Consider the following 57,671-nt stretch of genomic DNA (forward strand, 5'->3'; position numbering starts at 1 on the left):
ATAGATTGATGCCCTGTTTTTTAAGTACGAAATAGAATACAAAAAACAAGAGTTTTTGATTTTATTTCCATAAATCCTATGCATTAAAACAATTCTAGTTGTTGAGACGGGGGCTCCATATCGGCTTCTTTTTTACCGTGAAAAAGTTCGATCATACCAAATTGCTTATCGGTAATCTGCATAATCCCCACTTTTCCTTTTTTAGGTAGTGATTTTTGCACGCGGTTAATGTGGACTTGCATATTTTCTCTACTGGCGCAAAACCTGGTGTAGATTGAAAATTGAAACATCCCAAATCCATCGTCCAGCAAAGATTTTCTAAAACGTGTAGCCGCACTTCGTTCTACTTTGGTTTCTGTAGGTAAATCAAAAAACACCATCACCCACATAACTCTGTATTGATTTAAACGTGATAATCTGTCTTTCATCTTTCATCTTTCATAATTGTATTGGTTATCGTTTTAATTTCTAAGGCTCACTTTATATAAATTCTGGAAATAACAAACGTCTGGAGCTTCCTTCAAAACAAAAAAATAAGCTAGAAGTAGTTCTGCTTAACGCATTCATGAGGGGGCTTTTTTGTCCATCAATGAAGACATCTAAAGCTGGAATTTGTAAAAGTTTCATTTTGATGTCGGTTGTGAGTTCAATGTCCTGATGATCGTGTTCTTTTGAGATGTCAAATACCAGATCATCCACAAAAATTCGGTAAGGTTCCATGAGATCATCAGCTAAACAATAGGCGTTGTATTTATTTCTATGAAAAATACCAAGGTTTGGTAGCAATCCACTTCCTATAATTGCTCTTGCTGTTGATGCTCTCAAAATAGCATAGCCGTAATTTAGTAAGTGGTTCGGGGATATACCCTTAGGGTTTCTTGTGAACAAAGGGATGTCAAATAGGTTTTGCCAGTAATAAGCAGCGGAGACTCCTTCATGATTTTTAGAATCACCGCTTTTTACATGCTTACTCCAGTTCGTTAGTTTTAAACCATTTTTTTGTCTTTTTTTGAAATGATTAGCCTGATTTTGTATTTTCTGTACTATAGTTTGTTGCCAAAGATTTTTCTTTAAAGGGACACTGGCATCAAGTTGGTAACGGAGGCGCTCCATCTGTTCACTATGTCCGCTTAGCGGTTGAAGTAAGCTGATAGGTAAATGCTGTTGATTACAATTAACGATGGCAGTCTTATTTTGAATCAACTTCGTGATTAATCCATTAGTTAAAGTGATTTGCTGATTCTCTAAAATCACCATACCTAGGTCTTCGATGGGGACACTTCTATCTATTTTATCATCTTCAGGAAATTTAATGACTAGTTGGTTTTGCTTTGTGCTGAGATAGGCAGGATTTGAGAAGAATAAAGTTCTTTTGATCATATTTCAAATATTAATATTCACCAATTTGAACAATATCACCTAAATGATTAATTCTAATTTTTGTAATATAAAGAACACCCGATAAACCAGTTCTAATCCAAGATAACTTATGAGTTTCTTTTGTATTATCTACATTTGTTTCTATGTGATGCCTAAAAAAATAGTCTTTGTTAGTAAATTTTTGAACTCTAAACAAATTCTCACTAATCAATGCTTTGTTATCAGGATTCAGTAAATCAATTTCACTAGGATCAAATCCTTTTTCTTGATTAGGAAACACAAACATTTCGTTTTGTTTCATGGTGAATAGAAACTCCCAGCCTTTTTCATGGTCTTTGTTGATGATGGGTATACCTGTATTTTTTCTCGCAACAGCTTCATAAAAAGAAACCACTTCTTCGTGTAGGTTTCCTTTTTCATCCCTGTAAATCGCTACATGATGGTTGTTGCCAGTACTCACATAATCAGTAGGAATGGAATTGTCGTTTTTATCCAAAATTTCTTCTCCCAAATGATTTTTAGAATGGTGTAGTGGCTTTGCATTAGAAACCCCTGTAATTTTAACTCGTTTAATCTTGATACCTTTATCTTTATTGAGCCAAATTGGATTTTTTTCTAAATCAGAAAAAGCTTCCTTTTTCTTACCATTAAAATCATCTATTCTTTTTTTGAGTATTTTCTTTACACCATGATCTATAACCTTATCAATCTTTAAATCAGGTGTTATTTCTTTTCTAATGGTAAATCGATTTTCTAGCCAAGCAAGCTTCACTTTTTCAGGAACGGTTTCTTGCGTACCATTTAAATAAACAGGGTTTTTAGCCAGTGAATTTTTACCAGTAAATGCTTTTTTAGGGTTGTTTTGAAATTCTTCTAATCTTTTTAATAGCGCAGTTCTAAAGCTTTGGTTAGCAACTAGGTTGATATAATCCTTATCAAATTTGCCTCCAACTTTTTCTATTTTGGTCTCATAATAGTTAGACTTTCCATAAATGGTCTCTTTGTGAAGCTGTCCTCTTGGCGTTTCAACAGTTTGGTATTTGTAACTATTTTTGCCTTTTATATTAATCTTGTTTTTATTCTTAGTCGTGACCTTATTTTTAGTCTTGTGCGAAATTAAAATCTTAGACAGATGCTCTTTTGAAGCTTTACGGATGTTAGAAAAAGGAGCTTTAAATTTCCGTTTACCTCTTTCGTCTTTAAAAGTATAAGCGTTTTCAAGTTTATAAATATCTTTATTGCTTTTAGCATTCAAATTGTTTAAGTACTGAATCATTCCCGGTTTTGTAAAAGCGACAGTAATAGCATCCATAGCGTGGTGTCTATGGTCATTTCGTTTTGTCCAGTCTTTGATTCTCGGTAGTTTCTTGCCTTCTTTGTTTTCTTTGAAATAGGTTAAACCTACTTTTTCATATTTGTCCCAATTCAATTCTTGCATAACTTGAATTAAACCCCAATCCTCTCTTAATTTACTGGTTATGGTTCCAGAAGTTAAACTAACTCGTCTTGTTACCTCTAATAAAATTTCAGCAGCTTTTTTAGCTATATAGGCGGAATTTCCTAAATCTCTATTCAGAAAGTCTTCTGGGATATCTTTTAATGACATGAGTAACTTTCTATGCTTTGAGCCTTTAATTTTTCCAGCTTTATAAAGTTCTTCAACTCGATTTCTATACTTATCTAAACCTTCTTTACCATACTTTCGTTCTACAAAATCTAAGGCGGTCTCATCTCCTTTGTCTAAATTACTTTCTCTAGTTTCTAATGTTTTGTTTGAAAAAGAGTCATCAAATAATCTTGATTTAGGGATAATGTGTTCAATATCATATTTCTTAGAGAATAAATCTTCGGGTTTAATATACTCGTCGGTATACAGTGTCTTATATCCGTTAGATTCTAGCTCTTTGTAAAGCTTATATCTAATTAAATCGTTTCTGCTTACGTGAGGTAAACCAAACTTAGTTTTAATTTCCTCACGGTATTGCTCATGATCCCTTGTAGCTCTTCCAATGGCTTTGGTCATGCGGTCACGTTGTTCTTTAGTATTTTTTAACTCCCTTGCTAGCTCAATTCTAATTTCATCTGGTCGGCCCATTTTCTCATCTTCAATAATGGCATTTACAACGTTGATGCATTGATTCAAGATTTTTTCGACAACTGGGTTTCGTAAGCTATTTTTCTTAAGAATTTCTAATTTTGGTTTTAAATCTCGTTTTTCATTTTGCTTTTTAGTTACCGAATTTGAGTGGTTATAGCCAGCCAATTCACAAGCATCAGAATAAATTTTACCATCTTGAAGGTGAGGCATTATTTTACGAATAGCTCTAGCGCTTAAGTTCCCGTAATCATCCTGAAAACGTATATTTATCAAGTAGGGCAGATGCTCATTTTTAAAACCAAAATTTAATTTTAGTTTTTCTTCTAAAGAAGTAGTTCCTGTCCTAGAAAAATCATCTTCGTAAGAATAGAGCAAATGCCATAATTCGTAGGACTTTTGTTTTGAAAATTCATTACCACTTAAAGTGGCATTAAATTTTAAAATTTCTTTATCAATGCCAATCTCATCAAAACATTGTTCTAAAATTTTTTGCAATTCATCAGCTCCAATTTTTGTAAAGTTGATATTGTCGTATCCTTCTATTTTTAAAATTTCTTTATAGGCTTCAAGTAGATTATGGTTGGTTCTATTACCTTCAATTTTTTGAAAATTAATTTTCCATTCTTCAGGTTTTAAACCAAACTCTTTCAACGTTTGTTTATCAGTTAACTTATCTGTCCAATTAAGCTTTTGAAACAATTCAGTATTTGAATCTTCTTCAATATGATATACTTCATTAGTTTTAATGTTTGTGATTCTGATTGAATTTAGATTTTGCCAAACTTTAAATTCCTGAAAAAGAAGGGACGATTTTGGTACAACGCGATGACCAACAATTTTTCTCTTATTCTCTCCATCAATACTCACGTCTTGTTCCCAACTCTCAAACTCACAATAACTGATAAGACCTTTTTGTGATTTTAATCTTCTTTGAAAGAAAATGATTTCATTTTGAATTTTATCTTTTAAGTCTTCAGTTAATTCGGGGTAAAATTTTGCTTGCTTATTCCAGATACTTTGAAATTCATTCAAATAATCTTGGCGGTAAAAAACTTGATTTTTAAGGCTGGTATGAGGATTTTTAGAAATTTGATTGTAGAGATATTGACCAACTGTTAAATCATTAAAATGCAATTCCTTACTTCTGTCACTTATTTCACTCAAATAACCACTGGATTGGTTAATTTCATTATTGATTTCTTGAAAAACAATTGCTAAATGTTCCAATTCAACCTGTTCAGTAAGAGCTATTTTGCGAAGTCTAAATGTCTCTAACTTCTTTTCATCCCTATTTCCTTCTAGTTTTATGCCTTTTATGTCGAAAGGCTTTTCGCATATTTTCCAAGTTTGATTTTTATTCTTACCAGATAACTCTTTTTTTAAATTATCATCTAAAATATCAGAGTAAAATTCTTTTTGTTTCACCCATACTTTATCAAATTCATTTTCTAAATCTGAGCGGTAGTAATTTGGTAAGACTTTTTTACCTTCTTTCAAAAGTTGATAAGAAAATTCTCCGGGTGTTAAGTTATCTTCGTAGAGTTTTTTGGTTACTCCCATAGAATCAATAAGCTCTCCTTCTTCACTGTTGTTAGCTTTTCGGCTGCTTTTGTAGCCACGTTTTTTATTAATGGACAAAAGAATACGTGCTAACTCTTCTTTTTCAACCTTCTCGGTAACTGCCTTATTTCTTAAATGGAGTAGATCGTGCGTAGAATTATTTCCAGTTTCTGTGAGTTTTGTTTTATCATCAATAAAACCTATGCCTTTTAATTCGTCAATTAGTGCTTTTCTTCTTAACTGATACCGAAATTTATTTCTTCTCGCTCCTCGTTTAAGTGTTCTATCAGCATTAATTGTAATGCTATTTCCTTTTTTAAAATCGTTTTCTTCATCTGTTGAAAGAGGAACAACTCTCACACCAGTTTTAATAATTAATGATTCTTCTTTTTCGTTTTCAGCTTCATTAACATAAGCCCAGCCAATCGAGGTAGTTCCCAAATCCAATCCTAAAATTCTTTTCATAATTTGTTGGTCGTTTAATAAAATTTATATCTTTACTTCACAATTTTGAAGCAATTCACAATAAGGATTATTCCGTTGTGAAAACATTTAAAGCGGCCTTTACGGGTCGCTTTTTTTTATTTTAACTCTCCTAAACTAAGGAATTCTTTAAAAATTAACAAGCCCTTCAGTTTAGTATAAGAATTTTAATTTTTAATGCACTGAAAGTCAATTCACTAAAAATTAAATTGATTCATTGCTATAACTTTTTTATAATCAAATTTTAAATTTTCAATCAATAGTGTTAATTTTAAATTTATCCTAACCCATCACTTATGTCCATTGAAATTACCGAATCCCTGCTCAATCGATTTGATTATACTTATGAAAAGACAAACAATCAACTTGAGATCAAGTTAGGACTTGGCCTAAGAGTGACTGCAGACTTTTCCAACAGCGAAAAAGTCGTGATTAAAGAATCACTCACCACCTGGAATTTTTTAACTGGCACCCTGGATATGAGCCTTCACAGGGGAATTATATTCAATTTTATAGCGACCTTTGTTTTGACAGGTTTATTCTTCATGGGATTTAATCAGGATGATTATATAACATCCTCGATAATACTTTTAGTGTTTATTTTCTTTGTCTTACTCTGGTCTGGTTTTTACTTCACCAAAGCCGAGCAGATGAAGCAGACCTTAAGGCGGTGGAATGAAAACTAAAACATCAGAAGTCTTTTAATAGGACACTTAGGCCTTATCAAAATAGATCAGGTCTTCATATTTCAAAGAGTCGTGATTCCAATAGTCTTGAGCCTTTGTTCTAAGTACTATTCACTATTAACCATTCACTGAATATCAATTGTCGGGTACTGAAAACCGTCAATCGACAAAACTATCTCTATTTAAGAAAGTCTTAATTATACTTTAGTACTTCACGGCATCGGTGGGTGTTAAGAATCCTTAGTTTTACACCGTGAACAGATTGAAAAACATAGCCTCTATTTATACGGTTTTAGGCTTTGGCCTTTTGCTATTGTTTTCACCCTGCAAGGTCAGGAATTTTATTCAGGCTGAACTTGGCGTTGAACAGACCCAGGTGTCTAGTAAAAGCCAATCCTATGTTCCGTATTTCAATTGTCAAACTCAAGACATTGCTCAAGCTAAAGCTTTAACGAGCAAGCTAGACTTTGACCAAAAGCCCTCTGCTGCAACTCTTACTTTCACTGACGATATTGAAAGATCAAGCTTTCAATCGCCTGATCAAAATGCTTACCGGAGTCCACCTTTGGCCTCATCCGTTCCCTTCTATATTCTGTACAGCCAACTTAAGGTGTATCTGTAGGTCTTTGTTCCAAGGCTTATTTCTGTACAATTTCAAATCGTAAAACAGAAGTCTCTGAGTTTGTGAGTCAAATACGAGGTTGAAAGCAATTAGCAATTAATAATTCATAATTCTATTCTTTTCTCTCGACTCTTTGACCTAGAACTATTCGTTGGCGAACTATAGTGAAATACTAACTCTTGCCCAGGTCCAAATGGATGCTTTTAAAAGAAACAGTAGTCTATGAGCTAGTGAGTCAAAAAGGAGGTTGAATCTAATTTATAATTAAAAATTAAGAATTCATAATTGTATTCTTTCCTCTCGAGTCTTTGACCCACGACTCATGGCTATCCAGTGACTCGATGATACGAAAATTTTAATACTAAAACAGAAATGAATGCCACGCCTTGGCTCACCTTCTAAAAGCATCACCCTACTGGGCGGACTCTTATTCTTAAGTATAAATTCTAACTTAAATTACAAACAATGAAACATTCAATCACATACATCACCGCTTTTCTTGTTCTCATTTTGGGAACAGCTCAACTCAAAGCACAAACTTCAATTTCAGGTCAAAACGACTATGTTGTGCTGTCCAAGAACATCAAACAACTGAAACCCATCCTGATGACAGCCACTGCATTGGCTAAAGAAGATGGTGAGGCCTACGGCGAATTTAAGGTGTTGTTTTGTGGAAAAACCGTCACTGATATTAAAGCTAATCCCAAGCTTCAAGCCCTTTTAAAACAAGCAGCTCTTCAAAACATTGAAGTTTATGTCTGTGGCCTGTCATTACGAGCATTTGGAGTGAGTCCAGAGGAGTTGCCACAACCTCTGGAGGTGGTAGACAATGCCATTTTACATGGATTTCAACTCAAGAAGCAAGGATTTATAAGTCTCACCATTTAAACCAAACCTTATGACATCGATATCACTTAAAAACGACTCAGGATTACTTACGCTCGCCATCCGACTGGTGGTGGGCTGGACCTACTTTTCTGCCCTCTGGAGGCGCACGATTTTAGCCGATAAACTCGACCCGGAACAGGCGGGCTATATTGGAGAGAAATTTAACCACTTTTTACCTAATGCGTTGGGCATAAAACCAATCATTCAATATTTGGTCGAAAATCCAGATATTCTGTATATCAATATGCTCATCTTCACCATCATAGAAGGTATTGTAGGCCTGTTCATCATGTTTGGGCTATTCACTCGTCTCATGAGCATTGGTGTTTTTGGTCTGGCCATGGGCATACTTTTGGGTTCGGGCTGGATTGGTACCACCTGTTTGGACGAATGGCAGATTGGTGTGCTGGGCATTGCCACCGGTTTTGTTTTATTTCTAACGGGAAGCGGTAAATATTCTCTGGACAATTACCTTATGAAAAACAAGTATAGTCTGACTACAACTAAAGCCTTTGCCTGGTTAGGTTCTGGCATACTGCCGATTCGTGAGCGTTTGTTTCCAAGGGTTGTGCTGATAGGATCGCTGCTGATTTTTGGTATGACGCTAATGACCAATCAGGTCTTTCACGGAGGCCTTTGGGGTACTTTGCATAATAAATCCGTAAAGCCCAAGCTGGAAATCACCGAAACGAAATTGACCGACGAAACCGTAAGTTTTGATATCTTTAGGACCGAGGGCGTCGATGTCTACGGCGCCTGGATCATAGGTCTTGAGGTCCTGGATGCGCAAGGGCAAAGTATCATGAGTTACACCCCAGCCGATTTATCCACTATGAAGGAAGAAAGTATTTCCAATTACTACGTGGCTAAAGTCAAGCCTGGTCAGCACAGTCTGTTGGTTCCGCTGGGTGCCAAAGCCAGATTGTCGCTTAAAGATCCAGTCCTGAAGGAATTACCAGCAGGCACTTACACTATAAAACTGACTGACATCAGCGGGGCTTCCTGGGTTCAAGAGGTCACTAAAGGCTAGGCGCAAGTTGCTTTAGATTATATTGGCTCAACGCTGTGATGACATAGTGTTGGGCTTTTTTTTGTGAGTTAGAGACCATCATCCTAAAACCATCATAGTGCAGATGCAGCAGTTTCCTAATATTAAAAACCCGAGTTTGCTTCAGGTCTTAGAAGACCAGATCTCCAGTTTTAAAGCCCAGCTGAGGGGGTCAGGAGGAATTTTAATCATTTAAAATTTAATGAGTACAATTGGTTGACTCCTTAAAGTTTAAAAGGAGCATTTTTTTCTTGAAAACAAAGTTGTATTTTAATGCAAACCGTTTGTAAAATATAAACTTTTAAGCTTTAAATTTGAAATCAATTATCATCCTTAACCCATCACTTATGTCTATTGAAACCACTGAATCCCTGCTTAACCGATTTGATTATGCGTATGAAAGAACATCTGAACACATCGAGATCAAATTAGGTCTAGGCTTGCGCATTACTGTCGATTTTTCACAACCTGAGAAAGTCATCATCAAAGAGGAGCTCACCACCTGGAATTTTTTAACTGGCACCTTGGATATGAGCCTTAACCGGGGAATTATATTCAATTTTATAGCGACCTTTGTGATTTCAGGTTTGATATTCATTGGGTTTTACCAGCAGGATCACATAACTCCCTTGATTATGCTTGTCGTGTTTATTTTCATTGTCTTACTCTGGTCCAATTTTTACCTGGTCAAAGCCGAGCATATGAAGCAGACCTTAAGGCGGTGGAATGAAAACTAAAACATCAGAAGTCTAGTTATCGGTTATACTCTGGCCTTTGCCTTTATATGGCTTGGTTACTTTATCCTATCAGATTCAGATTCGCTTTTATCTCAAATCATTGGGTACTCTAATATCATTTTCTTCATTGGTTTGATTCTCTGGTCAATTTTCAGATTGTTAAAGAATTCGCATAAGTCTAATTAAAAGCTTACTATCTAAAACATTACTTATAACTATATCAAATTCAGAGTAAATATCCATCTCAATTCTAAAACAACAAAACGAATACTTTATGAAAAACACTAGATTTAATTTTTGTCAGATCATAGCGTTTATAATAGTCTTTATCATCGCTTTTACTATTTTCTCAGATTGGGAACAGTTTAAAAGAGGGCTTTTAGACTTAGCGCCATAAGTTTAAGTTATTCTTTATTCCGTTTGGATTGCGGCAATGACAAAAAGTATTAAACCTATGAATGATGTCCAAAATCCAACCGAAAACTAATTCTTAAAAGTTCTAAATATCTAATCTCACCATGAGGTTTTACTCTGAATTGTAGTCAAAAAACAATCTTTCTAAAATCATATTCAGTAATTTTTGTTTTAGGGCAATTATGTTATTAGTTACGTCTAATTTATAAAACGGCCTACTTTTTAGGGAGGTAGAAAACAAAAAAGTGGTGAGGACAGGCTGTGGAGCAAAGGACTAGTGAAACGATTTCCTTTGCGTTGAGGAAACATTTTTGTAGTTTTCAAAGACCTAAAAATCAGCCTAGACCTTTTTGAATACTTTTTGAGGCGATGACAAAAAGTATTAAACCTATGAATGATGTTGAAAACCCAACCGATAACTGGTTCTCAACAGCTCTCCTGGTCTATTTCATTATGATATTGTTTCCACGAATGGAACTTCAAACAAGGTTAAGCATTTACATTTAATCATTCAATAATCTTTAACTCTTAACTCAAAATAGAAATCACTTTTCACTTCTCGCTTTTTGGAACCACTATCCACTCCTAACCAAAACAAAATTTTCCGTAAATTCAGCAACTCAATTCTAATTTTTAAAACACATGAAAATAGTTCTTACCAGTTTAAGTCTACTTGCCGGTTTGGCGCTTCAAGCCCAAAACCTCACCGGTTATAGTTCTGATGACGCCAAAACTCAAGTGCAACTCGAAGCTGATTTCAGATCTAGCATCAATAAAAGCCGCTTCAAAACCCATCTGAAAACGCTGACCGAAAACCCACATATTGCCGGGACACCTGCCAACGAAAAAGTCAAAGACTATATCGTCAAAAGTATGGATGCAGCAGGACTCGACGTAGAGACCTATCCCTATGAGGTGTTTATGAGCAGCAGTCCGGGTGAGTCGCTGGTGGAAGTGATCACCCCAGAAGAAATTGTTCTCGATCAGCAGGAGCGGGCCCTGGAAGAAGACCCGTATTCCGATCATCCAGAGCTTAAAAAAGGCTGGAACGCCTATTCCGGCAGTGGAGAAGTCACCGCTGAGGTGGTGTACGCCAATTACGGCACCAAAGCTGATTTTGAGAAGCTGGAAGAGTTGGGAGTTTCCGTCAAAGGTAAAATCGTCATCGCGCGTTACGGTGGGAACTTCCGCGGCTACAAAGCCAAATTTGCCGAAGCTCATGGCGCTGCCGGTCTGATCATCTATACCGATCCCAAAGACTCTGGCTTTACCAGAGGCCTTGTCTTTCCGGAAGGCGTTTATTACAACGACAGCGGGATACAGCGGGGATCCTTACTCACCGCCGACTGGACCGGAGATCCGTTAACGCCTTACGAGCCAGCCCTACCACAAGACGATAAAAACTCACCAGACCGACTCGACCCATCAGAAGTCGGGTTGCATACCATCCCTGTCACGCCGATTTCCTATGGCGCGGCAGATCATATTTTTAAACAAATGCGAGGCGAGGTCGTGCCTAGAAAATGGCAAGGCGGTTTACCATATACCTATCGCCTTCAAGGGGGCTCCGATCTCAAAGTTCACCTTAAGGTCGATCAGCCCAAACAACTGACTAAAGTCTTTAATATCGTAGGGACCTTGAAAGGTAAAACTTATCCCGAAGAGTGGATCATTCTGGGTTGCCATTATGATGCCTGGGCTTTTGGGGCCACCGACCCGAACTCGGGAACGGCCATGTTACTTAGTTTATCCGAAACGCTTGGCAAACTCGCTAAAGACGGCAATCGCCCCGACCGTTCTATCCTTATCGCTCACTGGGATGCCGAGGAGCATGGGGTGATCGGGTCCAGCGAATGGGTGGAGCAGTTTAAAGACGAACTCCAGGCCAAAGCCGTGGCCTATATCAACCTCGATGCGGCGGTCTCTGGTAAAAACTTCAGGGCTTCCTCAGCCCCTAGTTTGAAGACCATTTTGGCTGAAGCGACCAGGCAAGTCGACTATCCCTATACCGAGGAAACGGTTTATGAACACTGGTCGCGAGGAAACGAACAGCCTAGCATCGGCAATTTGGGAGGCGGCTCAGATCATATAGCCTTCTACATGCACGCCGGCGTGCCATCTTTGAGTGGAGGAGCCAGCGGCCCCACTTTATACCACACCAATTACGACGACTTTTACTTTTACGAAAACTTCGTCGATCCCGAATTTCAAATGGGACCTATGGTAGAAGCGGTGATGGGCACCTTGAGCTTGCGCCTGGCCAATGCTCAATTCATCCCTTACGATGTGGTGAAGTATGCCACCGACCTGGAGATGCACTTTCAAAATGCCGAAAAGCAGGTCAAAGGGTTTTATGCTGATTTTGCTGGGTTCAAAGCTTCATCTTCAGCGATATCCAGCTTAAACGAGTCAGCTAACTTAGTGGCGAAGGCCCTTAAGGAACAACTTGAAAGCGGCAAGATGAGCAAAAAGCAAGCGAAACGACTGAATGCTCAGCTGCTAGCGCTCGAAAAAAGCTTTTTGAATCCCGAAGGTATGCCTTACGGCGACTGGTATAAATCGCTGTACGCCTCTTCCGATCCGTTTAGCGGCTACGCGTCCTGGATTTTACCGGGATTACAGTATCAGATTGCAATGAAAGATAAAGATAGCTTAAAAGCCTGGGATATGACCTATGCCGAAGCCATCCTCGACCTTAATGGAAAGATGATTGAGATTTTGGAGGGGTTGTAGAAAAATAGTTTCTGAGTTTGTTAGTTGTGAGTCGTTTCCAGTTTTTAGTTTATTGTCTCTCGTGAAATCTTGTAAATGAATAATCGCATGGCTTTATAATGAAGTAGAGGTAGAACGTAATGTCAGTTCGAGTGATCCCGATGAATATCGGGATTGTATCGAGAACTTGACCAAACTGGAAGTTAACTTGAATTATAAAAAGTGACGCTATGAACTGAAACGACTTCTCGATACAATTCATCGGCTTTAAGAAAAAAAAACAAAACACTCGAAGTGACATTCCGAAAGCACTTGTCAGTTCGAGTGATCCCGATGAATATCGGGATTGTATCGAGAACTTGACTCAACTGAAAGTCAAATTGAATTATAAAGAGTGATGCTATGAACTGAAACGACTTTTCGATACATTTTATCGGTTTTAAGAAAAACCAACAAAACACTCGAAGTGACATTCCGAAAGCACTTGTCAGTTCGAGTGATCCCGATGAATATCGGGATTGTATCGAGAACTTGACTCAACTGAAAGTCAAATTGAATTATAAAGAGTGATGCTATGAACTGAAACGACTTCTCGATACAATTCCTTTGCTTTTAGGAAGCAAATGAATCACTCGAAGTGACAAAAGCTATTTATTAAAATTTCTTTTTAGCAAGATTGGGTAAGGCTTCATAATAACCATCAATTAATGCCTGTTTTTTGGCTTTTGACCATTTTTTGATTTGTTTTTCCATCGCTATAGCTCTTTCGACTTCGGTGAACTCTGCATAAAATTTTAACTCGACAGGCCTTCTGTCAAACGTATAACTACCAAAATATTTTCCGCTTTGATGCTCATTCAAACGTTTATCTAAATTAGATGTAATTCCTGTGTAAAAAGTGTTATCTGAACAAAGTAGGATATAAACGCAATACATGATATTAGATAATTAATTCTAAAATTAAGAAAAAGTATTTCAAACTTATACATCTATATATGTTCGAACACTGTCAATTCGAGTGATCCCGATGAATATCGGGATTGTATCGAGAACTTAACCAAGCTGGAAGTTAACTTGCATTATAAAAAGTGATACTATGAACTGAAACGACTTCTCGATACAATTCCTTTGCTTTTTAGGAAGCAAATGAATCACTCGAAGTGACATTCCGAAAGCACTTGTCAGTTCGAGTGATTCGACCTTAGGCGAATTATACCTGTTTTTCGTTCCTCTGGCAAGCAGGTCGAGAACTAGACTCAACGTAGACAATTTTAAATTAGAATTTAACTTAGACTGTCTGACTTCTCGATACAATTCCTTTGCTTTTAGGAAGCAAAGGAATCACTCGAAGTGACAGGCTTCTCTACACGATTTTAATTCATTCTTTTCCATAAAATCACCCGCCTGAATGACTTAATCGTGCAGGCCTGAAATGATAACAGATAACCATCGACCGTCAACGATTTACAATAAACTAACTCAACTTTTTCGTCTTAATTGTTTTTATGAGGAAGTATACTAAATACCCCACCGGACCAAACATAAAACAAAGTAGAAGGCAGGGGATGATCAGGAAGTGGTTGATCTGATGCTTCCGTGACAGATTTAAGATCCAGTTCCCCACCAATAAATCGAATACCAAATAATGAACCCAGCCAGTAACCACCGCTTCGTCTGAAGTAAACATGGCTTTAATGCCCTCCAGCTGACTAAAGGACTCCATATCAAACTCACCTAGGCCTTGAACCACATAAACAGCATATACGATAGCCATTACGGCAGCAAAAGTATAAATCACAGGATTTCGCCAGGATTTGCCAGGAAAGAAAATTAAAATTAACCAGGCCGGTAAAACGATAGTATTGACAATTTGAAAAACGATAGAAGGAGTCATAGTGCATTTATGAGTTAAAAATGAATACTCTGTTTAATGATTTTGAATCTGTTATAAGATTTGTAAACCAATTTTTGATTATCTTTTATGCTGGAATTAGTAAGTCAACATTAACGAGATAAGAGCTCTAATAATTTGATTTATAAGTAATTTAAATCAAAAATATAACAACTATAATAAAACTCTATGCTTACATTATAAACTTCAATTTACAAAATGAGTTTTAAAAAGGGGTTGAGACTAAATTTGTTTACAAATAAATTCAATAACATAAACCTATGAAAAAATTATTAATCGTAGCTTTTAGCTTATTTGCAATGGCAAGCTTTGCTCAGCAAAGCGCAGAAGCTGAATACAAAACATGCCCGGTTACCGGCATCAGAATTAAGGTGAAAGATGGAGAAAATCCACACGCTAAGATTCAGGCGAAAGCCGAAGAGACTAAAACTGATGCATCTACAGCAGTAAGAAGAACTGGCGGTCGGGATTGGTGGCCAAATAACTTAGACCTTAGCGTCTTGAGACAGCACTCATCCAAATCGAATCCGATGGATGACGATTTTGATTACAGAGCTGCGTTTGCCGCGCTGGATTACGAGCAATTAAAAGCTGACTTGGTAGCCGTCATGAAAGATTCTAAAGACTGGTGGCCTGCAGATTACGGTCATTATGGTCCATTTTTTATCCGTATGTCCTGGCATAGTGCAGGAACTTACCGTACCGCCGATGGACGCGGAGGTTCTCGTGACGGTCAGCAGCGTTTTGCACCGATCAATTCCTGGCCAGATAATGCCAATTTGGATAAGGCCAGACGTTTACTATGGCCTATCAAACAAAAATACGGTCGAAGTCTATCCTGGGCAGATTTAATGATTTTGGCAGGAACCGTAGCTTATGAAGATATGGGACTTGATATTGTTGGTTTTAGCGGCGGACGTGAAGATACCTGGGAACCAGCAAGCAATGTGTATTGGGGAGCAGAAGATGAGTTTCTTGCTAATGATAAGCGCTATGACGAAGACGGAGACATAGAACAGCCTTTAGCTGCTGTACAAATGGGACTGATTTATGTGAATCCAGAAGGACCCGATGGCAACCCAGATCCAGCCTTGGCTGCAGAGGGAATTCGTCAAACCTTTGGTAGAATGGGGATGAATGATAAAGAAACTGTTGCTTTGATTGCAGGAGGACATACCGTAGGTAAAACCCATGGAGCCGGAGATGCTTCTAACGTAGGCCCAGAGCCCGAAGCTGCATCCATTCAGGAACAAGGCTTAGGCTGGATGAGTTCCTATAAATCTGGGAAGGCAGAAGATGCGATTACCTCTGGCCTGGAAGTGATTTGGACTAAAACGCCAGCCCAATGGAGTCAGGGTTATTTTAAATCCTTATTTGAAAATGAATGGGAATTGACCAAAAGTCCTGCGGGTGCTTACCAATGGGTCGCTAAGGATGCTGGAGAGATTTACCCGGATGCTCATATTGAAGGCAAAAAGCACAGACCTACGATGTTAACTACGGATTTAACGATGATCAAAGATCCAGAATACAGAAAGATCTCTAAATTCTTTTACGAAAATCCAGAAGAGTTTAATAAAGCCTTTGCAGAAGCCTGGTTCAAGTTAACGCATAGAGACATGGGACCAAAATCAACTTACATTGGCCCAGAAGCTCCACAGAAAGATTACATATGGCAAGATCCAGTACCTGAGGCAGATTACGAAATGATAACAGATACTGATATCAAAGCTTTAAAAGTGGATATTTTAAACTCCGGTTTATCTACTTCAGAATTAGTAATTACTGCCTGGAATTCGGCTTCAACCTACAGAGATTCCGATCGAAGAGGGGGTGCTAATGGATCGAGAATCCGTTTGGAACCTATGAGAAGCTGGGAAGCCAATAATCCAGAACAATTGGATAAAGTGCTTTCTAAATATGAGTCAATTCAGAAAAAATTCAATAAGAACAATACTGGAAAGAAAGTGTCCATCGCAGACTTGATCGTCCTTGGTGGTAATGCCGCTATTGAAAAGGCAGCCGAACAAGCTGGCCACCAGGTTTCAGTGCCATTTACACCGGGAAGAACAGATGCTTTGCAGGAACAAACAGATGTGGAGTCTATGCAATTGCTTAAGCCTATGGCCGATGGGTTTATCAATTACCAGGAAAAGCAATACACCTTAACTACAGAAGAACTATTGGTAGATAAAGCGCAGTTACTAACGTTAACTGCCCCAGAAATGACCGTTTTGGTTGGTGGTATGAGAGCTTTAGGTGCAAATCATGACAATACCAAACATGGAGTGCTTACCGCTCGTGAAGGCCATCTTACCAACGACTTTTTTGTCAATCTGTTGGACATGCAAAACAAATGGGAACCTAGAGATGCTTCAGAACAAGTGTTTGTAGGAAAAGACAGAGCAACTGGTGAAGTAAAATGGACTGCTACACGTGCCGATTTGATTTTTGGTTCCAATTCAGAGTTAAGAGCGCTAGCCGAAGTTTATGCTACCGATGATGCAAAAGATAAATTCGTAAATGATTTTGTGGCCGCTTGGTCCAAAGTGATGGAATTAGATCGATTTGATGTTAGAATGTAATTTTCAAAACATTGATTTTTGATGAGGAGGCTCTGTAATGTTTTTACAGAGCCTCTTTTTTTGCTTAATTAAGCTTTAAGTTTTCATGACTTAGAATTAACATACATTAAATGCAAAACCTGTTGATTTAGGAAAAATAACTTCTATCATGAAAAAAAATATAATCGCCTTACACATCATCGTATTGGCCTTGGGTATTCCTACGTTTATAGCCGGTCCACCTAGGCTTTTTGGGGTGCAATTTTCAGTTAGATTTTAATTAGCTTTATAAAAAAGAAATATGAAAAAAGCTTCTAAATTAATATTGATTATGAGCTGTATGCTGTGGATGTCGACACAGCTCTTTGCTCAATCTTCTACAGCCTATTCAATTGATTCGATCGAAGAAATAATCAAGGCGCAAGAACGCAGTATTCCCGATTTAAAAAAGGACAACAACGCTAAGATTACATGGGCTAAGGAACAAGGCGTCGCCACCGATTTAGTGTTTATCTATTTACATGGCTTTGGAGCTAGTAGGATGGAAGCAGAGCCTGTCATTTCTAAACTCGCCGAAGAATTTGGGGCTAATGTATTTTATGCCAGACTCAAAGGTCACGGTAGGAAAGGGGTAAAGGGCTTTGAGGAGCTAACCAAAGAAAACTATCTGGATTCTGCTGAAGAAGCCTTAAAAGCGGGTAGGCTTTTAGGAAAAAAAATAGTGCTCATCAGCACCTCAACAGGTGGAACTCTAAGTCTTTATCTGGCCTCAAAGCACGATGATATAGCTGGTTTACTACTGTATTCTCCATTTGTGGGACTTAGAAACCCTATGATGGCTCAAATCACTACCCCTAAGGGCAGGGAGATGTTCAAGTCTATGATTGGTGGTGAAGTTCAAAACATAGACCGACCTGAGCCAGAGTCTAAGTATTGGTCCACACAATACCATATCAATGCCTACGTGGCTTTAATCGGCATGCTTCAGGATACCATGACTCCAGAAACTTTTAAAGCAGTGAAGTGTCCTGTCTTCATGGCTTATTATTACAAAAACGAAGAAGAACAAGATAAGGTAGTTTCAGTTCCTGCGATGATGGATATGTACGATCAATTAGGAACACCTTCAGATCAAAAACAGAAACAAGCTTTTCCTGAAACCGGAAATCACGTGATTGCCAGTGAATTGAGATCCAAAGATTGGACATCTGTTCTGGAAGCTAGTCAGAAATTTATTCAGCAAAACATTCTAAAGCCATGAAATACGCTATCTTACTCTTATTTACCATACAAGTTCTAAATGCACAAACACTAGACGAAACATTGACCTCCAAAACAAAGAAATATAAGTTCGATTTGCAAGGCCACCGAGGTGCCAGGGGTCTGGCTCCAGAAAACACCCTAAAAGCATTCCAAAAAGCCCTTGAGCTTGGAGTAAATACGCTTGAGCTTGATCTTGCCGTAACCAAAGACCAGCAACTAATCGTTTCTCATGAGCCCTGGATGAATGCGGATATTTGCCTGACTCCTGGAGGTGAAGACATTAAAAAAGCAGAAGAGAAGTCATACAACATATATACGATGACTTATGAAGAAGTGAGAGCCTATGATTGCGGAAGCAAATACAATCCTGCTTTTCCAGAGCAAGACTTAGAGCCCTCTTACAAACCTTTGCTTAAAGATGTTCTGCACATGGCGGATAGTTTGAATAAAAATCACGGAAAGAAAATCAAATACAACATTGAACTCAAAAGCCTTCCAGAAGGAGATGACCTGTACCACCCTATACCAGCGAAGTTTGTCAAATTGGTGATGGATGTACTGCAAAAAGAAACCGATCTGGACCGTGTGAACCTACAAAGTTTCGACTTTAGGATTTTAAAGGAATTACACAGCTCTTATCCGGATGTGAAACTTGCTGCCCTGGTTTATAATTCAGATTTTGATACGGCAATGGCTGAATTGGGTTTTGTGCCTGAGATTTATAGTCCGTATTATCCTATAGTTGACCAAGGTTTAGTTAGTGAGGCTCAGGCTAAAGGTATGAAAGTGATTCCATGGACTATTAATACAGTGGATCAAATGAAAATGCTATTAAAACTTGGAGTAGATGGGCTTATTACAGACTATCCTGATCGGGCTTTAAAGCTGAGAAAAACAGTAAACTAAGTTATTGCAGGATGAGTTTTAAAACCAATTTTAAATTGACTTCGTATTGATCATTCCTACAATTTGACCACTTGATAGCTGTTTGTGTCTTAAAAGGCTTTATCTTAGAATCTCATTTTGAAGATAGTTTTATGAAGAAGTTCATCTGTACAATTAGTATTTTAATGCTTTGGTCTTGTAATCAAAATGCGGGAGAACAGCCTAAAGAGGATATAAAAATAGAGACTAAGACAGAAGACATTACTATTACCAATAAGATTGAAAAATTAGCCACCGATTTTAAGTTCACAGAAGGTCCGGCTGTTGATAAGAAAGGCAATGTTTATTTTACGGATATTCCTGAAAATAAAATCTACATCTGGACGACTGCCGACAGCTTAAGTACCTATCGCGAAGACTCCAATGGCGCTAACGGGCTGTATTTTGACGAGGAGCAGAATCTGTATGCCTGCGAAGGTGGCAAAACCAGAATTACACGCACAAGTCCAGCGGGCGATTATAAAGTCATAGCGTCAGAATATAATGGAAAAGAATTTAATCGCACCAATGATCTTTGGGTCAACCCTAAAGGCGGGGTGTATTTTACAGATCCAAAATATGGAAGAGATCAGGATCAACTTCCTCAGGGCAGTATGCAGGTGTATTATTTTGATACCAATGACAACTCGGTGATACGGGTCACTGATGATTTGATTAAACCGAATGGTCTCATCGGTACACCCGATGGAAAGACACTTTACATCACCGATCCAGGCGCCAATACCACTTACCAATACAATATAGAGAACGACGGTACTCTTTCTGATAAATCGCTTTTTGTAGAATTTGGAGGGGATGGTATGACTATCGATCAGCAGGGAAATGTGTACCTCACGACTAGCGGTCAACCTCAGGTCGATGTCTTTTCACCTGAAGGTAAATTGCTAAAAAGTATCAAGGTGCCTGAGCAACCTTCTAACGTTACGTTTGGCGGAGAAAACCGCGATCAGCTTTTTATCACGGCCCGCACTTCACTTTACAGAGTGGGATTGAATAAAAAAGGAGTTCAGTAATAATGAGTCTGATAGTCTATGAGCTTTTGAGTCTATAAGTCTTGATTTTCTTAACTGGATTTTTTATGAAAGAATATCTCAAAATTAGCCCTATTTTTGCCCCGCAGGTCGCTCTATCGCTGTTCCGTCCCGATAGTTATCGGGAGTGAAGAGAGGAAAGTCCGGACACCATAGCACAACATAGCGGGTAACGCCCGTCGTCCCGTCCCTGTCCCGACAGCCATCGGGATCGGGACGGGGAAGGACCAGTGCAACAGAAAGCAAGTACAGTTCGGCTGTAGTGAAATCGGTAAACTCTATGTGGTGAAATGTTATGTAAACCAAGGTTTGAGGGTTGTGCGCCCGATCTTGGAGGGTAAACAGATAGAGGGTGTTGGTAACAGCACTCCTAGATAAATGATAGAGACTCGATCCCGATGACTATTAGGATCGAGAACAGAATCCGGCTTATAGACCTGCTTTTTTTCTTTTTTTGATTTTGTTTTATACTTTATTTTAGGCTTCACGAAAGTAGCTTAAAGCCCCGTCTCACTTAAGATTGGATGTCTTGTTAAGATGATAACTGAATTTTTTTAAAATTTATTTGAAACTCCAGGCAACGCTGAAGGTTTATTTATCGTCTATATTTATAGACACCTATTCCAATCGTGAAACTGATTAATTTACATAGAGACCTGGAGCAAACCATCAAAGCGGCTCAGCACCTTGACCAAAAGGCCCAGTACCGCTTATATAAGCAGTTTGCACCCAAAATGCTCTCGGTGTGTAGACAATACGTTTCAGACCTACATCATGCCGAAGACCTTATGTCTACAGGTTTTGTCAAAGTCTTTAAACATTTAAAACAGTATCAGTTTAAAGGTAGTTTTGAAGGTTGGGTGCGCAGAATCATGGTCACAACTGCAATAGATTACATAAGACGAGAAAAAGACTTAGAGTTTGTAACCGATAATTTCGACCAGTATGCAGATGTCGAGATGCCTAGCCTTCAGGAATGGTCTGTTGATGAACTTCAAGGCTTTATAGATGAATTGCCAGAAGGCTATAAGTTGGTCTTTACCATGTATGTGCTGGAAGATTACTCGCACAAGGCTATCGCCGAAGCACTACATATTTCTGAAGCGACCTCAAGATCACAGCTGTTTAAGGCCAAACAATTGCTCAAAACCAAATTAGAAACCCACAGATCCAGATCACATGGACAAGTTTAAAAAAGAGATACAACAGAAATTCAGTCAGCGAGAAATCCAGCCGACTGATGAAGCCTGGGGAAAAATTACAGGAGAATTAGCCAGTTCTCGTGCTAAGAAAACTAAAAGCCCATGGCTGTGGGCTGGAATCGCCGCAGGATTTATTGGGCTTCTAGTTTTGCTTGCACCAATGTATTTATTGGAGAACACTAGTTTACCCGTGGTTAATTCAAAAGAGAAAGAAACTCCAACCATTGAAGCTAAACGTGAAAGCCTTATTTCCGTTGATCAACTACAGTCCAAAGGGATCTTAAAGTCCACAGTTCGATTCTCTAGTGACAATTCAATCATTGAAGTTCCTAAGACTGTAATTAGAAGTCAACCCACATCAACTCAACTTAAAGCGAACAGTTTATTAGCAGAAGTAGAGCAGGAATTAAAAAATGAGCGGTACACTCAGAAAAACATAAATGAAGTTGATGCACTGTTGGCTCAGGCCAGAGCAAATCTGAGTTCAGCCAAAGACCTACAGCTTTTCGATCAAATCTCTGCAGAACAGCTTTTAGCTGAGATCGATCTTGAAGACACTAATTCATTTAGAGATAAAATATGGACACTCATCGAAACTAATTTTAAAGAATTAAAAACTAGCCTGGGTGCTAGATAATTTGTAAAAAAACAGAATGGTCGGCGCCAACCTTAAGACTTTTCTGACTATTTAATCAATGTTCAACTCAAAACACACCTATCATGCCTGTTAAAATTACACTTATCATTGCCTTTTTCTTTAGCTTTTGGAGCACTCAGCTGATTGCTCAGGAGAGAGACTTTTCAGCCTTTACTGAAATAGAAACCACCGAACTTAAAGCTCTGTTATCACGAATTGAAAGTGAAGAAAAAGAGCTGTTGAAGACGACCGTCAAAAACATCAATAAAAAACTGGAAAACGGTAATCTGTCACAAGCCGAAGCTCAGGAACAAAAACTGGAAGCCGCTGAAGACTCAGCCAAAAATATTGAAGAAGCACAGGAACTTGTGTATAACTGGGCCTCCTTTCAAAAGAGAAAATACGGACAATTTGACCTAGAGCAATTTGATGAGTACGAATCTTATATGTCGATTATTAATGACCTTGGGCTCAGTCCTTCTGAACTAAATTTTGAATTTGACCTTTTTAGCAGTAAAAAATCAAAGGAGAAGTCGAACAAAACCCCTTTAAAAGAAAGAGATTTACCTTATTCTAGCAGAACCTTTAGTGATTTATTCATCAGTATTTCGTTTAATAATGCATTGCTGGACGGTGGAAGTATAGATGATACTCCATTTAAATTTGGAGGAAGTCGAAGTTTCGAAATAGGCTATGAGTGGAGTACACGAGTATTTAAAGAATCTAATTTCCTTAGACTCAATTATGGGTTTTCATTCCAATTCAACGGGTTAAAGCCAGAAAATAATCAAATTTTTGTCGAAAATGGAGATCAAACTGAATTGGAAACCTTTGAATTTGATTTAGATAAATCTAAATTCAGGATGGATAATTTGATTCTTCCTGTTCACCTGCAGTTCGGAAGCTCTGAAACCACTGTTTTGGATAATGGTAATAAGCGATTTACCGATCATGACTTTAAAGTGGGGCTTGGTGGTTTTGTAGGCTTTAATTTACTCAACACTCAAAAATTGAAATTTGATGATGGTCGTCGAGATGAAAAACTAAAACAACGCGATGATTTTAATACTAATAACCTCCTGTACGGCTTAAGTGCTTACGTAGGCTGGGAAACCTTTTCCATATTTGCTCAGTATAACTTAAATCCCATATTCACCGATAATGTAAGAGATTTAAATAACTTCCAAATCGGAGTAAGACTCTTGATGGATAGAAGGCATCAATATGATTAAGAGCTTTTCAAAGATTTAAGTCTAATGTCATCTACAAATTAGATCTGTGAGGTTTTTAAAACCTCACAGGTCTTTGTTTTATGATAAAAAGCATTCTTCATTCCGTTGCGCTACGTTCCCGCCAGAGGACGGGCAGGCCCGCCTGAACGAGTCAAGTCGGGCAGGCAGAATGACAGAGTGTTGTCATTCCAACAGAGAAGCTTTTTCGCTTCGACGAGGAATCTTTGTTTTACGATAAGAGAGATTCTTCCTTCCGCTGCGCTACTTTCAGAATGACAACCCGACTTTATCCTTTCTTGGGAATTTGTTTTAAAACCTCTTTTGTGAGTTTCCAAAATTTTTGAGTACTGGAAATGCTGGCGCGTTCATCGGGAGAATGTGCTCCTCTAATAGTTGGGCCGAAGGAGATCATATCCATGTCTGGATAATGGCTTCCTAAAATACCACATTCCAAACCCGCGTGACAAGCAGCAACATGTGCTTTCTCCTGATTTTGTTCCTGATAAATACGATCGACAACTTTTAGAATCTCTGATTCTGGATTGGGTGCCCAACCTGGATAATCTCCAGATAAATCGACCTGAAAGCCTGCTAAGTCAAAAGCAGAAGACAGAGAATTGACCAAGTCCTCTTTCGATGAGGTCACTGACGATCGGGTAAGGCATAAAATTTCAATTTTACCCTCTCCAATTTCTATTTTAGCTATGTTATTTGAAGTTTCAACTAGCCCTTCGATATCCGGACTCATTCTATACACCCCATTATGTGCCGCATAAATGGATTTTAAAACCGCGTCCTGTACATCACTGCTCATGATTTTGGTAGGCAACTCGGTCTCTTCTAAGTGAAAGCTCATGTCTGGCTCCAAACTTGCAAACTCAGATTTGATTTCATGAAAAACACGGTCCAATTCATTCTCAAATTTGGCTTTATGATCCTGATTTAAGATGATCACGGCCTCACTTTCTCTAGGAATCGCATTTCTTAGTCCACCACCTTGCACCTTGGCTACCCTTGAGTTGACGGAGGTATAAGCAGTATATAATAGACGATTCATCAAGACGTTGGCGTTAGCCAGACCTTTGATGATATCCATACCAGAATGTCCGCCCTGAAGCCCTTTTAGTTTTAGCCTGTATGCCAATGAATTCTCTGGAACAGATTCTTCGATATAAAAGCGTGTGGCGGTCAGATCAACTCCACCAGCACAACCAATCCCGATCTCATCGTCTTCTTCCGTATCCAGATTGAGTAGAATCTCACCAGAGAGAATACTACCGTCTAGTTCTTTAGCTCCAGTCATCCCGGTTTCCTCATCGATGGTAAATAAAGCTTCCAAAGCTGGATGAGGTAAGTCTTTGCTTTCCAAAATCGCCATTATGGTGGCCACACCAAGCCCGTTATCGGCTCCAAGGGTGGTTCCCTCTGCTTTCACCCAATCGCCATCCACATACATCTTGATGCCTTCAGTTGAAAAATCAAATTGAGTATCGTTATTTTTTTGATGTACCATATCCAGGTGAGACTGTAAAACGGTGGTCTTACGATCTTCCATCCCAGAGGTGGCTGGCTTTTTGATGATCACATTCCCCACCTTATCCTGCAAGGTTTCCAGGCCTAAAGATTGTCCAAACTCCTTCATAAAGGCGATGACTTGTTCTTCTTTTTTGGAGGCTCTTGGCACTGCATTGAGCGCGGAGAAGTGTTTCCAAATCGCTTTAGGCTCTAAGTCTTGTATAGCTGTATTCATGTTTATTTCAGTTTTTTACAAAGGTAAGAGGCTGTAAGAAACAGCATGATAAGGAATTGATAAATTTCAAAGCCACTAATTTTAAAATTAGGTTTTTTCTCTTTTTACATCGATAGTATAACTTAGTTGACCAATTTATAATCCAGAGTGATGCTTACCAAAATTATAGCCTTATGTATTTACGTTTTAATTCTATTTTTAATTGGGTATGTCGCCTCCAAACGGATTAAAAACATCAGTGACTATTATGTTGGTGGAAAGAAAATTGGCTATTGGGCGGTCGCTTTTTCTGCCCGAGCTACGGGGGAGTCGGGTTGGATTTTAATCGGGCTTACGGGGATGGGAGCCCTGGCGGGCTTATCGGCTTATTGGGTGGTTGTAGGCGAAGTGCTGGGAGTGGCTATTTCCTGGTTGTTTATGGCCAAACCTTTTAAGCGCCTTACGGATAAGTATGATTCTGTAACGGTTCCCGATTATTTGGAAAGTCATTTTAATACGAAAACTCACTGGCTGAGGGGAATTTCGGCTACTGTGCTTTCTATTTTTGTGGTGATCTACGTAAGCTCTCAAATTGATGCTACAGGGATTGCCTTTGAGTCGATGCTAGATATGAATTATTTTCATGGAGCTATTTTAGGCTTTTTAATTGTTCTGGTTTATATTTTTATAGGTGGATTTGTGGCTGTGGTCTGGTCTGATTTGTTTCAGGGGTTTTTGATGTTTTTAGGCCTGGTCTTACTGCCTATCGTTTCCTGGATAGCCATAGACACTGATGCTGGAATGGTTCAGGAACTGCACGACATTGATCCTGCCTTAACAAGTCTCTGGGGCGGGCAAACGGATACCTGGCTAAACATAGCGACCATTTTAGGATTTGCCGCTATTGGACTTGGTTTTTTAGGATCTCCACAGGTTTACGTGCGATTTATGTCGATCAAAAACGAAACAGAGATCACTAAAGGAAGCCGGGTAGCTATATTATTTACTTTGCTTACGGATTTTGCGGCGGTAAGTATAGGGGTTTTAGCCAGAGTTTTTTTTACTGAATCGGGTCAGGATCCGGAAATGATCTTCGGGATTGGTGGTGCTGATGTGTTGGGCATGATGACAGAGAATTTTCTTCCACTAGTGCTCACTGCTATTTACGTTGCTATCATTTTATCGGCCATCATGTCTACCATCGACTCCCTACTTGTCATGGCTTCAAGCGCCATTGTGAGAGATTTTTACCAAAAGATTTTTAGGCCCGACCTTAGTAACAGTCAATTAACCAAAACTTCGCGTTGGGTGACTCTCGGTATTGCTCTACTGGCTTTAGGTCTGGCCATGGTCATAGCTATTGTAGCTCCAGAACGGCAGGTGTTTTGGGTGATTATTTTTGGATGGTCTGGTATTGCCGCTACTTTTTGTCCTGTGATCATCTTGTCCTTATTTTGGAAAGCTTATTCTGAAGCGGGAGCCATTGCATCTATGATTTCTGGTTTCTTGAGTGTTGCTGTGGTCAAGTTTGTGCTCCAGGAGTCTAAAACGCTAGGGGTTTACTTTGAAAAGATAGACGTACTGCTACCTTCATTTTTGATAGCACTAGGTTTTGGCTGGTTGTTTACCAAGCTTTTCCCCAGACGTGTGTCTTAGAGATTCTATGAATACTGCGCGATAAAGAAACTGGACCGCTTCGCTTTTAGAACAAATAATTTTGAAGGGATACTGGCTTTGATAACACTAATAAGAGCATATTTAAGAGGGGCAACTCCCTGATATTAGTAATAATAAAAGTTGAAAATAAATCAAAGGGGCAGCGTCCTAACTTTTAAATCTTGTTTTATACCCCAGAGAGGCAGAGTTCGCTTTACTGGCAAAGTGGAACAATAAGGGCTCCAATTCAACAGGTTTTTTTATCAAAATCAATTCTGAAAGACTTCAGATTAACGCAAAGCTTAAATTTTAGTTCAATTAACAAAGTGAACTTACAACTTCAGATCCCAACTTTAGGTGGACTCGATAGTGTTAAGCTAGTGATATCGAAGTACAGCCAAGTTTGCTCTACCTAAAATCAACCTTAATTTGACTTTTTTACCATGGTACTGCTGGCCTGAGCCGTCGGCATGACCACCAAATCGGCTATATTGACGTGATAAGGTCTTGTTATTGTGAAATGGATGATGTCGGCGATGTCTTCGGGCTGAAGCGCTTGAAAGCCCTTATAGACCTGATCTGCTCGCTCATCGTCTCCTTTGAATCTGACTTTGCTGAACTCAGTTTCCACAAGGCCTGGATTGATGGCGCCTACACGTATCCCGTGTTGATTGAGATCCATACGCATCCCCTGGTTGATCGCATCTACAGCATGCTTGCTGGCACAATACACATTGCCTTTGGGATAGACTTCTTTGCCTGCCGTGGATCCAATATTGATAATATGACCCTCATGATTTTTTATCATTTGCTGAATAATAGGCTGGGAGACATAAAGTAATCCTTTAACGTTGATGTCTAGCATGGCGTCCCAATCCTGTGAAGAACCATCCTGAAGAAAATCCAGTCCGTGCGCATTTCCTGCATTATTAATAAGAATCTGTATGTTTTTAAATTTAGACGGGAGAGAGTCTAAAGCCTCGTTAACAGCATTTTGATCTCTCACATCGAAGTTGAGTGTAGTGACTTCTGTATGTGCAGACAATTCAGTTTTTAGAGTATCCAGACGCTCCTGTCGGCGACCACAAAGAATGAGTTTAAATTTTTCCTGAGCTAGTTTATGGGCAGTAGCTAAACCGATTCCGCTGGTAGCCCCTGTAATCAGTGCAATTTGAGACATAAAATATATTTTGCTTAAAAGTAATTAAAAGCGATGAAATTTTAGTCAAACTTTAATTTTGAATCGTTTAAGAAATTACATTTGTTTAAAATATAATTGATGTTTTTCGACATAAGTTTAGTTGTTTTAGGTTTCGTACTCTTGATCTCTGGAGCCGATGCTCTGGTGAAAGGCGCTTCGGCTCTGGCCAAAAAGCTCAACATGTCCGATCTGGCTATCGGTCTGACGATCGTTGCGTTTGGGACGTCAGCTCCAGAGTTAGTCGTGAGTTCTGTAGCCTCTTTAAACGAGCAATCTGATTTGATCTTAGGCAATGTGATAGGGAGTAATAATTTTAATTTATTTGTGATTTTAGGGGTGGTAGCTCTCATTAAGCCTATCTCCGTTCAAAAAGGTATGGTATGGATTGAGATCCCAGTATCTCTGGCTGTGGTCGTTGTACTTTACGTCTTATCCAATTCATTTTTCGACAATGAAATAGGGATTGTAACTAGACTAGACGCCATCATTTTGCTTGTTTTATTTGTGGGGTTTATGTTCTACGTCTATAAAGGATTATCCACAGAAGCTGCAGGTATTGAAATCCAGTCTTCAAACCCTTTGTCCAATTTAATGATGACGCTGTTTGTAGTGCTGGGTTTAGGAGGACTTATTTTAGGCGGCCACTTGGTCGTCACCAGTGCAACCGATATTGCCTTAAGCTTTGGCGTAAGTGATAAAGTGATTGGTCTAACCATTGTGGCTGCTGGGACTTCACTTCCGGAACTCGTCACTTCAGTGGTCGCAGCGACTAAAAACAACGCCGATATTGCCTTAGGGAATGTGATAGGCTCCAACATTTTTAATATTTTACTTATTGTTCCAGTGAGCGCATTGATTCATCCTATTATTTATAATACCTCGTTTAATCTGGATATGTACATTCTGCTGGGTGGAAGTTTGTTTTTATTTATTGCCATGTTTAGTGGTCAAGCTAAACGACTGGATCGGTGGGAGGCATTGATTTTGTTGCTTGGTTTTATCATCTATACGGGCTATATGGTTTCTAAATGATGAACTTGTCGTGGTTTAACTTTTGAAGAAATCACATGCTTTGCTTAACTTGTTTGCCAAAATGAAGTTTATGAAATTGACATTAATAGTATTGCTGTCCTTGACTATTCTAAGCTGTCAAAATTCACCTGAAAATAAGGGAGGAACCAAATCTCCTTACCAGTCTCAAAATTTCTCTGACTTTGGAATAGAAGAAGCAGAACAATTGACAGAACTTCCTTTACAGTGTATCTCACAGGAGTTCCCCAATAAACTGGGTCAGGTGCTAGGCTCTGAAGAAGATCTGGCTAGGCCCAAAGAGCTACGTCCTGCTTTCTTTGGTTGCTTCGACTGGCACTCCGCCGTCCATAGTCAGTGGTCGCTTGTCAAATTACTTAAGGAATTTCCAGAATTGAAACAAGCCGATAGCATAAGAAGTGCTTTGTCTCAACGCTTGACCTCAGAAAACATAAAAATTGAAATTGACTTTTTTAAAACCGAACATAATCAAAACTTTGAACGGACTTATGGCTGGGCTTGGCTGTTCACTTTGGCTAAAGAGTTAAAGACCTGGGAAGACCCTCAGGCCAAAGAATGGCTCTCCAACCTGATGCCATTAGTAGAAGTGCTTGAAGAAAAAATGAAAGAATTTTTACCCAAATTAGTTTATCCCATCCGGGTAGGAGAGCATCCTAATACGGCTTTTGCTTTATCGATGACTTTAGATTTTGCTGAAGTCTTCGAAAAGGAAGATCTCAAATCTTTGATTATTAAGCGTTCTAAAGATTTTTATCTGCAAGATCAAAACTGCCCTCTAGATTGGGAACCCAGCGGTTATGATTTTTTATCACCTTGTCTGGAAGAAGCATCACTTATGGCAAAAGTTTTACCAGAAGAGGAGTTTCAAGCTTGGGTCAAAGAATTTATGCCAGGCTTATTTTCAAAATATTTTAGTTTAGAGGTCGCAGAAGTAAGCGACAGGTCTGATGGTAAGTTGGTGCATCTCGACGGACTTAATTTTAGCAGGGCTTGGAATTTATATGAGCTAGCAGAACGCTACGAGGCCTTTTATCATTTAAAAACCATAGGCGATCAGCATTTTGTGAAGGCATATCCGAATTTGTTTGGAGATTCCTATGAAGGAGCACATTGGTTAGGGAGCTTTGCGCTTTATGCTTTAGAACAGCGTCCTAATGATTAAAAAAATAGCTTCTTATTTTGGTCCAGGAACTTTCGTAGCGGCTGCTTTTATAGGTCCTGGAACCATAACCGTCTGTTCTATTGCAGGCGTGAAGTTTGGGACCGATCTTCTTTGGGCTTTGGTGGTATCTATCCTGGCAACCATTGTTTTACAGAACATGTCGGCTAGAGTAGGACTGGTGACCAAAATGGATTTGGGTACAGCAGTGAGAACTATTATCAAACAGCCGATTTTAAAAGTTGTCCTCAGCTCTCTGGTTGTCCTCGCTATTGTGTTTGGGAATGCCGCTTATGAAGCAGGAAACCTCAGTGGAGCAGTAATGGGCTTTTCGGTGATTTATTCCGATACACAGCTTAATTTTGGAAGTTTTAGTCTTGAATATTTGCCTTTGGTAATTGGAGCCTGTTGTTTTTTTATTCTGAATTTAAACAGCTATAAGAAAATTGAAAACGTTCTGATTGTTCTCGTCGTTTTGATGAGTTTATCGTTTTTAACAACTGCTTTTATCACTTCGCCAGATTACGCCTCTCTCTTTGAGGGGCTGTTCTATTTTAAATTGCCTTCAGCATCATTAACCACTGTATTGGCTATCGTTGGGACCACAGTTGTTCCTTATAATTTATTTCTACACTCTTCAATTGTTCAGGAAAAGTGGAAAAATTTAAATAGTTTGAAGGCGGCTAAGCTCGATTCTGCTATCGCCATTGGCCTTGGCGGTGTTGTATCTATCGCCGTGGTGATTGCTGCTTCTCGTTTGCCTAAAAATGAATTAAGCTCCATTCTGGATATGGCTGAAACTTTAGAACCTCTCTACGGATCATACGCAAAATACCTGCTGGGGTTTGGGTTTTTTGCAGCTGGTATCACCTCAACCCTTACTGCAGCCCTTGCTGCAGCTTATGTGCTAAAGGGCTGCCTAGGCTGGAAGATTAACAATTCCCATCCCAAATTCAAGTGGACCTGGCGAAGCATTCTTTTGCTAGGAGTTGTCTTTTCTTCTCTGGGCATTAACCCTATCCAACTTATTCAAATTGCCCAAGTGAGCAATGCTGTTTTACTTCCTTTTGTTGCTGCACTATTATTAGTTATCGTTTCCAACCAAAAGCTAATGGGTAATTATAAAAACACCTGGCTACAAAGTATCTATGGTGTTTTGATTGTGATGTTTTGTTTGTTTTTGAGTGTGAAGAGTTTGATAGTTATATTTGATTAATAAGCAGATCGATATTTTATTTAATCATTTTAAAATTTATTAAGTCTTGAAAGATGAACTCATTATCAACTGGAGTGGAGGAAAAGACTCTGCTTTAATGCTTTATAAAATTCTTCAGTCAAAAAAATTCAAACACCTTAAGTTATTAACTAATACAAGTGAGACTCATCAACGCATCACTATGCACGGTGTAAACATAAAAATGTTAGAAGCTCAAGCTAGAAGCCTTGGTTTACCCCTTGAAATATTGAAATTACCAGACGCTCCAACTATGAATGACTATGAGACTATAACAACTTCAGCTTATAAAAAACTAAAATCTAATGGAGCGACCACAGTAGCCAGTGGTGATATTTTTCTAGAAGATTTAAAACAGTATAAAGAAAAACAGGTTAAACAACTAGATTTAAAGCCTTTATTCCCACTTTGGAAGCAATCCAGCAAGGATACAGTTCTTGAGTTTTTGGATCTGGGATTTAAGGCTATAACAACTTGTATCAATGAAAATCTTTTAGATCAACGTTTTGTTGGACGAGTGATCGATAGAGAGTTCTTAAGCGATCTCCCTAAAACAGTAGATCCATGTGGTGAAAACGGAGAGTTTCATAGTTTCGTTTTCGACGGTCCTATATTTAAAACTCCAATCGAATTTGATAAAGGCAAACTTTTTTTTACACATTATAGATCACCAGAGAAAGACGACTTAGAAAGTGACAGTGATTCTAAGTATAATCTAAATACAGATCAAGATTCTGTAGGTTTTTGGTTTTGCGATCTCATTTTAAAGTAAGTATGGATACAAAAATGTAGTTATAATTAAATGCCTACGTGAATAGTTTAAAAACTGATTAACCTGAATTTGATTCAATTGCATTATCAATTTAGAGAGATCTGAGGCTAAAGGAGCTCATTTATATTTCTACAGAGTAATATAAATGATTAAATTGAAACTTTATTTATTTTAAATTTAATACTTATGAATATTTCTTTCAAAACTTCTTTTAAACTACTCTTTAGTCTATTATTAAGCAGTTTGAGTTTCTCCCAACCCGACAGAGAAGCTAATGGAAAAAATTTCGCGACTCGATCGGAAGTGATTGGGCAGCACGGGATGGTGGCGACCAGTCATCCGCTGGCTACCCAAATTGGCTTGGATATTTTGAAACAAGGCGGTAATGCCATAGATGCAGCTATTGCTGCTAATGCAGCGACAGGTTTGATGGAGCCCACCGGGAATGGAATAGGAGGAGACTTGTTTGCTATCATTTGGCATGAAAAAAGTCAGAAACTATATGCGATAAATGCTAGTGGACGCTCAGCATTAGGTTTGTCTTACGACGAGTTGTTGAAGGAACTGGATAAAATTGAAAAGAAAAGTATTCCACCTTACGACTTGCTTTCGGTTTCAGTTCCAGGAGCGGTGGATGGCTGGTTTGAGCTTCACCAGAAATTTGGATCACTGCCCATGGAAACTATTCTTGCTTCACCAATAGATTATGCTCAAAACGGATTTCCGGTGACGGAGGCTATATCTATGCGCTGGAGAAGTAGCGTCCCTTTTTTAAAATCACAACCAGGCGCCTTTGAAAGCACTTTCACTATCGATGGAGAAGGTCCTAAAAAAGGAGAGATTTTCAAAAATCCAGACTTGGCTAATACTTTAAGTTTGCTAGCTAAACAAGGTAGAGATGTATTTTATGAAGGTGAGATTGCTAAAAAAATTGATCGCTGGATGAAAGATCAGGGCGGTTATTTAAGACTTAAAGATTTTGAAACTCATACATCAGAATGGATCGACCCTGTCTCCACTAATTACAGGGGCTATGATGTCTATCAGGTGGGAGGAAATGTTCAGGGCACAGCTGTCTTACAAATGTTGAATATTCTGGAGGGCTATGACCTTTCGTCGATGGGTTATGGGACTGTTGAAACTTTGCATGCGTTTATAGAAACCAAAAAGCTGGTTTATGAAGACAGAGCCAAACATTACGCCGATTCTGACTTTCAGGATGTGCCTTATGATATTTTGTTATCAAAGACCTATGCTGCAGAACGCAGAGCACTCATTGGAGAACAAGCGATGAAGGATGTAAGTACTGGTGTAGAAGTCATCGAGAATGGGGATACGGTGTACTTAACTACAGCAGATAACGAAGGCAATATGGTATCCTTAATCCAAAGTAACTTTAGAGGCATGGGGACAGGTTTTGTGGTGCCAGGACTTGGATTTAGTTTTCAGAATCGTGGAGAGTTATTTTCCACAGACCCTGAACACCCTAATGTGTATGCTCCTGGAAAACGTCCATTTCATACGATTATTCCTGGATTTGTGATGAAAGACGGCAAACCTTTTTTTAGTTACGGCAATATGGGAGGCGCTTACCAGCCTATTGGTCATGTGAGTATCTTAACAAATATCATCGATTTTGGAATGAATGTTCAGGAAGCAGGGGATGCTGCGAGGTGGGATCACTCTGGTTCCTCAGAGCCTACAGGCCAAGTGACAGATCAACTACAAACCACCGGGCAGGTGAACGTAGAGTCTGGAATTCCTTATGAAGTGGTTCGGCAATTACGAGCTAAAGGTCATAAGGTTGAAGTAGGAAATAGCTTTTTTGGCAGGTATCAGGGCATTCTTTATGATCACGAAAAAGACGTTTATTATGGAGCTTCAGAATCTCGAGTGGATGGACAGGCTGCGGGGTATTAATTGACTTTGGTTTATAAACTCAAAGCTGTTAATACCACCATGAAAAGACAAATCAGTTAACTATTTGATAGATGTTTTTGGCTGTTAGACTGAATTTAAATAATTTAATTAGACTTTATAATTTTAATTAATCATTTTATTGTGATTAAAATTAGTTAAGATTTTCAATCAATTTTAAGTCAGATGAAAGCAAAAAACAAAATTCTCTATTTCCTGCAAGAAATTTTTATAGTGGTTATTGGCGTGATCATAGTCGTTTCCATCGGGAAGTATAAAGAAAATATCAATAACCAGGACTACCTTGACAAAACGCTTAAAACCATTGAAAACGAAATTGAATTTAGTCAGATTGACCTAGACAGCGTGTTAGTGAGGCACCTAAAGCTTTATGAGCAACTAGATATCGAAACCTATAGTGATGAACAAAAGACCCTTGCCGAGTTTCTTCTAAATTCTGGAGAGGTGCAGGTGGCTACCACACAAAATGTAAGTTTATGATTTTTTATTTCCAATAAGGCTGAATTGATTGAATTTGATATCATCTCTGAGCTTCTGGAGATCGAATTTCAGTCTGAACTTTTAGCCTCTAAATATAAGAGGCTAACTGATTTCGCTTATGAATACCTTAACGATCAAAGTAAAGAAACAAAATTTAAATTCGGATATATTTTGACAGATGTCATCGACTCAGAACAAACTCTACTAGCGTCTTATTCGAGTTTGTTAAGTAATAATAATCTCTTTATTGATAATTGAAATTTATAATTCAAAATTTATGAAGACTTCATTGAATTAAAAAAAGGTATACTCAACTATTTTAATAATCCAATCTTTTTTCATCTCTCATAAGAAATTAAAAAACCCACTTTTGATTTTTCAAAAGTGGGTTTAATAGTGGAGTCGGGGAGAACGACCAAAATTTCGATTATCCAGTTTTTACAGGCTATAAGAAAGGCTTAAAATTATTGGTCACCGAATTGGTCTCGCTTTAACATTTATTAACGTTTAATTCAAATTAAATAGATGATTTTAAACCATTTTTATAACTCAATTATGCTTTATAAATCTTTAATGAGCATTTTCTTTTTGAGTTTAAATTTTGTATTTATAAAATCTTAGAGAATGGTAAACCATAAACTTAACTACATTTGAATTTTTAAAATAAATTCTAATGAATTGTTTGCTCACAGGAAGTACAGGTATTTTAGGAAGTCATATTCTTTTTGAATGGATCCAGAAAGCATTAGTTGAAGGCTCTGTAGATCACCTGTATGTTGTCATTAGAAGCGACCATAGAACGGCTTACCAGCGTTTACTGGCCGTATTGCAAGATGAGTCAAGACCAGAATTTTTGAATGAATTTAGCCTGGAAGCTTGTCTAATTAATATAACAGTCATCGATTCAGATTTAACTTCACTACTAGCTAGCAACTTACAAAAGTTCCAATTTGATACCGTGATACACTCCGCGGCTTCCACAAGTTTAGCGCAAACCACCACATCCAAAGACAAAGTTCAAAAACAAAACCTTAGTGTTACCAAACACCTTTTGAAACAATTACCAGATTGTGTTAAGCGATTCATCTACGTTAGTACGGCCTATTCTTATGGCATACAGCAAGACAAGGTAAAAGAAAACATCGCCAACTATCCTGTCACAAACTTCAGAAACGCCTACGAAAAATCTAAATTTGAAAGTGAATCCTTGGTCAAGCAATTTTGTCTAGAACACAACCTTGAGGTGCAGATTCTTAGACCAAGTATCATCTGTGGCCGATTGATTGATAAGCCTTTTTATGAAACACCAAAGTTTGACGTTTTTTATTCCTGGGCTATATTTTTGAATAAATATGCTAAGGATTCTAAAGCTAATTTCAGAATCTGGATCGACAAAGACAGTGGTCTTAATATTGTGCCGGTTGATTTTGTATCTAAGGCAGTTCTGCATGCCTACCTCAATCCTTCTATTGAAGAGCTCAATATCGTCAATCCTAAGCCTATTTTGCATAAAAATTACATAGGTCACGTCTTGAATTATTTCAATATCCGCTCGTTTGAGTTGTCAACCCACATGCCCATTAATTTGAATCCGCTGGAATCCCTTTACTACAAAAGCCTGGGTTCTGTATTCGAAAAATACGTATCAATCCCAGACCTGAAATTCAACTCGGATGCTATCTTGAAATTCATCAACCAACTTCAGCTGGACACCACTCTGGGAGTTCATGAAAACTTTATCAATTTGATCGATTATTCAGTCGAAAAAAAATTCAGAAGAAGTTATTAGATTACCACATTGTAAAACGCGTCAGTCCTTAAAAATAAGTTGGACAGACGTTCCTTTATCTTTTAGGCTTTTAATTTGAATTTTACCGCCATGAAGTGTCATGATTTGTTTAGATAAACTTAAGCCAATACCACTGCCTTCTTTCTTGGTGGTGAAAAAGGGTATAAAAATCTGATCTTTTATCTCTTCTGGAATTCCTTTTCCATTATCTGCAACACTTATAACAATTTGATTGTCGAATGTTTTTTTTGCATAAACCTTAACTTCAGTATTACCTATCCCTTTACAAGCTTCAAAGGCATTTAAGATCAAATTGATTAAGATTTGTTCGAGTAAATACGAATCGGCTTCAATTCTTAAATTTGAGTTGCTAATATCAAAAATTAACTCTGTATGATCTGGTTCACTAGTTTTTAGAAGTTTTTCCAAATTCTGAAACAGATTTACAATTTGAACTTCTTCTTTATCAATATGCGTAACTTTACTCAAGCTTCTGTATGTTTTAGCAAACTTCAGTAGGCCTTCACTTCTTTTTTCAATACTGGTTAATCCTATATTTAGGTCTTCTAGGTCTAATTTTTCCCGATCTTCATTTTTAGAAAATAGCTCAACCTGAGATTTGAGAGTCCCCGCTAACGAAGAAATAGGCGCAATAGAATTCATAATTTCATGTGTCATGACACTCAATAATCTTTTCCAGGCTTCAGATTCAGTCTTATTTAGTGTGTCTTCAATATTATGCAATACAATTAATTGAAAAGAATTATCACCCACGTTAAATTTTGAATTTGAGACCAAAGCTTTTGTGGTTTCTTTTTTAACAGGTATTTCTAAAGTGATGGGATCGGAGTAAAAGCTATTAAAAATCAGCTCATATAATTTTTGATTTCTTTTTTTTACAAATGAAATATTTTTGAACGAAGGGAAGTCCAAAGAATTTAAAATAGACTCGTTAGCCCATAATACCTTTCCATTTTTGGTTTCGAAAGCAAGTATTCCGATATCAACCAATTCAAGTATTTTCTGTAAATACAGATATTGATTTTCTTTTTCGCTGTTGATGTTCCTAATTACAGAATTCACAATATTGAAGCCTTCGTACAACGACTGTATGTCTTTAGATTTATTTTTTTCTAAATAGTGTCTGGAGAAATCTCTGTATTTTACAGCTTCAAAAAAATCTTCTATCACACTCATTCTTTTGCTTAAAAACTTATAGAATTCTAGAGTTAAGAATATCAACACACCAAATGAGCCTATGACTATATAATAATTAGATTCAAAGAACGAATACATACCTACCCCAATACAAATGACCAGCATCACGATCCGAACAACAACACCAGTATGATAGTTTTTAAAGGTCATATTTTTCTAGTCTTCTGTACAAAGCTGCACGAGTAATTCCCAATTCTTTAGCAGATTTGGATATGTTTCCTTTGTTCTTATCAATTACCTTTAGGATGGTATTTTTCTCTACGGTGTCCAGACGTGTATCTTCTGATTTCAACTTTTCCACTTTGTTTTCCAAAGATGAAAAGGATAGGTCTTTAGCTGTCAACAAAGTACCTTCCGCCATTATAACAGCCCGCTCTATGACAAATTGAAGTTCCCTGACGTTTCCTGGAAATAAATGGTTTTTTAGCTGACTAATAAAACTAGAATCAAGCTTAAAAGGGCCTTTAGCATACTTTTCTGAATATACGTCTAAAAAGTGTTTTGCGAGTAAAGTAATATCGGTTGGCCTTTCTCTTAAAGGTGGCATAATGATATCCACAGTATTGATTCTATAAATTAAATCTTTTCTGAATTTGGATTCATCAGATAATTCTGAAATCTCAAGATTGGTTGCACAAATCAACCTGATGTCAACAGGAATCTCTTCATTGGAGCCTAAAGGAGTAATGTGCCTGTTTTGAAGTACAGTCAATAAACGGGCTTGCTGACTTAAACTGATATTTCCAATTTCATCAAGAAATAAAGTTCCTCCATTCGCAGCTTCAAAACGGCCTTTCCGGTCTTCTCTTGCATCTGTAAATGCCCCTTTTTTATAGCCAAATAGTTCGCTTTCAAAAAGTGAAGAAGTCAGAGCACCTACATCTACTTTCACAAAAGGCTTGTGTTTACGATTGGAGTTTTCATGAATAGCTTTGGCTGCCAGGTCTTTCCCAGTCCCATTTTCTCCCAAAATAAGAATGTTGGCATCTGTAGGAGCTACCTTATGAATTTTATGGAAAACACTATTAATCTCTTCACTTTCACCAACTATTTTAAAATTATCTATAGCTACTTTAGCTACTTTTCCTTTGCTTTTTTTATTCTGAATTAATTCTTTTACAGAATCAATAACCTTCTGGTTCTGCCATGGCTTAACAATGAAATCTGAAGCCCCTTCTTTTAAAGATCTTATAGCTAAATTAATATCACCATAAGCTGTGATTAAGATCACATCTGCACTTGGGGTGATGTCCTTTATTTTTTTTAGCCAGAAAATGCCTTCGTTTCCTGTATTGATCAATCCATTGAAATTCATGTCTAAAATGACCAAATCGAAATGTCTGCTACTAAGTATTGATACTAATTGACTAGGATGTTTTTCTACGACGATTTCAGAAACGAAAGGTTTTAATAATAAGCGTAAAGCCGTTAAAACATCCTGATCGTCATCTATAATTAAAATGCTGGACTGTTTGAGTTGCATGCTTACAATATTACAATTAATTCAAACTTTTTTGAAATTCTAAGCCAACAAAAACAACTCTGCATAAAGTTGTACCGTAGGCGGACACGAAGTGTTCGAAAACGGACACTTTATTTTCCTTAAAATAATTTAGTTCGCTTATAACCAGGTAATTGAATTTGTGGCATCGATTTGTCTATATCAAATGAAAATAGATTTAGCTTTATGGACATACCACTTAAAAAGAAACGATTTACTCCAAAGAAACTAGCTACAGTAGGTGGAATTGTTTTATTGACATCACTCATTCTTTTTGTGATTTACTCGTCTAGTGGAAATTCAAAACTCAATGTTGAAAAAGAAAGAATAAGCATCAATATGGTAACACAAGGAGGCTTTCAGGAAAATATTCCAGTGAATGGAGCCGTCCTTCCTATAAAGACCATTTATCTGGATGCCATTGAAGGGGGTCGAGTTGAAGAGAAGTTTGTGGAAGATGGAGCTATGATGAAAGAGGGGGAGCCAATATTGAGATTATCTAATACAGATTTAGAATTAAGTCTGGTAAATCAGGAAACCTCGGTTTTTGAACTGCTCACTCAAATGCAAATCTCTCAAACTGCTGCTAGGCAAAATACAATCAACAGACTAAATCAACTTACTGATGTTGAAAACAGCTTGATTGAGGCTGAACGAATTTACAATTTAAACAAAAGTCTATTAGATAAAGGAGCAATAGGGAAACAAGAATTTCTACAGTCTGAAAATAATTTGAATTATCAAAAAAACCGAATGAAATTAGCTCAACAGGTTATGAAACAGGATTCGATTGCTACCAAGCAAGAGGCAACTCAAAGTAAGACCTCATACGAAAGAACACAACAAGCTTTAAAACTAATGCGTAAAAAAGTGGAAGACTTGGTTGTTAAGGCTCCAATAGATGGGCAACTCACGTCCCTTAATGCAGAAATAGGGGAGTCTAAAACTAAAGGCGAACGTTTGGGACAATTAGATGTATTGACAGGCTATAAAATTAGAGCCGAAATTGATGAGCATTACATCACCAGAGTTGTTTCCGGGCAAGAAGGCAGCTTTAAGTACAGAGACAAGGCTTTTGATCTGGAGATCAAAAAAGTATTTACTCAAGTAACCAATGGTAGGTTTCAGGTGGATATGGAGTTTAAAAATAAAGCTCCTGAAAATTTGAGACGCGGACAAACTTTCCAAATTCGACTAGCTTTAAGTCAGGAGAAAGAAGCCATTTTAATTCCAAAAGGGGGATTCTTTCAACAGACAGGAGGCAACTGGATTTTTAAGGTATCAGAAGATGGTGAGATTGCTTATAAAACACAGATACAACTCGGAAGTCAAAATTCAGATTATTATGAAGTGCTTGAAGGAATTCAGCCTGGTGATAAAGTGATTACTTCCAGTTACGCTAATTTTGGAGAGGTGCAGGAACTCGTGTTAAACTAAATAAACGATAATTTAAAAAAAGCATATAATGATAAAAATATCCAACCTTGAGAAATACTATGAAACCGAAGAGGTGCAAACTATAGCACTTAATAAACTTTCTTTTGAAGTGAAAGAAGGGGAGTTTGCAGCCATTATGGGGCCTTCAGGTTGCGGTAAGTCGACCCTTCTTAATATCCTTGGACTTCTAGATGATCCAGATGGTGGAAGCTACCTGTTCAATGGAATTGAAGTTGCGGGTTTCAATGAAAGTAAGAGAGCTCAATTGAGAAAACACAATATAGGTTTTGTGTTCCAAAGTTTCAATCTTATCGACGAGTTAACGGTGTTTGAAAATGTAGAGCTCCCACTTATTTATACAGGAGTAAAGCCATCAGAGCGGAAAGAAAGAGTAGATGAAGTCTTAGAGAAAATGCAAATTATGCATCGCAGAAAACACTTTCCGCAGCAATTATCGGGTGGTCAACAACAGCGTGTTGCCGTAGCTAGAGCAGTTATAAATAAACCCAAACTTATTCTGGCGGATGAGCCCACAGGAAATTTGGATAGTACCAATGGAAATGAAGTCATGGACTTGCTCACAGAACTGAATGAAGCAGGAACCACAATCATTATGGTGACACACAGCGAACATGACGCCAAGTTTAGCCACAGAATCATTAGGATGTTAGATGGGCAGAAAGTTACAGAAAACGTATTAGTCTAAAAAAGAGTCATTCATACCTCAATTCGAAATCATGATTAAGAATTATTTTAAAATCGCGTGGCGCAATATTCTCCGAAATAAGGGATACAGCTTACTGAACATATTTGGTCTAGCCATAGGGATAACTTTCGCTAGCTTGATTTTACTTTGGGTAGAAGACGAGATGAATTTCGATACATCGATTGAAGATAAAAATCTGGTTTTTAATGTGCCAACCAATCAAAAATATGATGGAGAGTGGAGGACTTTTCAAATGGCAACGCCTGGACCATTAGCAGGGGTGCTTAAGGAAGAGATTCCTGAAATCACAAAAGCATCGCGATTACGAGATCAAGATTTTCTTTTTAGTGTTAATGATAAGGGTGTGAACAGTCATGGGGCTTATGCGGATGAAGATATCTTCGATATTTTTAATCTGAATTTTATTGAAGGAAATGCTAAAGAAGCTTTTAAAAACAAGAATAGTATTGTTATCTCACAACAAGTGGCTTCTATACTCTTTGGCCAAACTCAAAATATCATAGGCAAAACTGTTCAAGTGGACAGGGAGCTAAACTTTAAAGTCACTGGAATAATTCAAGATTTACCTGAAAATTCATCATATCATTTTTCTTGGTTGATCCCTTTTGAAAATTTTACCGACGGTAAAGAATGGACGAAAGATTATGGTAGTAATTTTACAGATACCTTCGTCAAAGTTTCTTCAGGAGTCAATGTTGATCAGGTCGATACAAAAGTTAGAGCTGTACTTCCTGCTAAAACAGGTGATGAGGAAACAGAAGCTATTTTATTTTCTGCAAAAGACTGGCATCTAAGAGCAAAGTTTAAGGACGGTCAAATAGTTGGTGGTAGAATTGAATATGTGCATTTGTTCAGCCTAATAGCACTGATCATTTTAATTATAGCTTGTGTGAATTTTATGAATTTGGCAACAGCCAGAAGCCAAAAACGAGCTACAGAAGTAGGTATGCGTAAAACTTTGGGCTCTGGAAGGAAACAACTCGTCTTTCAATTTATTGCTGAGTCCATGCTGACTGCTGGCTTAGCAACAATAATAAGTATAATTGCTTTATTAGTTATTCTTCCTGAATTTAATCTATTAGTTAATAAGAGCTTAAGTATTGATATTACAAGACCTTTACATCTACTTTCATTGTTTGGTATAACTATAATATGCGGACTTTTGGCTGGCTTGTATCCCGCGTTCTACCTTTCAGGATTTAAACCTATTCAGGTTTTAAAGGGAAATACTAAAAACTCTGGAAAGGCTTCTTTGATCAGGAAATGTTTGGTTGTCGGTCAATTTGCAACTTCTGTCATTTTGATAATTGGAACCATCGTAGTGTACCAACAAGTTGATCATATTAAAAACCGCAATTTAGGATTAGATAAAGATAATTTGATAGAGGTTCCTGCAGCAAGAGGAGAAATCATCAAAAACTTTGACCTGATTGAACAAGAACTTATAGCTTCAGGTCTTTTTCAAAGTGCTGGGCTTATGAATTCTCACATATTATCTGGAGGTAATAATACGTCAAATGTTCATTGGGCCGGAAAACCCGAAAATTCAGATGTCTTAGTTTCATTTAGAACCGTTACACCTAACTTTTTTGATGCTACTGGTATGACTATCAAAAAGGGGAGTGGATTTAGAAAATCTCAAGCTGTTGATAGCACTAATGTATTAATCTCAGAAACTTTTGCTGAACTTTTAAATACTGAAAACATATTAGGAAGTACGATTTATTGGGGTGATGATAAATTAACTGTCAAAGGTGTGGTGGAAGATTATCTATATGGTGACGTTTATGGAAGTAGTGATCCAGTATTATTTTTTCATATGGTCGAAGGGGCTGATTATATGTACATCAAGCCTGCAGAGGGAGCAAAGATGACAGTTGCTTTAGCAAAAATTGAAGAAGTTCTCAATACTTACAATCCAGGATTTCCATTTGAGTACAATTTTGTAGATGATAGCTTTAATGCTAAGTTTAAAAGTGAGCAGATGATTGGTGATATTTCTAAAATATTTGCCATTCTAGCTATAGTCATTTCTTGCATCGGGCTCTTTGGATTGACTGCCTACATGGCAGAGCAAAGAAAAAAAGAAATTGGAGTTCGTAAGGTCTTAGGGTCCAGTGTTTTTAAAATAGTCAAATTATTATCCAAAGATTTTTTAAGACTCATCTTTATAGCTCTTGTCTTGGCTATTCCTTTAGCTTGGATTATCATGCATAATTGGCTTCAAGATTACGCTTACAGAATAAATATCTCCTGGTGGATTTTCGCCCTCGCTGGATTTATGGTAATCTCAATAGCCATCATTACCATCAGTTTTCAAGCTGTTAAAGCAGCTACTGCTAATCCGATAAAAAGTTTAAGAACTGAATAAAATTCTCCTGGTAAGAATAAGGGTTTAATAAATACAATCATGATCAAGAATTATTTTAAAATCGCATGGCGGAATTTAATGAAAGATAAATTCTATAACCTCATAAGTCTGTCTGGACTTACCATCGGTCTTTCTATGTCGATATTTATTATCATCTGGATTCAATCTGAATTGAGTTACAATTCATTTGTAGCTCATCACGATAACATCTACCGTGTATCCAGTAATATTAATAGCGGTGGAGAACTTCAGACGTGGGGAACTTCTACAGGTCCGGTTGCTTCCTTTGCGAAATCTGATATTCCTGAGGTTAAAAACGCAGTGCGAGTTCAGGAAAACTGGTCTTATAGAATTTACAGCGTTGAGGAAAATGATTTCGAATTGACAGGGGCTTATGTCGATACCGAATTTTTTGAAATGTTTGAAAGAAAGGTAGTTGATGGAAATCATAAACAACTGCTTAGAAGTACAACCTCAATTGTTTTAACTGAAACAACTGCTCAAAAACTTTTTGGCACATCCAAAGCTGTTGGTAAAACTTTAAAAGCAGATCATGACGATGTCTTTACGGTGACGGGTGTGGTTGAAGATCTTCCTCAAAATTCTAGTGTAGATTATGAAATGTTTTTCTCATTGGATATCTTAAAAGGAGAATATTCTGAGGGTAATTACTGGAAATCTTTAGACACCGACTGGGGAAATTTCAATTTTATTACCTATTTGCAATTGCAAAATCCTGAAGACGTTGAAAGTGTTACTCGAAAACTAACTATTATTCAACAAACTAACGACCCTAATGCTGAATCGTTTAAAGTAAAGGAGTCTTATTATTTACAGCCAATAGCACAAATGAATTTATATAGCCCAGGTGGAATTCCCAAAGGGATGAATACTGTGCAAATTTTTGGAATCGTGCTGATAATAATTCTATCAATTGCTTGTATCAATTACGTCAACCTGTCCACTGCAAAAGCATTTCAACGAAGTAAAGAAGTAAGCATCCGCAAGATCATCGGTGCAGATAAGAAAAACCTGTTTACTCAGTTTCTAGTAGAATCTACGCTGTTTTTTAGCTTAGCCACCATTGTAGCTGTTGGGTTGGTCTACCTTCTAGCCCCTTTCTTTAGAGAAGTTTCTGGAAAGGAATTGCCAATCGACTTTTTACAGAGTCAATTATTGGGTTTGATTTTTGGAGTATTTGTAATCACGCTCATAGTCTCCTCTATTTATCCAGCACTTATGTTGTCTTCTTTTAAGCCTCTTCAAGCCATAAAAGGTCGTGTGAGTGGTGTAAGTAAAGGAACTTTTAGAAAAGTATTGGTAACAGTGCAATTTGCTTTTTCTGTGATTCTTATTATAGGAACTATAGTCATTGCTCGTCAGCTTGACTATTTGACTTCCAAAAACCCAGGTTATGATCGTAGCCAAGTCCTTAACTTTTGGATGAGTGGATCTATGCAACAGCAAGCTATATCGCTCAAAAACAGGTTGGTAAACCTACCAGGAGTGAAGGGAGTTTCATTTGCTTCCAATTCCATCATAAATAACGGCAATACAACTGGAGATGTTGCCTGGGATAGCGAAAACCCTAACGCAGAACTTATTGTTAACCCGATAGCTATTGATGAAAATTTTATTCCTCTCCTCAAAATGAATCTTTTACAAGGAGAAAACTTTAAAGGGATAAGTACAGATTCTACACATTACATCCTTAATGAAACTGCCATAAGATTGATGGGAATTGAAGATCCAATTGGCAAAAACTTTGAGTTATGGGAAACAAAAGGTATAATTCTAGGGGTTGTTGAAGACTTTAATTTTGAATCTTTCAAAAACGATATTGGTCCTGCTGTTCTTTATTATCAACCTGATTCTTTTAGAGCGTATTTAAAAATAGATGGTAATAATACATCTTCTACTCTAGCCGCTGTTGAAGCCATATGGAAAGACTACAATCCAAACTATCCCTTTGAATATTCGTTTATGAATGCGGAATATGAAAACATGTATCGTAAGGATCAACGTACAGGAGACTTGTTTAACAACTTTTCTATCATCGCCATTTTTGTGTCCTGTTTAGGGTTGTTCGGAATTACTACCTACACAGCTCAACTAAAAAAACGTGAAATAGGAATTAGAAAAGTACTTGGCGCTTCCATTTTTCAAGTCACCAAATTGCTGTCGAGTGATTTTCTAATTCTTGTCGCAGTCTCAGCTGTTATTGCCATTCCACTGGCATGGTATGTCATGGATCTCTGGCTTCAAGATTTTGTTTACCGCATCCCTATGAGCTGGTGGATTTTTGCCTTGGCGGGAGGAATTACACTGGTTATTGCCATCATTACCGTCAGCTTTCAAGCTATACGGGCTGCCATAGCTAATCCTGTAAAAAGTTTAAGAACTGAATAAAAGTAGGACCTAACGGGTTTCCAAAATCTGTGAGGTCTTTAAAAACAAAACTTAATGATACGAAACTATTTTAAAATGGGACTAAGAGGTTTAAAAAATCAGCCTTTTTTTACACTCATCAATACCTTAGGTCTTGCTATAGGAACGGCAGGTGGTTTATTGATCGCGCTTTATGTTTATGATGAGCTCAATCATGATGAAATGTTTGCCGATTCTGACCTAATCCATAGAATTGATATGGAAATCAAATTTGGTGGTGCAGAAATTAAAAGTGCTGAAAGTGCTGCCCCTTTAGCTGGTGCATTAAAAAATGACTTTCCCGAAGTTGAGCAAACAACTCGATTTAGAATTCAGGGGAGCAATTTGTTTAGAGATACTCAAAAAACCGATAACATCAAAGAGCTTCATACCACGTATGCCGACTCTACTTTGTTAGAGATGTTTGATCTTGAACTTATTCATGGTAATAGAAAGACTGCACTAAAAAAGCCAAATACCCTGGTCATGACCAGAACCGCTGCTGAAAATCATTTTGGTAGCGTGGACGTTGTAGGTAAAAATCTCTTGCTGAATAATAAAGAAATGTATCAAGTCACTGGTGTTATGGAAGATTTGCCTTCAAATTCTTTTCTGAAGGATTATACGATATTCATGGCTATGGCTGGTAATGTAGCTTCCCGCGAGGATATCTGGGGTGGTAATAATTACTTCACATTTATCAAAGTATCTCCAGATACCAGTATGGAAAAATTCCAATTACAACTTGACGGACTATTGGAAAAATATGTGCTCCCCTGGGCTACTAGAACCTTTCCAGGGATGACTGCGGAATCTTTTTTGGCTTCGGGAAATTACATACGATATCACAGCATACCGCTAACGGATATTCATCTGCACTCGAACAATAAGGTCGAGATGTCTAAGGTAGGAGATATGCAAAATGTTTACATCCTCTCATTCATCGGTTTTTTCTTGATTTTTCTGGCTAGTGTGAATTTTATGAATCTCTCTACAGCTCATTCGCTTAAAAGAGCCAAAGAGGTTGGCATACGCAAAACACTTGGCTCTAACCGGGGACAATTAATCATTCAATTTTTGACAGAGTCAGGAATTGTTGTTTTTGTATCTATGTTACTTGCTGTGCTAGTTTCCTCCATAGCACTTCCATTTTTTAATGACTTGGCTGGTCGAGCTATTTCTATTCCTTTTGAAAACCCTATGTTCTATGGGTGGCTGATATTGATCACGATCATTCTTGGATTGATTTCTGGCAGTTATCCAGCATTTGTGATTTCTAAATTTGCTCCCATTGATACCTTAAAAGGCAATAGCTTTCAAACTAGCAGCAAATGGAACATGCGTAGTGTTTTAGTTGTTTTTCAGTTTGGTGTAGCCGTATTCTTAATAGTAGGGACGCTAGTCGTTTTTCAACAGTTAAAATTTATACAGAATAAAGATCTAGGCTTTGATAAGGAACAGGTTCTCATTATCAATGATACCTATGCAGCTGGGGACCAAGTCAATGCAATGCGACAGGAGATACTGAATTTAAGTGCTGTTCAAAACGCTACCGTGAGTAGCTTTATGCCTGTGTCCTCTTCACGCTCGAGTACTTCTTTTTTTCAGGAGGGGAAAATGGATCAACAATACGCTATACAGTCCCAAGTATGGAAAGTAGATGAGCATTACTTGAATACACTTGATTTAAAATTGATAAGCGGAAGGAACTTCAATGGGCAGTTTGTCTCAGACTCAACAGCGGTTATTATAAATGAATCCACACTCAAAACTCTCGGTTTAGATGCAGAAGAAGCATTAGGGGTTAGAATTACTCAAGAAGTTGAATTGGGCGAACCTTTATACTTTAAGATCATAGGTGTGGTTCAAGATTTCCATTATGAATCGCTTAGAGATGACATAGGCGCATTGGCCCTATTTATGGATAGGTCTACAGGTTATATGGCGATCAAATTAAAGACGGCTGACCTTACAGATATCCTTTCTAACATAGAAAATATCTGGGCATCAAAAGCACCTGGACAGCCTTTTGATTATCGTTTTATGGACGATGCCTTCGAGACGTCCTATAAAGAAGAACAACGCTTAGGTAGTATTTTCATGGTATTTACCTGTCTTTCCATCTTTATCGCTTGTTTGGGTCTTTTTGCTCTGGCTATGTATAATGCACAAACAAGAACCAAAGAAATAGGGGTCCGCAAAGTCCTGGGTGCCAGCGTGAGACAAATTACATTTAGACTGACCTTAAATTTTCTAAAACTGGTTGGGGTTGCTATTCTTTTTGCTCTTCCACTAGGGTGGTATTTTATGGATATCTGGCTTCGGGATTTTACTTACCGCATTCAGGTAGGTTGGCAAACCCTTGGTTTTGCGGCACTACTAGTAATTTTTATAGCCATATTTACTGTAAGCTTTCAAGCTATAAAGGCCGCTATTGCCAACCCCGTCAAAAGTTTAAGAACTGAATAAAAACCAATCATTATGATACGAAACTATTTTAAAATCGCCTGGAGAAATATCTGGAAAAACAAAATGTTTTCGGCGATAAATATCGTGAGTTTAGCCATAGGTCTTAGTGCTTCTTTTGTCATCGGACTAATGATATACCATGATTTCTCCTTTGATAATTTTCATCCCAATAAAGATCGTATTTACAGACTGGTAACAGATTCTGATTCACCAGAAGGCAAATACAGTTTTAGTGGTGTTAATGTTCCACTTAAAAAAACTATAAAAGAAGGCATGCCAGGAATAGAGACGGCAACTTCTTTTTTCACATTCACCCCTTATCAATTGAATGTGAATGGAAATGAATTTAAAGATCCTGAAGGTTTAATTCTTTCAGACCATCAGTATTTTGAGATTTTTGATTACAACTGGTTAGTTGGAGATAGAAACGTATTAAAGCAGGCTAATACCGTTGTGCTTAGTTTGAAAAAAGCTAAATCATATTTTCCGAATTTATCACTTGGCGAAATGATGGGTAAAACCATTACCTATGATGATTCCACACAGGTTAATGTTTCTGGTATTGTAGCTGATTTTGAAGAAAATAGCGATCTTATTTTCAACGAATTTGTTTCTCTTCCCACAGCTGTTCAAACTGATATGAGAGAAACAGTTACCAGCGAATACTGGACAAGCTCAAATTCCAATTCACAAATGTTTGCCTTACTTAATGAGAAGTCTAAAATGACTGACGTACTGTCTAGACTCGATGAATTAGCCAAAAAGCACGAGAACCCAGAATATGTCAAAGATGGATATAGAACTGGCTATAGTCTTCAGCCCTTAGAAGACTTACATTTTAGTGATTTTGGAATTTTTGATTATGGGAATATAGCTGCTAATAAATCAGTATTGATTTACTTATCTGCGATTGCCTTGTTTTTGCTTGCCTTAGGTTGTATTAATTTCATCAATCTTAACACTGCTCAAGCCACTCAACGCGCAAAGGAAATCGGTATTCGTAAAACACTGGGAAGCTCCAAGCTACAACTTATCTATCAGTTTTTAGGAGAAACCTTTTTGCTGACATTTATCTCAGGTATGGTTTCAGTTTTCTTGGGTTATGTTTTCTTCAAAGTGTTTAGCGATTTTCTTCCACCTACCTTTGATTATGGTTTAATCCTTGAACCTGACGTGATTATCAGCCTATTTTTATTATTGATTTTGGTTAGTCTTTTTTCAGGAATCTATCCGGCCTTGATCCTGTCTCGCTTTAAGCCAGTATCTGTTTTAAAAAGTCGAATTTTTTTTAATACTGATCAATCCAAATTCAGAAAAGTCTTGACCTTTTTTCAATTTGGGATCGCTCAGATCTTTATTATCGCCACTCTTTTAGTGGGAAAGCAAATCAACTTTATGATGAATAAAAACATGGGGTTCAAATCTAAAGAAGTGGCTCATTTCAATTTTCCCTCCGAAGATAGAAGTATTGATAAGTTGTATCTGATGAAGAATGAGTTGGAAAAGAATCCTAGAATTAAAGCTATTAGTCTAGGAAGTGCACCTCCTGCATCGTATAAGATTTATGGTAGTAAACTGAGTTTTGCTCAGGAAAATGGAGAAGTCAATGTGTATTTTAATCAACTTTTTGGAGATACTAATTATTTGGAGTTTTACGATATCCCTTTACTTGCAGGGAGACAACCACTCAACGATACCATAAGAGAATATGTGATTAATGAATCATTATTGGCTGAATTGGGTTTTAAAAACCCAGAAGATGCCATTAACAAGCAAATTAAAATCAATGATAAACCTTATCCTATTGTGGGAGTTATGCGCAATTTTAATCAGTATTCACTGAAATTAGAAATTAAACCAATGGCATTTGTGCCAGATTATTACATAAGGAATTACTCTTCTTTTACCACCCTTAGTTTTGTGATCAACCCTAACAATAACCTTAAAGAAACGATTAGTCAGGTTGAGGAACAGTGGGATGCTATTTATCCAAATTCAGAATTCAATGTAAACTTCTTAGATGACACTCTGGCTTCTTTTTATAAGAATGAGAAAAACACCTCGAAGCTTTTACAATGGGCTGCAGGTCTAAGCATATTGATAAGCATTCTTGGCCTTTTAGGCCTGGTGGTTTATACCACCGAACGAAAAACCAAAGAAATAGGTATAAGAAAAATCCTTGGAGCTTCCATTTTAGGACTCAACATACAACTCTGCAAAGAGTTTATAAAGCCAATTCTTTTCGCTGTTGTTGTCGCCATTCCAATAGCATGGTATGGACTCCATCAATGGTTGGAGGATTTTGCCTACAAAACAGAATTCAACTGGTGGATTTTTGTTATGAGTGCATTCCTTATGATTTTGATTGCTCTTTTAGTTATGTGTTTCAAAACCATTCAAGCAGCATTAAGAAATCCAGCCCAAAGCTTAAGAACTGAATAACTTTCATATATAAATTAAAACAATGCTTTTAAAACTTAACCACATTTACAAATGGGTAAAATCTGGAGGAAGACGAGTTTTCTTACTAAATGACCTCAATTTAACAATCGAAAAAGGAGAATTCATTTCATTGATGGGGCCCTCTGGTTCTGGTAAATCTACATTGTTCAACGTGATTGCAATGCTAGATACCTTTGATGAAGGAGACTATTTTTTTGAAAATGAAACTATCCATGATCTCAATTCGAAACAGAAGACCAAACTCTTCAATGAAAACATCGGTTTCATCTTTCAGGCCTATCATCTTTTAGATGATTTGACGGTTTATGAAAATATTGAGACACCTCTTCTTTATAAAAAAATTAAAAGTTCTGAACGAAAAGCTTTAGTTGCTGACATGTTGGACAAATTCAATATTGTTGGGAAAAAGGATTTATTCCCACATCAACTTAGCGGTGGACAACAACAATTGGTAGGTATCGCAAGAGCTTTAATCATCAAGCCAAAACTTATCCTTGCTGATGAACCAACTGGGAATTTAAATTCTACCCAAAGCGATGAAATCATGCAACTTTTTAAAGATTTAAATACAGAGGGTATTACTATCATTCAAGCTACGCATTCAGAAAGCAATGCAGCATATGGTTCACGACTTATAAAACTTTTGGATGGAAGTGTTAATAACAAATAGGATCATGGTCAAAACAATCATCTACTTAGTAATTTTTTTAGTTCAAATGTTAGGATTTGCTCAAGATCCAGTTCTGGAATTAGATCTAGACACTGCTTTGCAAATTGCTTTAGAAAATAATTTAGATGTTGAACGCTCAAATCTAAGAGCTCAAACCTCAGATATAGAATTCAATCAGTCCCGAAATTCTAGGTTGCCAAATTTGAATGGGAATTATAATTTCGGACTGAATAATGGTAGAAGTATCGATCCCTTTACAAATACCTTTATCGAAGAACAACTCACTTTTTCTAGTGCGGGCTTGAGCTTAGAAGCTACTATTTTTAATGGTTTTCAAATTAAAAATAGAATTCAACGGGATCGTTTCAATCTTCAGGCTGCTAAGGCTGATGTGGAGCAAGCCAAACAGGAAATGGTTTTAAATGTCACACTTGCTTACTTTCAGATTCTAAATAACAATGATTTATTGAAACTAGCTTTATCAAGAAAAAAATCAACTTTAGAACAGTTGGAACGTTTAAAAAACTTAAATGAAGAAGGGGAGGGCAATCCAGCCAATTATACGGATATTGTGGGGCAACTAGCCAATGATAATTCTATAATTGCCGATGCAGAAAACAGCCTGGAGGCTTCTAAATTGGAATTGATTCGACTTTTGAATATTGATTCAGAAATTAGTATTTCTGAGAGTCAGCTTATCGATGAACCTGTGATGTACGCATATTCAGTCACAGAGGTTTTTGAAGAATCTTTAGAAAATTTAGCTGCTTTTAGGTCTGTTGAATTGAAAATCAAAGCAGCTGAAGAAGACATACAAGCTTCACAAAGTTTATATGCACCAGAAGTAACTTTGTTTGCTCAATTGAATACAAATTTTTCAAGTTTAGCGACCTTGTTTAACGAATCTGGAATTCAAATAGTAGAAACAGATCAGTTTGTAAGTATTGGAGGAGATGATTTTTCAGTATTTAGTCCAGAAACCAATTTTTCAGCAGAAAGTATTGCTTATCAGGATCAATTGATTAATAATTTAAATTCCAATATTGGTGTTGCATTACGGGTTCCTATTTTCAATGGGTTTAGAGCTAAAAATAATGTGGCTTTGCAAAAAATTATTCTGGAGGAGCAGAAAGTAGAATACCAGAGTACCTTTAATGAGTTTCGACAAGCAATCCAGGTAGCACATAACGATATGCAGACGGCTCATGCCAAATATCTTATTTTTGAGGACCAAGTGCAGGCTTATACAGAGTCTTTTCGTGTTAATGAAATTCGGTTTAATAGTGGTGTGTCCAATATTGTGGAATACATCATCAGTAAAAACAATCTGGATAACGCCAAAATCAATTTGGCCAATGCTCGCTTTGAGTATATTTTTAGAACAAAGATATTAGATTATTATAGAGGAATTAGTTAAGATCTAGTTACCTAGATAATAATATTTCTCATTGTTATTTGATAAAGAAACTAGCATTAAAGTTTAGATTTTTAGATAAACTTGAAATTGATGATTTATTGTTTTCAACGATATTGTAATACTTTATATATGCTCAGCCCATTCCCTTGTATTCCGCTAAAGCTCGATACTAGGAAAAGAGCTTCACTAGAAGTCTTGGACCTATCTGTTGTTTTGCTTCCTTCATGTCGCTTACCCTAACCGTCCCGATAGCTATCGGGACTGGTTAGGGACACTCCATTTCGTCACAAAAAACAGACAAGTCCGCTTTTTTGAATAGGAACGCCAAGCGCTTTGATGTTCTTAACTAGATGTTTTACGTAGACTTCTTCTAGTCTCACTTGAACATCTCTAAACATCCAAGCGCTGGCTGGCCCATTTTAAGGGGTTGATAATGGATCAAGCCTTCTTTGTTTTTCGGGGTATCGAAAAACAGGTAGCGACTAACCCATTCTATGTTTATCCCCCTTATTCACTTCGCTTAACTTATCTGTACGCTCTGCTCTTAAGTGGTCTAAAAAGAATGGCTAAGGCGCTTATGGAACTTGTCAAGGCTATACGAGTTTTAGTCCACAAATAAGGTTTCTACTTCCTTGAAAACCAGCCTGCCTTTGGTCAGGCTGGTTTTTCCACGTCGCAGACACTCCTGATTTATTTCCTAAAAGCCTTGACAAAACCCACTTGCCCCATTGTGCTATGCACGGAAGAAAAGAACAAACACCCCTTAAAATTTAATCTGTTTTAAACCTATAGGGGAATTATTAATCTGCCTGTTAAGATACGGGCCTAAAATCTTTTAATTATGAGTACTTTAAAAAATCATGTACAGTTAATTGGAAACCTTGGCGGAGAGCCAAGCATTACGAACCTCGAAAGCGGTAAAAAAGTAGCCCGTTTCTCACTTGCCACCAACGCGTATTACAAAGACAATCAAGGCGACAAACAAACCGACACCAATTGGCATACGGTTGTGGCTTGGGGTAAGACAGCAGAAATTGTAGAGAACTACCTCTACAAAGGTAAAGAAGTAGGGATAGCGGGAAAGCTTAAAACGAGAACCTACACCACTGATGAAGGCGCTCAACGCTATGTGACTGAAGTTGTCGCTGATGAGGTCCTTTTACTTGGCAGCAAGATTGACCAGTAAATAATGAACCTAAACGAGGGCATGGTTTAGACCCATGTCCCCGTTTTTTCTTTTAAACCTTAACCTTAAACAAAAAAACCATGTCATCAAATAATCAACACCAACATCGTTCGTCAACTTCAGAGAGTACCCCTAAAGCTCAACTGATCCAGGAGCGCTTGAAATCTTTTACTGGGACAGAAATGTTCTATCAACTCCCGCTCTTCAAAACCAGATTCACAGATGGAGTAAAGTATCTATCCGAAGTTGCTGACTGTTTTTGGCTGATAACCGATGCTTCGGTAATCGCAAAGAGCTTAATGGGCAAAAGCGAGTTTATTACCATTGACTTTAAACGATTATCTAAAGCGGAACAAATCAAATCTCATACTGAGGCGGTAATCCTCTATAGTGATGGTAATAATAACCTACTAGAAAAACACGGCTACTTTGTTACGGATTTTCCGTTAGATGAATTGCGCTTATTTTTTGTAAACGACACGCTCATGTTACCTAGTGAATACTGATACAAATGATCTTAAGAAGGTCAATTTTTACAAAAAAAAATTTTATTAGCCTGAAATAACTTTTTTATTACTCAATATGCTTAAAACTTTTTCCTTGTTGTTAATAGATAAACAGAAGGTCAGATTTTTAAAAACTCAAAAAAATAAGTGTACTTATAATTTTTGAAAACTTAAGACGTGGATCTTCCTTTTAATCTGGTCTCGATTTTTTGTTTCTTTTTAGTGAGGCGTTTCATTAAACTCATTAGCTTTGGGTCTTCAGATTTTTTATAAATCTCATTGATAGCCAGTATTAATCGTTTAGCTTTTCGAGATGAAGCTACACGATCGCTCATAGACATATGCTTCATTTTTTCGTTTTCAAATTCCTCTGCTTCTTGTAAAAGCTTCTTCATAACCCGATTTGTATTTTCTTAATTAAGAATAGGAGCAGGAACTAACCAGCAAAGAATTACAATAATTAATAAACCAATTAGCACTACAGCGAGGTTAAATTTACGATCATTAATTGATTTCATAATTTTTATGTTAAGATATTTAGCAATGTATCGATGTGTAATTTTAGGTACTGGATTGTAGAATTCATTAAATAGTATTGAGGATTGATATATTAATCAATGATGAAATTTATTCACCAAAACATCAAATTCTGTGAATGCTATATTTTTATACATATTCACAAGCCTATTCATTGACCCAATGCTTTATAAATTACTTTTTTAAATGTTCTAAATTCTTTTAAAAACGAATAATATGAGTTTCTTTTTGCTTCGTGTTCTCTAAAACGTTGTACATCATACTCTTTTTTTCCATATTCGTAATCTGTGTGAAGCTGTTGTTCATACTTACACAATTTTGCCAACAACAATGTGTTTTTTCTTCTTACTGCGTTAAAATGTCCTTGTACACTGTATTCCTTCAATTGTTGCTGGCAAATTGTCTTCAACAAACTTATTTCTGTATTGATATATGTTAATGTATCTATCCAATTACTTAAATCAAACAAATCTTTTTTGATACAGAGCTGCCTATGTTTTTCAATTCTTTTTAATAAATCAATATCCAATGCGCAGAAGGCTTTTTTAGATTTAATCTGTTAAGTTTAATTTGTCATGAACAACGTCGAAAAAATCATCCTTTAATTTTCTGTATTTGTCCAGATGGTATAAGTAACTTCTTCTATAGGTTTCATGTTCATGTATATAGGCCATATCACACTGCATATCGTCGCATTCCAGAATATCTGATCTAGAATTCATATATCGTCTTAGGGCCCCTAAGACATTCTCATTTTCAACAGCTTTTTTTTCAAACCTCTTCAAAATCTCATCGCTTTTTAACTTGTGGTTCAATTCTCTAGAACATAAACCAATCAAATTATCCAACTCTTTTTGAATATAAGTGAGATGATTAACCCAGTTATCAAGTTCTATAGTGTTGATTTTATGAGTGACATCCACATCAGTATCATGATTAAAAATTTCTTTGTCTATAGTTTTCATAATTTATTCTTTATATCGAAACTTCAAAATCTCTTTGCTCGAGATCCTTTTCAACCTTTTTTAGCTTCAGCTTTTGTTTCCCTCCTGGAAAATCCCATTCTACTTCATCACCCTCAGAATACCCAAAAAGTGCTGCTCCCATAGGAGTTAGAATGGATATTTTGCTTTCAGCAGCACTTCTTTTATTAGGAGTAACTATTTGTATAGTTTTCTTCCACCCACTTTCAGATTCTACTGTTATTTTACTGTTGAATCTAATTATGTCTTCTGGCATCTGTTCATCATCTAGAACCTGGGCGGTTTTTATCTCCTCATTCAGTCGGTGTAATGACTTCTGTATTTCAATATCTTCAGAATATCCTGATAAGTTGAGTATGCGTTTTAAGTACACATACTCTTTTTTCTCTATTATTAATGTTTTGTATTTCATAATATTTGTGCATTAAATAGTATTTATGGAAAAATCCCTCTTTGTACATAGGCCTTTTCTATACGTTTTATAGCAATACAATAGGCTGCTTTTCTAAGTTCCATACCTTCCTTTTCTGAATACTCGAATACCTTGTTAAGAGATTCACGCATTTTCTTATCAAGTTTTGGCATGACTTCATCCAGATGCCATAATTCACCATTTCGGTTTTGCAACCATTCAAAATAACTTCCTATAACACCGCCAGAATTACATAGAATATCCGGAATAATAAGTATACCACGCTCTAGAAGTAGACGTTCACCTTCACCATTCGTAGGGCCATTAGCACCTTCTGCAATCAATTTAGCTTTGACCTGGTGAGCGTTGCGTTCTGTGATTTGATTTCCTAAGGCCGCGGGAATAAGAATCTCACATTCCACACCAAAAAATTCTTCCTTGTTTATAGCTTTTGCTTCAGGAAAATCTACTATACTTCCATCATTAGCTTTAGTATAATTAAGAAGATCTTCTACTTTTATACCTTTTTGATTTTCTATACTGCCGAAAGCATCTTGTACTGCTACTAACATGGCACCTTCTTGCTCAAGAAAATGAGACACCCAGTATCCAACGTTACCAAATCCCTGAACTATAAATTTTTTTCCTTCTAAAGTTTCATTATTGCGTTCAGACCAAAATTTAATACTTAGAAACACTCCATAACCAGTAGCTCTATCTCTACCTTCCAAACCACCACTACCGTCCGGTTTTCCTGTAACCACGTGGTGATTTGCGGTTCTTTCAGCCGGAGGTCTTGTACTCATGTAAGTATCTGCTATCCAGGCCATGGTTTGGCTGTTTGTATTTACGTCTGGAGCTGGTATGTCATGCTCTGGACCAATATTATCTGCTAAAGCAAAGGTGAATCTTCGGGTTATTCTTT

General features: G+C 37.4%; 45 protein-coding genes and 1 other RNA gene (1 of these 46 cut by a window edge). 32 read left to right on the forward strand and 14 right to left on the reverse strand.

All coding sequences use genetic code 11. From position 1 onward, the window contains the following. Positions 1–83: 83 nt before the first annotated feature. From cas2 to cas9, 3 genes are read right to left on the reverse strand one after another with little or no spacing between them, the layout of a single operon-like run. Positions 84–428 carry a CRISPR-associated endonuclease Cas2 gene (cas2, locus tag F598_RS0106715; RefSeq protein ID WP_026302563.1) on the reverse strand — a complete coding sequence of 115 codons (345 nt, stop codon included), beginning with the start codon at positions 426–428 and terminating at the stop codon, positions 84–86. 52 nt (positions 429–480) lie between these two features. Continuing rightward, on the reverse strand, positions 481–1,380 hold the full coding sequence (gene cas1 / locus F598_RS0106720) for a type II CRISPR-associated endonuclease Cas1 (RefSeq protein WP_019038266.1): 900 nt from the start codon (positions 1,378–1,380) through the stop codon (positions 481–483). 10 nt (positions 1,381–1,390) lie between these two features. After that, complete coding sequence (gene cas9 / locus F598_RS0106725; protein ID WP_019038267.1) at positions 1,391–5,503, reverse strand: type II CRISPR RNA-guided endonuclease Cas9; 4,113 nt, start codon at positions 5,501–5,503, stop codon at positions 1,391–1,393. Between the two features lie 314 nt (positions 5,504–5,817). Here cas9 and F598_RS0106730 point away from each other — a divergent pair, with 314 nt between their 5' ends. The 6 genes from F598_RS0106730 (at position 5,818) to F598_RS0106755 (ending at position 12,649) form a co-directional block, all read left to right on the forward strand. Beyond that, positions 5,818–6,207, forward strand: coding sequence for a hypothetical protein (locus F598_RS0106730; RefSeq protein ID WP_019038268.1), 390 nt, complete (start codon positions 5,818–5,820; stop codon positions 6,205–6,207). A 253-nt stretch (positions 6,208–6,460) separates the two neighbouring features. Continuing rightward, positions 6,461–6,829 carry a hypothetical protein gene (locus F598_RS0106735; RefSeq protein ID WP_157594970.1) on the forward strand — a complete coding sequence of 123 codons (369 nt, stop codon included), beginning with the start codon at positions 6,461–6,463 and terminating at the stop codon, positions 6,827–6,829. Positions 6,830–7,294: 465 nt separating this feature from the next. Then, positions 7,295–7,717 carry a DsrE family protein gene (locus tag F598_RS0106740; protein WP_019038270.1) on the forward strand — a complete coding sequence of 141 codons (423 nt, stop codon included), beginning with the start codon at positions 7,295–7,297 and terminating at the stop codon, positions 7,715–7,717. Positions 7,718–7,727: 10 nt separating this feature from the next. Continuing rightward, entirely contained in the window at positions 7,728–8,747 is a 1,020-nt protein-coding gene (locus F598_RS0106745) for a TQO small subunit DoxD (protein ID WP_019038271.1), read from the forward strand. Positions 8,748–9,079: 332 nt separating this feature from the next. After that, the gene (locus F598_RS0106750; protein WP_245539760.1) at positions 9,080–9,502 is read left to right on the forward strand and encodes a hypothetical protein; all 423 of its coding nucleotides are present in this window, start codon (positions 9,080–9,082) and stop codon (positions 9,500–9,502) included. Between the two features lie 1,056 nt (positions 9,503–10,558). Further along, positions 10,559–12,649, forward strand: a complete 2,091-nt coding sequence (locus F598_RS0106755) for a M28 family peptidase (protein ID WP_019038273.1) — start codon at positions 10,559–10,561, stop codon at positions 12,647–12,649. A 633-nt stretch (positions 12,650–13,282) separates the two neighbouring features. Here the strand turns inward: F598_RS0106755 and F598_RS0106760 are convergent. Further along, positions 13,283–13,564 (reverse strand): GIY-YIG nuclease family protein, encoded by a 282-nt coding sequence (locus tag F598_RS0106760; RefSeq protein ID WP_019038274.1) that lies wholly within the window; start codon positions 13,562–13,564, stop codon positions 13,283–13,285. A 538-nt stretch (positions 13,565–14,102) separates the two neighbouring features. Next, positions 14,103–14,522 carry an ABA4-like family protein gene (locus tag F598_RS0106765; protein WP_019038275.1) on the reverse strand — a complete coding sequence of 140 codons (420 nt, stop codon included), beginning with the start codon at positions 14,520–14,522 and terminating at the stop codon, positions 14,103–14,105. Between the two features lie 278 nt (positions 14,523–14,800). Here F598_RS0106765 and katG point away from each other — a divergent pair, with 278 nt between their 5' ends. The 8 genes from katG to F598_RS0106800 all read left to right on the forward strand — a co-directional run bounded on the left by katG (position 14,801) and on the right by F598_RS0106800 (position 23,414). Continuing rightward, positions 14,801–17,125 (forward strand): catalase/peroxidase HPI, encoded by a 2,325-nt coding sequence (katG, locus tag F598_RS0106770; protein WP_019038276.1) that lies wholly within the window; start codon positions 14,801–14,803, stop codon positions 17,123–17,125. A 280-nt stretch (positions 17,126–17,405) separates the two neighbouring features. Continuing rightward, positions 17,406–18,365 carry an alpha/beta hydrolase gene (locus F598_RS0106775; protein ID WP_019038277.1) on the forward strand — a complete coding sequence of 320 codons (960 nt, stop codon included), beginning with the start codon at positions 17,406–17,408 and terminating at the stop codon, positions 18,363–18,365. Next, a complete protein-coding gene (locus F598_RS0106780; RefSeq protein ID WP_019038278.1) occupies positions 18,362–19,273 on the forward strand; it encodes a glycerophosphodiester phosphodiesterase in 912 nt (303 codons plus the stop codon). Before F598_RS0106775 ends, F598_RS0106780 begins: the two co-directional genes overlap by 4 nt. A gap of 131 nt (positions 19,274–19,404) precedes the next feature. Further along, entirely contained in the window at positions 19,405–20,325 is a 921-nt protein-coding gene (locus tag F598_RS0106785; RefSeq protein ID WP_245539761.1) for an SMP-30/gluconolactonase/LRE family protein, read from the forward strand. A 100-nt stretch (positions 20,326–20,425) separates the two neighbouring features. Then, an RNA gene (gene rnpB / locus F598_RS14950) (RNase P RNA component class A) lies at positions 20,426–20,791 on the forward strand. A gap of 181 nt (positions 20,792–20,972) precedes the next feature. Further along, positions 20,973–21,536 (forward strand): RNA polymerase sigma factor, encoded by a 564-nt coding sequence (locus F598_RS0106790; RefSeq protein WP_019038280.1) that lies wholly within the window; start codon positions 20,973–20,975, stop codon positions 21,534–21,536. Next, positions 21,523–22,182, forward strand: coding sequence for a hypothetical protein (locus tag F598_RS0106795; RefSeq protein WP_019038281.1), 660 nt, complete (start codon positions 21,523–21,525; stop codon positions 22,180–22,182). Before F598_RS0106790 ends, F598_RS0106795 begins: the two co-directional genes overlap by 14 nt. A gap of 83 nt (positions 22,183–22,265) precedes the next feature. Continuing rightward, the gene (locus F598_RS0106800) at positions 22,266–23,414 is read left to right on the forward strand and encodes a hypothetical protein (protein ID WP_019038282.1); all 1,149 of its coding nucleotides are present in this window, start codon (positions 22,266–22,268) and stop codon (positions 23,412–23,414) included. Positions 23,415–23,700: 286 nt separating this feature from the next. Here F598_RS0106800 and F598_RS0106805 read toward each other — a convergent pair whose 3' ends face one another. After that, positions 23,701–25,164, reverse strand: coding sequence for an aminoacyl-histidine dipeptidase (locus tag F598_RS0106805; RefSeq protein ID WP_019038283.1), 1,464 nt, complete (start codon positions 25,162–25,164; stop codon positions 23,701–23,703). 150 nt (positions 25,165–25,314) lie between these two features. On the opposite strand from F598_RS0106805, the gene F598_RS0106810 reads away from it, so the two are divergent. After that, a complete protein-coding gene (locus F598_RS0106810; RefSeq protein ID WP_019038284.1) occupies positions 25,315–26,799 on the forward strand; it encodes a sodium/proline symporter in 1,485 nt (494 codons plus the stop codon). A gap of 424 nt (positions 26,800–27,223) precedes the next feature. Here the strand turns inward: F598_RS0106810 and F598_RS0106815 are convergent, their stop codons facing one another. Then, positions 27,224–27,979, reverse strand: coding sequence for an SDR family NAD(P)-dependent oxidoreductase (locus F598_RS0106815; RefSeq protein WP_019038285.1), 756 nt, complete (start codon positions 27,977–27,979; stop codon positions 27,224–27,226). A gap of 99 nt (positions 27,980–28,078) precedes the next feature. Between F598_RS0106815 and F598_RS0106820 the strand changes: the two genes are divergently transcribed. The 7 genes from F598_RS0106820 to F598_RS0106855 all read left to right on the forward strand — a co-directional run bounded on the left by F598_RS0106820 (position 28,079) and on the right by F598_RS0106855 (position 36,422). Further along, complete coding sequence (locus F598_RS0106820) at positions 28,079–29,032, forward strand: calcium/sodium antiporter (RefSeq protein ID WP_019038286.1); 954 nt, start codon at positions 28,079–28,081, stop codon at positions 29,030–29,032. A gap of 61 nt (positions 29,033–29,093) precedes the next feature. Next, positions 29,094–30,212 carry a DUF2891 domain-containing protein gene (locus F598_RS0106825; protein ID WP_019038287.1) on the forward strand — a complete coding sequence of 373 codons (1,119 nt, stop codon included), beginning with the start codon at positions 29,094–29,096 and terminating at the stop codon, positions 30,210–30,212. Next, positions 30,205–31,425, forward strand: coding sequence for an Nramp family divalent metal transporter (locus F598_RS0106830; RefSeq protein WP_019038288.1), 1,221 nt, complete (start codon positions 30,205–30,207; stop codon positions 31,423–31,425). The genes F598_RS0106825 and F598_RS0106830 overlap by 8 nt, the downstream gene beginning before the upstream one ends. A gap of 46 nt (positions 31,426–31,471) precedes the next feature. Next, positions 31,472–32,215, forward strand: coding sequence for a Dph6-related ATP pyrophosphatase (locus F598_RS0106835; protein WP_019038289.1), 744 nt, complete (start codon positions 31,472–31,474; stop codon positions 32,213–32,215). 186 nt (positions 32,216–32,401) lie between these two features. Next, positions 32,402–34,135 carry a gamma-glutamyltransferase gene (gene ggt / locus F598_RS0106840; protein ID WP_019038290.1) on the forward strand — a complete coding sequence of 578 codons (1,734 nt, stop codon included), beginning with the start codon at positions 32,402–32,404 and terminating at the stop codon, positions 34,133–34,135. Positions 34,136–34,318: 183 nt separating this feature from the next. Next, positions 34,319–34,633: a hypothetical protein gene (locus F598_RS15520; protein WP_019038291.1), complete on the forward strand. Its 315-nt coding sequence runs from the start codon at positions 34,319–34,321 to the stop codon at positions 34,631–34,633. A 673-nt stretch (positions 34,634–35,306) separates the two neighbouring features. After that, entirely contained in the window at positions 35,307–36,422 is a 1,116-nt protein-coding gene (locus tag F598_RS0106855) for an SDR family oxidoreductase (RefSeq protein ID WP_019038293.1), read from the forward strand. 21 nt (positions 36,423–36,443) lie between these two features. Here F598_RS0106855 and F598_RS0106860 read toward each other — a convergent pair whose 3' ends face one another. After that, entirely contained in the window at positions 36,444–37,790 is a 1,347-nt protein-coding gene (locus F598_RS0106860; RefSeq protein ID WP_019038294.1) for a sensor histidine kinase, read from the reverse strand. Then, positions 37,780–39,123: a sigma-54-dependent transcriptional regulator gene (locus F598_RS0106865; protein WP_019038295.1), complete on the reverse strand. Its 1,344-nt coding sequence runs from the start codon at positions 39,121–39,123 to the stop codon at positions 37,780–37,782. The genes F598_RS0106860 and F598_RS0106865 overlap by 11 nt, the downstream gene beginning before the upstream one ends. Positions 39,124–39,327: 204 nt before the next feature. Here F598_RS0106865 and F598_RS0106870 point away from each other — a divergent pair, with 204 nt between their 5' ends. The 10 genes from F598_RS0106870 to F598_RS0106920 all read left to right on the forward strand — a co-directional run bounded on the left by F598_RS0106870 (position 39,328) and on the right by F598_RS0106920 (position 54,814). After that, complete coding sequence (locus tag F598_RS0106870; RefSeq protein ID WP_019038296.1) at positions 39,328–40,578, forward strand: efflux RND transporter periplasmic adaptor subunit; 1,251 nt, start codon at positions 39,328–39,330, stop codon at positions 40,576–40,578. 28 nt (positions 40,579–40,606) lie between these two features. Continuing rightward, positions 40,607–41,284 (forward strand): ABC transporter ATP-binding protein, encoded by a 678-nt coding sequence (locus F598_RS0106875; RefSeq protein WP_019038297.1) that lies wholly within the window; start codon positions 40,607–40,609, stop codon positions 41,282–41,284. Between the two features lie 31 nt (positions 41,285–41,315). Then, entirely contained in the window at positions 41,316–43,676 is a 2,361-nt protein-coding gene (locus F598_RS0106880; protein ID WP_019038298.1) for an ABC transporter permease, read from the forward strand. Between the two features lie 39 nt (positions 43,677–43,715). Further along, positions 43,716–46,085 carry an FtsX-like permease family protein gene (locus tag F598_RS0106885; protein ID WP_026302565.1) on the forward strand — a complete coding sequence of 790 codons (2,370 nt, stop codon included), beginning with the start codon at positions 43,716–43,718 and terminating at the stop codon, positions 46,083–46,085. 54 nt (positions 46,086–46,139) lie between these two features. After that, on the forward strand, positions 46,140–48,572 hold the full coding sequence (locus F598_RS0106890; protein WP_026302566.1) for an ABC transporter permease: 2,433 nt from the start codon (positions 46,140–46,142) through the stop codon (positions 48,570–48,572). 12 nt (positions 48,573–48,584) lie between these two features. After that, entirely contained in the window at positions 48,585–51,014 is a 2,430-nt protein-coding gene (locus tag F598_RS0106895; RefSeq protein WP_019038301.1) for an ABC transporter permease, read from the forward strand. 22 nt (positions 51,015–51,036) lie between these two features. Next, a complete protein-coding gene (locus F598_RS0106900) occupies positions 51,037–51,705 on the forward strand; it encodes an ABC transporter ATP-binding protein (RefSeq protein ID WP_019038302.1) in 669 nt (222 codons plus the stop codon). Between the two features lie 4 nt (positions 51,706–51,709). Beyond that, the gene (locus F598_RS0106905; RefSeq protein ID WP_019038303.1) at positions 51,710–53,122 is read left to right on the forward strand and encodes a TolC family protein; all 1,413 of its coding nucleotides are present in this window, start codon (positions 51,710–51,712) and stop codon (positions 53,120–53,122) included. Between the two features lie 841 nt (positions 53,123–53,963). Beyond that, positions 53,964–54,308 (forward strand): single-stranded DNA-binding protein, encoded by a 345-nt coding sequence (locus F598_RS0106915; RefSeq protein ID WP_019038305.1) that lies wholly within the window; start codon positions 53,964–53,966, stop codon positions 54,306–54,308. A gap of 80 nt (positions 54,309–54,388) precedes the next feature. Continuing rightward, complete coding sequence (locus F598_RS0106920) at positions 54,389–54,814, forward strand: DUF6876 family protein (protein WP_019038306.1); 426 nt, start codon at positions 54,389–54,391, stop codon at positions 54,812–54,814. 170 nt (positions 54,815–54,984) lie between these two features. Here F598_RS0106920 and F598_RS0106925 read toward each other — a convergent pair whose 3' ends face one another. From F598_RS0106925 to F598_RS0106945, 5 genes are all read right to left on the reverse strand, one after another. Next, positions 54,985–55,209 carry a hypothetical protein gene (locus tag F598_RS0106925; RefSeq protein ID WP_019038307.1) on the reverse strand — a complete coding sequence of 75 codons (225 nt, stop codon included), beginning with the start codon at positions 55,207–55,209 and terminating at the stop codon, positions 54,985–54,987. Between the two features lie 293 nt (positions 55,210–55,502). Next, a complete protein-coding gene (locus tag F598_RS0106930) occupies positions 55,503–55,880 on the reverse strand; it encodes a hypothetical protein (RefSeq protein WP_019038308.1) in 378 nt (125 codons plus the stop codon). Positions 55,881–55,902: 22 nt separating this feature from the next. Beyond that, positions 55,903–56,316 (reverse strand): hypothetical protein, encoded by a 414-nt coding sequence (locus tag F598_RS0106935; protein WP_019038309.1) that lies wholly within the window; start codon positions 56,314–56,316, stop codon positions 55,903–55,905. Positions 56,317–56,326: 10 nt separating this feature from the next. Further along, positions 56,327–56,746 (reverse strand): GreA/GreB family elongation factor, encoded by a 420-nt coding sequence (locus tag F598_RS0106940; RefSeq protein ID WP_019038310.1) that lies wholly within the window; start codon positions 56,744–56,746, stop codon positions 56,327–56,329. Between the two features lie 23 nt (positions 56,747–56,769). Beyond that, positions 56,770–57,671: the 3' portion of a Glu/Leu/Phe/Val family dehydrogenase gene (locus F598_RS0106945; protein ID WP_019038311.1), read on the reverse strand. It continues 400 nt past the right edge of the window; 902 of the gene's 1,302 nt are visible here — the last part of the coding sequence; the start codon falls outside the window, past its right edge; the stop codon is at positions 56,770–56,772.

Origin of the sequence: Psychroflexus tropicus DSM 15496 (assembly GCF_000378765.1) — a bacterium.
GTDB lineage: Bacteria > Bacteroidota > Bacteroidia > Flavobacteriales > Flavobacteriaceae > Psychroflexus > Psychroflexus tropicus.

Excerpts from the sequence above, each read along its gene's own strand:
- F598_RS0106935 (WP_019038309.1), bottom strand. The coding sequence starts at position 56,316 with ATGAAAACTATAGACAAAGAAATTTTTAATCATGATACTGATGTGGAT.
- F598_RS0106895 (WP_019038301.1), top strand. The coding sequence starts at position 48,585 with ATGATACGAAACTATTTTAAAATCGCCTGGAGAAATATCTGGAAAAAC.
- F598_RS0106820 (WP_019038286.1), top strand. The coding sequence starts at position 28,079 with ATGTTTTTCGACATAAGTTTAGTTGTTTTAGGTTTCGTACTCTTGATC.
- cas2 (WP_026302563.1), bottom strand. The coding sequence starts at position 428 with ATGAAAGACAGATTATCACGTTTAAATCAATACAGAGTTATGTGGGTG.
- F598_RS0106870 (WP_019038296.1), top strand. The coding sequence starts at position 39,328 with ATGGACATACCACTTAAAAAGAAACGATTTACTCCAAAGAAACTAGCT.
- F598_RS0106800 (WP_019038282.1), top strand. The coding sequence starts at position 22,266 with ATGCCTGTTAAAATTACACTTATCATTGCCTTTTTCTTTAGCTTTTGG.
- F598_RS0106940 (WP_019038310.1), bottom strand. The coding sequence starts at position 56,746 with ATGAAATACAAAACATTAATAATAGAGAAAAAAGAGTATGTGTACTTA.
- F598_RS0106855 (WP_019038293.1), top strand. The coding sequence starts at position 35,307 with ATGAATTGTTTGCTCACAGGAAGTACAGGTATTTTAGGAAGTCATATT.
- F598_RS0106780 (WP_019038278.1), top strand. The coding sequence starts at position 18,362 with ATGAAATACGCTATCTTACTCTTATTTACCATACAAGTTCTAAATGCA.
- F598_RS0106920 (WP_019038306.1), top strand. The coding sequence starts at position 54,389 with ATGTCATCAAATAATCAACACCAACATCGTTCGTCAACTTCAGAGAGT.
- F598_RS0106860 (WP_019038294.1), bottom strand. The coding sequence starts at position 37,790 with ATGACCTTTAAAAACTATCATACTGGTGTTGTTGTTCGGATCGTGATG.
- F598_RS0106795 (WP_019038281.1), top strand. The coding sequence starts at position 21,523 with ATGGACAAGTTTAAAAAAGAGATACAACAGAAATTCAGTCAGCGAGAA.
- F598_RS0106755 (WP_019038273.1), top strand. The coding sequence starts at position 10,559 with ATGAAAATAGTTCTTACCAGTTTAAGTCTACTTGCCGGTTTGGCGCTT.
- F598_RS15520 (WP_019038291.1), top strand. The coding sequence starts at position 34,319 with ATGAAAGCAAAAAACAAAATTCTCTATTTCCTGCAAGAAATTTTTATA.
- F598_RS0106905 (WP_019038303.1), top strand. The coding sequence starts at position 51,710 with ATGGTCAAAACAATCATCTACTTAGTAATTTTTTTAGTTCAAATGTTA.
- cas1 (WP_019038266.1), bottom strand. The coding sequence starts at position 1,380 with ATGATCAAAAGAACTTTATTCTTCTCAAATCCTGCCTATCTCAGCACA.
- F598_RS0106785 (WP_245539761.1), top strand. The coding sequence starts at position 19,405 with ATGAAGAAGTTCATCTGTACAATTAGTATTTTAATGCTTTGGTCTTGT.
- F598_RS0106805 (WP_019038283.1), bottom strand. The coding sequence starts at position 25,164 with ATGAATACAGCTATACAAGACTTAGAGCCTAAAGCGATTTGGAAACAC.
- F598_RS0106730 (WP_019038268.1), top strand. The coding sequence starts at position 5,818 with ATGTCCATTGAAATTACCGAATCCCTGCTCAATCGATTTGATTATACT.
- F598_RS0106885 (WP_026302565.1), top strand. The coding sequence starts at position 43,716 with ATGATCAAGAATTATTTTAAAATCGCATGGCGGAATTTAATGAAAGAT.
- F598_RS0106815 (WP_019038285.1), bottom strand. The coding sequence starts at position 27,979 with ATGTCTCAAATTGCACTGATTACAGGGGCTACCAGCGGAATCGGTTTA.
- ggt (WP_019038290.1), top strand. The coding sequence starts at position 32,402 with ATGAATATTTCTTTCAAAACTTCTTTTAAACTACTCTTTAGTCTATTA.
- F598_RS0106830 (WP_019038288.1), top strand. The coding sequence starts at position 30,205 with ATGATTAAAAAAATAGCTTCTTATTTTGGTCCAGGAACTTTCGTAGCG.
- F598_RS0106760 (WP_019038274.1), bottom strand. The coding sequence starts at position 13,564 with ATGTATTGCGTTTATATCCTACTTTGTTCAGATAACACTTTTTACACA.
- F598_RS0106880 (WP_019038298.1), top strand. The coding sequence starts at position 41,316 with ATGATTAAGAATTATTTTAAAATCGCGTGGCGCAATATTCTCCGAAAT.
- F598_RS0106900 (WP_019038302.1), top strand. The coding sequence starts at position 51,037 with ATGCTTTTAAAACTTAACCACATTTACAAATGGGTAAAATCTGGAGGA.
- katG (WP_019038276.1), top strand. The coding sequence starts at position 14,801 with ATGAAAAAATTATTAATCGTAGCTTTTAGCTTATTTGCAATGGCAAGC.
- F598_RS0106765 (WP_019038275.1), bottom strand. The coding sequence starts at position 14,522 with ATGACTCCTTCTATCGTTTTTCAAATTGTCAATACTATCGTTTTACCG.
- F598_RS0106825 (WP_019038287.1), top strand. The coding sequence starts at position 29,094 with ATGAAGTTTATGAAATTGACATTAATAGTATTGCTGTCCTTGACTATT.
- cas9 (WP_019038267.1), bottom strand. The coding sequence starts at position 5,503 with ATGAAAAGAATTTTAGGATTGGATTTGGGAACTACCTCGATTGGCTGG.
- F598_RS0106740 (WP_019038270.1), top strand. The coding sequence starts at position 7,295 with ATGAAACATTCAATCACATACATCACCGCTTTTCTTGTTCTCATTTTG.
- F598_RS0106745 (WP_019038271.1), top strand. The coding sequence starts at position 7,728 with ATGACATCGATATCACTTAAAAACGACTCAGGATTACTTACGCTCGCC.
- F598_RS0106915 (WP_019038305.1), top strand. The coding sequence starts at position 53,964 with ATGAGTACTTTAAAAAATCATGTACAGTTAATTGGAAACCTTGGCGGA.
- F598_RS0106865 (WP_019038295.1), bottom strand. The coding sequence starts at position 39,123 with ATGCAACTCAAACAGTCCAGCATTTTAATTATAGATGACGATCAGGAT.
- F598_RS0106810 (WP_019038284.1), top strand. The coding sequence starts at position 25,315 with ATGCTTACCAAAATTATAGCCTTATGTATTTACGTTTTAATTCTATTT.
- F598_RS0106890 (WP_026302566.1), top strand. The coding sequence starts at position 46,140 with ATGATACGAAACTATTTTAAAATGGGACTAAGAGGTTTAAAAAATCAG.
- F598_RS0106775 (WP_019038277.1), top strand. The coding sequence starts at position 17,406 with ATGAAAAAAGCTTCTAAATTAATATTGATTATGAGCTGTATGCTGTGG.
- F598_RS0106925 (WP_019038307.1), bottom strand. The coding sequence starts at position 55,209 with ATGAAGAAGCTTTTACAAGAAGCAGAGGAATTTGAAAACGAAAAAATG.
- F598_RS0106875 (WP_019038297.1), top strand. The coding sequence starts at position 40,607 with ATGATAAAAATATCCAACCTTGAGAAATACTATGAAACCGAAGAGGTG.